A 57,671-nucleotide genomic window follows, 5' to 3' on the forward strand; every position below is an offset into this window, starting at 1 on the left:
CGCCCTGCGAGCAACAGCAGAAGGACTCCAGCGCAGGCGGTGATGATCGCGAGAGCCTGTCCGTACGCATTCGACCGTACGGACACGGTGGTTGCCTCGCCCAATTGTTGCCCGTCGAGCGTCGTCAACGCGAAGTCGACCGACAGATTGCGGGAGTCGTCGACCTGCGCGGGCACGGTGATCGTGCGGCTCCCGCGCGCGGGAAGAGCCGTTGCGCCGACGTCGGAGATCGTCATTTCCGCTGGTGCGTCGACCTTCAGTCGCACGTTGACGGGTACAGGGAGGTCGTTGCGTGCGACGAGCAGCAGCGGACTCTGCTCCGAAGCCAGTGTGTAGACGCCGCCGGGTGCGACGACCGTCACTGCTCCGAACATCCGGTCCAGCGACGTCTCGGACGCATCCATCCGGGTTCGCGACATCGCGGCTGCGTATTCGGGTTCCGTGTCGCGGCCCGCGGTCGTGAGTGCGCGCAGGAGGTCCTCACGCAGCGGTGCGGTGAACAGCCGCGGTGTCAGGGCCGACTGCGGATCCTCGACGACGGACGCACGAAGCGATTCGATGCGCGCACTCTGCGCGCGCACGCGGTCTTCGAGGTTCGTGTCGCGGTCCACCTGCGGCACCGTCCTGGTCTCGACGGGCATACCCGTCGGTGCTTCGGCGACCAGACTGGTCAGGGGTCGTGGCGTCGCGAGACCCGACCGCAGCATCGACGACACGGACGACAGAATCGTCGTCGGCTCGTCGCCGCCTGCGGTCCAGTACTGCGGCGGGGCGATCGTCACGGCCCGCGGGGAACCGTCGGGTTCTTCGAGCGCGTGATAGAACATCGCACCGACGGCATCCTGCAGTCGGGCGGCGCGAGAATCCCCGGACAGGTCGTAGCGCTGGTCCTCGGGTGTGAAATCGGGGGTCGACGGCACCTCACCGACTCCGGCGAGCGCGGTGGCCGACGCCGAGTCGAACACCGTCGTGTTCAGTGGGGCGTCGACGGTACTGCCCCCTGCGACAGCGGCGACGCCTCCCGCTGCGGCAGGCGCGATGCTGTTGTCGGCGAGCAGCGCGGTGGTCGGGCCGGTCGAACGTAGGGCCGCGGCCGCAGGCGCACCCAGCTGTCCCGACGCGCTCCACACGACATCGCGCACCGACGTCACGCCCAGGATCGAATCGACGATGTCCGACGGCGACTCGAGGGCGCTCGCCGCCAGGGTGGCGTCGCCGACGTTGCCGATCGCGTCGAGGTCGACCTGCGCGAACGGGACCGCGGTGACGCACATCGAGTCGGCGAGGGTCTGCAGGCGGGACAGCCACGCTGCGGCGGCGTCGCTGCCGGTTCCGTCGCGCGCGGGGCCGGACGGGTTCGCCGGATCGTCGACGACCAGATAGCCGCGCTGCATGTTGGCGACGGTGACGAGCAGGTCGGGGTCGATCGCCAGACACATGCTGTCGGTGAGTCGATTCTCCGGATCGAGCTGATCGGTCGTCGTGAATTCGACGGCTTGGAGCAGTTCGTCGAGACGGCCGCCCGTCGCGAGTTCGCCGGCGAGGTCGTCGTCGACGAGCCTGATCTTGTCCTCGATGGTTCCCGGGTTTCCTGCGGCCAGCCGTGGCTTGTCGGCGAGGGGCCAGAGGATCGTCGTTGCGACGGGATCCGTCGTGCTCGGCGGCAAGGGCACCGACGTCGGATCCGACGGGTCGCGCGGTACGCCGGTGACGGGCAGCAGGAACCGGGCGTCGTCGAGTCGCGCTGTTCCGCCGTACTCCGGGGTGCCGTTGACGTTGAGCAGCAGCGGGTAGACGCCGGGGCGATCGATGTTCAGCGACGGGTTCGTCGTGCTGCGCAGTGGCATCGAGACGGTGAACTGCGTGCTCGCGCCTCGCTCGAGGCTGTCGGTGACCGTCTGGAACTCGCCCGCATACGGGTATTGCTCCTGATCGCGCGACAGGGACGTGCGGAGTTCCGACGGCTGATCGACGGCGTCGGCGCCCTGCATGCGCACGCTGATGTCGTCGACGCGTCGGTCACCGGTGTTCGTGACGGTGGCACGCACGGTCACGAACGGTTCGCTGCTGGTGGTCACGGTTCCGGGTGCGACGGTGTCGATCGACAGCTCCAGGAACTGATTGCCGCGCGTCGTCTCGGGAAGGTCGCTGTCGGCGGACTGATAGGTGACCTCGGTGCTCGACGACGGGATGCTCGAATCGGACCCGTCCGGCTCCTGCGCCAGAGCCAGCGAGGGCGCCGACGCAAGGAGGACTGCGGTCAATGCAGCCGCAGTGACCCGTGGCAACCGCACTTCTCACTCCCTGCCGACGGGCGTCTCGGGATCCGGGTTGCTCATGCCCTCGATCAGTTGGCTGGCGATCGCGGCCAGTTTACGTTCGTCCGCGTACGCGAGCTTCGACGACAGTTCGCTCAGCGGAACCCACGCCACCTCGGTGACCTCGACGTCCTCGTCGGACAGCTCGCCGCCGAGAAAGCGCAGAAGGTAGTGGTGCACGGTCTTGTGGACGCGACGGCCCTCGGTGACGAACCAGTAGTCGATGCTGCCCAGCGAAGCGAGCACATCCCCGCGGATGCCGGTCTCCTCGGCGACCTCGCGCATCGCGGTCTGTTCCGCGGTCTCGCCCTGCTCGATATGGCCCTTCGGCAGCGACCACAACAACCGTCCACGACGGTCGGTGCGGCCGATGAGAGCGGCGCAACGCTGGGACGGAGGCCCGTCGAGACCGTCGACGACCAGGCCGCCTGCCGACGTCTCACGCACGGTTCTGAGTTTGGGCTTGTCGCCGTCGGCACGTGCGGGCCGCCGCCGCGGGTTGCGGCGGCTCCTGTTCGCACGTTCGCCAGCAGACACCCAATCAATACTAGAGGGAAACCACGGCTTTCCTTTGCTCCCTCTCCGTCCTGCCGCACGACCTCTCGCCTAGGCTCTATCCACGTGGCAGAACAGTCTCCGTCCCCCCGACACTCCGATGCGTCCTCGGGCGCCGGTTCGGACGCGGACCGCCGCGAGCGCCTGCTGACGTCGGCCCGCGAGACGCTGTCCGGATTGTCCGACCTCTTGACCCCTCTGGCCGCCCGGTTCGCCGCCGAGGGACATGAGCTGTACCTCGTCGGCGGGAGCGTTCGCGACGCGGTTCTGGGACGGTTGTCCGGAGACCTCGACTTCACCACGGACGCACGACCCGAGGTCGTCCAGAAGTTGCTGACCGGCTGGGCCGACAATCAGTGGGACACCGGGATCGCGTTCGGGACGATCAGTGCCGCCAAGAACGACCAGCTGATCGAGATCACGACGTTCCGCACCGATTCGTACGACCAGGTCTCGCGCAACCCGGAGGTCGAGTACGGGAAGAGCCTCGAGGAAGATCTCGTGCGACGCGACTTCACCGTCAACGCGATGGCCGTTCGGATCGGCGCCGACGGCACCCAGGAGTTCGTCGACCCCCTCGGCGGCATGGACGCGTTGCTCGAAGGACTGCTGGATACGCCGTCGTCGCCGGAGAAGTCCTTCGGTGACGACCCACTCCGCATGCTGCGTGGCGCGCGGTTCGTCTCGCAGCTCGGTTTCGCATTGATGCCTCGCGTACACGCCGCGATCACCGAGATGGCCGGCCAGATAGAACGCATCACGGCCGAGCGTGTGCAGGTGGAGCTCGACAAGCTGATCCTCGGTGAGTACCCCGTCGAGGGAATCGACGTCATGTGCGAGACCGGGCTCGCCGGCTACGTCCTGCCCGAGGTGCCCGCGATGAAGCTCGAGATCGACGAGCATCACCAGCACAAGGACGTCTACTGGCATTCGCTGACGGTACTGAAGCAGGCCATCGACCTCGAGGACGGCGACCCCGATCTCGTATTGCGTTGGGCTGCACTGCTTCACGACATCGGCAAGCCCGACACCCGACGTCACGAACCGGGCGGCGGGGTCAGCTTCCACCATCACGAGGTCGTCGGCTCCAAGATGGTCAAGAAGCGTATGCGAGCGCTCAAGTACTCGAAGAGGATGATCGACGACGTCTCGCAGCTCGTCTTCCTTCACCTGCGTTTCCACGGCTACGGCAAGGGCCAGTGGACCGATTCCGCGGTGCGGCGCTACGTCACCGACGCCGGCGATCTACTTCCCAAGTTGCACAAGCTCGTTCGCGCGGACAGCACGACGAGGAACAAGCGTCGAGCAGCGGCACTGCAGGCCACGTACGACGACCTCGAAGAGCGGATCGCGGCGATCGCCGCGCAGGAGGACCTCGCCCGCGTGCGACCGGATCTCGACGGCAACGCGATCATGGAACTGCTCGGCATCCCCGCGGGGCCCGAGGTCGGCAAGGCGTGGAAGTTCTTGAAGGATCTTCGGCTCGATCGGGGGCCGCTCCCCCGCGAGGAAGCGGAGCGAGAGTTGTTGGCGTGGTGGGAAAGCGCTTCGCGCTCGTGAGTGTCTATGTATAGCCCTCTACACATTCGCACTCACGTGCGGCGGAGCCGCATCACCACCGCCGCCAATCCCAGCAGATAGACGACACCACCGCCGAGCACGACGGCGTGTGCGGATGCCTCACCCGCGAGATCCGTCGTCGACGGGCCGACGACGAACGCGGCGACGGCGAGCGCCGCGACGAAGAAGATGTTGAAGACGGTGTCCTGCAATGCGAACACGCGCCCGCGATGGTCGTCGTCGATCTCGGTCTGCATCGACGCGTCGCCCGTGAGCTTGATGGTCTGGCCTGCGATGCCGAGCAGGAACGCGCCGATGAGCAGACTCGTCTGCGTGAGCCCGTCGATGAAGGTCACCTGTACGACGGCGGCCAGTGCGAGTGCGCCGATGATCGATCGAACGCGACCGAACTTCGGCAGCAGGAAGGGTGTCAGAACTGCCGCGATCAGCATGCCCGCAGCCGTCGCTCCGACGGCGATGCCGAAGCCGGCCAACCCGCCGGGCAGTGAGCGGGGCGTCGACTCGCGCAGGATCAACACCATGACGAGAGTGTCGACGCCGAACACGATGCGGTGGGTGCCGATGCCCATCATCGCGGCGGTGACCGTCGGCGACTTCCATACCGCGACGGCACCGGACTTCAATCCGGCTGCGATGTCCGCGAAAGCACGTGATGGTCCGTCGTCGGGAATGGTCGCAGGACCCAGCGATTGGCGTGGAAACCGCGCCGCGGCAACCGATCCGACGATCGATCCGACGGCCGACACTGCCACGGCGACGCCCGATCCGGTGTCGCCGGCGCCGATGTACCCGATGATCCCGACGGCCGCTCCTGCTCCCGCGGCTGCGAAGCCCGAACCGATGGTCGCGAGAAGCGAATTCATCGGCACGAGCCACGATGTTCGGACGACGTGCGGCAAGGACGCGGACACGCCGGCCAGAACGAATCGACTGAGGCCGACGGTCGTCAACGCGAGGAGAAGCAGCGCGGTCTCGCCGCCCCCGGTGAACAGAACCGTGGCGGTGACGGCGATGAGGACCATGCGAAGCACGTTCGCCCACAGCACTACTGCGCGCCGATCCCATCGGTCGAGCATCGCGCCTGCGAACGGCCCGATGATCGAGTACGGCACCAAAAGAACGGCGAACCCGGCGGCGATGGCCGCCGGATTCGATTCGCGTTCGGGATTGAACAGAATTGCCCCGCTGAGCGCCGCCTGGAAGAGGCCGTCGCCGAACTGTCCTGCGAAGCGGATCGCGGTGAGCTTGCCTGCACCGGGCGAATTGCGCAGTCGCGCCAGGAAGGTCTCGTCGCTCACTTACAGGACTGTAGCCCCAGTTACCTACGACGCCTGTGCCAGCTCCTTGTCCTTCCACCACGCGACGGTGGCAGCGGCACCGTCGGACAGCGGTGTCGGACGTAGCCCGAGCATCTTCTCGCTCGCCGAGCTGTCGAGCACATACGGGTGCTCGAACTGATACAACGTGTCGCCGAGCTCCTTGATCGGGCCGGACACGACGCCGAGCGACTTCATCATCCACGACGGGATGGTTCCGACTTTCGGTGTCGGAGCGTGTGCTGCACGCGCGAAGGCCTCGATCATCTGGCGCTGCGTGACGGCGGGGGCGGTCGGCGCATGCAAGAAGGTGTTCCACAGCGACGGGGTGGCCGCTGCCTCGATCATCGCGACGGCAAAGTCGGGCACGTACGTGAACGAGTGTGGCAGATCGGCGTCGGCAATCACTCGAACAGTGCTGTGCGACAGAACTTTCGGTACCACGCGATCGCCCATGTGTGCCGACAGGACGCGCGGCCCGTAGAAATCCGAGGCGGCGACGCTGACCGTCGGCGTGGCGTGCGCATCGCGGGCGGCGAGCAATTCGGTGCGGACGCCGAGCTTGCGGTGGGTGGCGACGCGCGGCGAGTCCTCACGGATCGGGCCGTCGATGTAGCCGTAGGAGTAGAGACTCTCCGGGAACACGACGACGGTTCCGGCGGCCGCGTCGAGCACGCGTCGTTCCATGGTGGGTAGCTTCGCGCGCCACACCTTGTCCTCGTACGCAACGTGAGTGCAGTGGTAGATCGCCGTCGCGTTCTCGAAATGACCACGGAGATCGTCTGTTTCGATGTCGACGCGTCGCTTCTCGATCGACGGGTGGTCGGGGCCCGAACCGGATCGCGTCAGCACTCGGACGCGGTGACCTCGCTCGGCGAGCTGTTCGGCGACGGTCCATCCGACGGGCCCTGCACCGGTGACGACGTGTAGCTGGTTCATGATCTCTCCTCGAAGTGTGAGCACTGCTCTCTGTTTGTTTTTCGAGTGTGCACCCGTCCGTCGCGGAATGCAAGAGCACTGCTCTCTCATTTCCAGGACGAACGGTATTGTCCGTACAGAATGTAGTAGGTATGCTACGAAACGTCGCGACTGCGCGATGGTGTCCACGAAGCGACGGGAGAAGCCGTGAGACCTGATAGCGACGTCGTCGTCGACGTCTCCGATCTACGAATGCGGTACGGCACCACGGACGTGCTGAAAGGAGTGTCGTTCCGAGCGCGTCGGGGCGAGGTCCTGGTCATGTTGGGCCCCAACGGGGCGGGCAAATCCACGACGCTCGAGATACTCGAGGGCTTTCGTCTCAGGTCGGCCGGACGTGTGGCCGTCCTCGGCACTGATCCCGCCGACGGCGACGAGGCCTGGCGGGCGCGCATAGGCGTCGTCCTTCAGTCGTGGCGTGACCACGGCAAGTGGCGCGTGCGCGAGTTCCTCGACTACCTCGGGTCCTTCTACGTTCCGTTCGGACCGGGGAGGCCCTGGGCAGTGGACGAGCTGCTCGAACTCGTAGGGCTGACCGAGCATGCACAGGCGAAGATTGCATCGCTGTCGGGTGGCCAACGCCGTCGGATGGATGTGGCGATCGGGATCGTCGGCAAGCCCGAACTGCTCTTTCTCGACGAGCCGACGGCAGGCTTCGATCCGGATGCGCGTCGTGAATTCCACGACCTGGTGCACAGATTGGCGGATCTGGACGGCACCACGATCCTCGTCACGACGCACGATCTGGACGAGGCCGAGAAGCTTGCCGACCGAATCGTCATCCTGGCCGGCGGTGTCATCATCGCCGACGGTTCCCCGGACGAACTGTCCCGAGGTATCCCTGCGGATTCGGAGATCCGATACACCGTCGACGGCCGACGTTCTGTCCACAGCACCACGGAGGCAGCGAAATTCGTGCACGACCTATACGTGCAGCACGGCGATCGCGTCGGCGATCTCGAGGTGCGTCGTTCGACGCTGGAGGACACGTACATGGCGCTCGTGCATCAACAGGAATCCCCCGGTAACGCAGAGACATTGGAGGTGGTGGCGAGATGAGCGCCAAAGGGACTGCTGTTCGAGCCGGATTCCGGCGCAGCGCAATCGAACTCCGTCAGATGTTCACCGACCCACAGGGACTCGCGGCTCTGTTTCTGTTCCCGGCGCTGATCATGGTGGCGCTGTTCTTCATGCGCAACGGTTCGTTCCAGGACACGGGGCTCGATCTGGCGGTACTCGCACTGCCGGGAGTGATGGGAACCATCGTCTTCTTCAACGGCATCTACATTATCGGCGAGGCGATCGTGCTCGATCGGGAGGACGGAACCCTGTTGCGCGCCAAAGCAACCCCGAACGGCACGATCGGCTACTTCATCGGTCGGATCGGAAGCAATGCGTCGGCGGTGACGGTGCAGGTCGTTGCGATCCTGGTGGCCGGCTGTATCATCGTCGGAGGTGTCGAGCTGAGTGATACCGCGTCGTGGTTCACGCTGGTCTGGGTCGTCGTGCTCGGTCTACTCGCGACGTTGCCGCTCGGGGCCGCGCTGGGTGCGATCGTCGGGACGGCACGTGGTCTGTTCTTCGTGACGATGCCGCTCATGCTGGTCGTCGCCATCTCCGGGATCTTCTACCCGATCACCGCACTTCCGGGCTGGTTGCAGGTCGTCGCGCAGATTCTTCCGTGCTACTGGCTGGGTCTCGGTCTCCGGTCCGCACTACTGCCGGACAGCACGGTCATGGTCGAGATCGACCAGTCGTGGCGACACCTCGAAACCGTCGGAGTCCTCGGTGCTTGGGCGATCGTAGGCCTGCTGGTGGCCCCGATAGTGTTGAGCCGCATGGCACGGAACGAATCCGGGAGCAAAGTGGACGAGCGGCGAGAGAAGGCACTGGCACGTGCCTACTGAAGTCATCTACAACCGCATCGCGATGTTGCGTGCCGAACGCCAGATCTCGCGACGGGATCTGGCGGAGGCACTGGGGGTTCACTACCAAACCGTCGGATATCTCGAACGCGGCGAGTACAGTCCCAGCCTCCACCTCGCGCTGCGTATTTCGGCGTACTTCGAAGTCCCGGTCGAAGTGATCTTCTCGATCGACCCCTTCGCGCGACTGGGGTCGAACGACTCGACAGCCTGAGAGCACCGCTCGCTATTGTGTGACCCATGCCGACTACCCCCCGCGAACGAGCTCGCGCGCAGACGCTTGCCGACATCACCCGAATCGGCCGTCAGCACCTGGCCGCAGACGGGGCTGCCGCGCTGTCGTTGCGCGCCGTCGCGCGAGATCTCGGGGTCGTGTCGTCGGCGGTCTATCGGTACGTCAAGAGCCGCGACGAACTGCTCACCCTTCTCGTCGTCGACGCCTACAACGAGCTCGGTGACGAGGTGGACGCTGCGGTGGATGCCGTCGACGACTCGATGGAGAAATTCCTGACGCTCGGCCGGGCTGTCCGTGCCTGGGCGAGGCGAGAACCCGCGTCGTACGCGCTGTTGTTCGGTAGCCCTGTTCCCGGCTATCACGCGCCGGCCGAGCAGACGACCGGACCGGGCATACGCGTCATCGTGAAGCTCGTGCAGGTCTTCGACCAGGCGGATCGCGACGGCCGGTTGTCGACGCCCCCGTCTCCGGTCCCGCTCGAGTCTTTGCACGACGACTTCGCGACGGTTCGTAACGAAATGGGAACGGAGATGTCCGACGCGGCCCTCGCCGGTGGCGTTCTGGTGTGGGCGTCGCTCTTCGGCGCGGTCAGCTTCGACGTGTTCGACCAGTACGGATCGGCGAATTTCGTGGATCGTGAGCTGTTGTTCGAGCATCAGCTCGCGCTGCTGGCGGGGCTTGTCGGGCTGTCCTGACGCGACGAAACTTTCCGGCATTCCTTGCGGTACATCGGGTGGTCGGCGGTGCCACAATGTCTCCATGGCTACACATGCGGAGGAACCCGAGGACCAGACGGCAGAGAACCACGCTGCGTCGGTCGACGAAACGGTGCGTCCCGGTAGCTTGCTCGTCAGTTCGATCGAGCTCGTCGAACCGACGTTCCGGCGCACCGTCGTCTACGTCATCGAACACAACGACGCGGGCAGTCTCGGCGTCGTGATCAATCGTCCGAGCGAGACGGCCGTGCACGACGTGCTCCCGCAGTGGAGCGGACTGGCGGCGCGACCGCAGGCACTCTACGTCGGCGGACCGGTGAAGCGGGATTCGGCGTTGTGTCTCGGCGTCGTGCGGACGGGCGTCGACGTCGAGGGTGTTGCCGGCCTCCGGCGGGTCGACGGCCGAGTCGTCATGGTCGATCTGGACTCCGACCCGTCGGACATAGCCCCGCTCGTCGAGGGCGTGCGCGTGTTCGCCGGCTACTCGGGGTGGACGATGGGCCAGCTCGACGGTGAACTCGCCCGCGACGACTGGATGGTGGTCTCCGCGCTGGCGTCCGACGTCATCGGCCCGCCGAAGATCGACTTGTGGGCCCACGTGTTGCGACGCCAGCCGATGCCGTTGGCGATGCTGGCGTCGCATCCGATCGACGTGGAACGAAATTAGTGCGAAGCCGCACTAATGGGCGAAATGCGCTGCGGTCGAGTGCCCTTCGCCTGCAGCCGACGCATTGAGCTGCTCGATCACCTCGTCGATCGCGATGCACAGCAACCGGCCCAGATCCGCGCTGAAGCCCTCGCGCACGACGATACGAAGCACGGCGACGTCGGTCGCGTCGTCCGGCATCGTGTAGGCGGGCACCTGCCATCCGCGGGCTCGAAGTTCGTGGGAGATGTCGAAGACGGTGTACGGGTGCTCGCCGGTGAGCGTGAACGCGATGACCGGGATGGCACTACCGTCGGTCACGACGACGAAGTCAGGATGCGCAGCCAGGTGCGCACTGATCCGAACGGCGGTGTCGCGCAACGCTTTCATGATGTCGGTGTAGCCGGGCCGGCCTAGACGGAGGAAGTTGTAGTATTGCCCGACGACCTGATTGCCCGGGCGTGAGAAGTTCAACGTGAAGGTCGGCATGTCACCACCGAGGTAGTTGACGCGGAACACGAGGTCCTCGGGCAAGTCCTCTTTCGTGCGCCAGACGGCGAAACCGATTCCGGGATAGACCAATCCGTACTTGTGCCCGCTTGCGTTGATCGACTTCACGCGCGGAAGCCGGAAGTCCCACTCGAGGTGCGGGTGGAGGAACGGGACGACGAAACCTCCGCTGGCAGCGTCGACGTGGACGGGAACGTCCGGTCCTCCGCTCGCCGCGATGGTGTCGAGGACGTCGCAGATCTCCGACACCGGTTCGAGCTCGCCGGTGAACGTGGTTCCGAGGATGGCGACGACGCCGATCGTGTTCTCGTCGACGGCTTCTCGCACCTGCTCCGGCGTGATGACGTAGCGACCGGGCTCCATCGGCAGATACTTCGGTTCGACGTCGAAGTATCGGCAGAACTTCTCCCACACGACCTGAACGTTGCTCCCCAGCACGAGGTTCGGTCTGGAGCTGTCGGAAACCCGTGCGCGCCAGCGCCACTTCAAGGCGAGACCCGCCAACATGACCGCTTCGCTCGAACCGATCGTCGACACACCCGTCGCCGACGACGGATCCTCCGGGTCGAGGCCCGGCGCATGGAACAGGTCCGCGACCATGTTGACACAGCGTTCCTCGATCGACGCCGTCGCCGGGTATTCGTCCTTGTCGATCATGTTCTTGTCGAACGTCTCGGCCATCAACATCTCGGCCTGCGGATCCATCCAGGTGGTGACGAAGGTGGCCAGATTGAGGCGGGAGGAGCCGTCGAGCATCAGTTCGTCGTGGATGAATCGGTACGCGGCGTCGGGGTCGAGTTGCTCGTCCGGAAGTCGGAGCGCGGGTACCGGATTCGTGGCGAGCCTGCCGGTGTAGGCCGCCGAGATCACGCCGTTCGGATGCTTCTTACGGGCCACGTCGTCCTCCAAGTCATAGGGGTGTGACCTGACGCTAACCCCGCGGAGCGGGCTCCGCATCACCCTCGACAGGCGAAGCGCGCGCGTAGCGCTGGGCCAGGACCGCGCACACCATGAGCTGGATCTGGTGGAACAGCAGCAGCGGCAACACGATCAGGCCGACGGGTTGGCCTGCGAACAGAACCGACGCCATCGGCAGTCCGCTGGCCAGGCTCTTCTTGGAGCCGCAGAACACCAGGACGATGCGGTCGGCGCGGGTGAATCCGAGCGCGCGGCCGATGACGGAGGTGAGTGCGAGGACGATCGCGAGAAGCACGATGCAGGTGGCGACGACTGCCACGATGCGCCACACCGAGACCGACGACCAGACGTGCTGGTTCATGCTCTCGCTGAATGCGGCATACACGACGAGAAGGATCGAACCCCGGTCGACGATCTTCGTGGGCTTGGAGTGCCGTGACAGCCAACCGGTCACGAGCGGCCGGATCAGCTGGCCGACGAGGAACGGAATCAGCAGCTGGGCGACGATGTCGAGAATCGACGACGCGTCGACGTGGGCATCGCCCGACGTGTTCATGAGCAGGATCACGAGCAGTGGTGTCACGAACACGCCGACGATGTTCGAGAACGACGCGCTGACGACGGCACCGGCGACGTTGCCTTTCGCGATGGATGTGAACGCGATCGACGACTGCACCGTCGACGGCACGAGACAGAGGAACAGGATGCCGGTGTAGAGGTCCTGCGTCAGGATGGTCGGTTCGAGAATCCGCAGCGCGAGCCCGATCAACGGAAAGATCACGTACGTCATCGCGAGTACGACCGAATGCAGCCGCCAGTGCTTGACGCCTTCCCACGCCTCCTGCGGGGACAGTCGTGCGCCGTAGATGAGGAACAGGAGGCCGATCGCGATCTTCGTCGCCCATCCGAGGACGTCTTCTGCCGTGCCGGTGGCCGGGAAGATGCTGGCGAGCCCGGCCACGGCGAAGATGCCGAGGACGAAGCCGTCGGGACGAGCCTGTCGGAGAACGTTCACTCGGCTCACGATATCCCCGACGGTCGGCGCTGACGCACGCGACCTTGTGACCGACCCCAACCGGAGATCGGCACGAAGCGTGGATGTCCCGAAAGTCGCGCAATGACTTCCGCGCGCTCGTCGTTGCGCTCTACTGTGTGGCGAGGTTCAGCGGACAGCATCGACGTTGTGCCACAGGGGGGTTGAGGTCCGGGGGGCCGTTCATGCTGCGTACTTACCTGGTTCGACCCCGAGACGTTTCACGGGATTTCTCGAGATCTCGTCGATTCGTGTCGTAATCGATGCAGCCACGGCAACTTTCGCGTGATGCCGTCAGTAGAGAGCAGACGAAGAATGTCGATCAGAAGAGTCCGAGCTGGAAACATGTCCCGAACTACCGCGTCCGTTGCCGCGCTGTCGGCCGCGATCATGTGCGCGGGTATGTCCGTCGCATCGGCGCAACCCGCCGAGGAACCGGCGCCGCCGGCGGTCGTCACCGAGGACGGGACAGAGGTAGTCCCTCCGGAGGGTAGCGAGGAGGAGCGGCCCAAGGCCGAGGAACAGGGAATCGAGCGCCCGGACATCTCCGAGGTGCCGTCCGAGGCACGATCCACCTACGATCCGGAGAGCGAAACCGTCGGCTACGGCCCGGTGCAGAAGAACTTCATCGCCGGGTTCCTCTACAACATCGTCCATCCTGACGTGGCACCGCAGGGCGCCAACGACTGGAACTGCAAGCCGACCGAGGCCCACCCGAATCCCGTTGTCCTGCTTCACGGTACGTGGGAGAACGCGTACAACAACTTCGCGCGTCTGTCGCCGGCGTTGAAGGAAGCGGGTCACTGCGTGTTCGCGTTGAACTACGGTGACACCGATTCGAGCGGACTCGGACACGTCAAGTCCATCCGTGGTACCGGCCCTGTCGCCGAGAGTGCCAAGGAAATCGCCACGTATGTCGACGCGGTCCTCGCTCGCACCGGGGCGGACAAGGTCGACATCGTCGGTCACTCGCAGGGTGGTCTGGTGACCAGGCAGTACCTTCGATTCGAAGGCGGAGCCAACCCGGCCGACCCGAGCCAGAACAAGGTCGGCACGGTCGTCAGTGTCGCCGGATCCAATCACGGAACCACTCTCGTCGGCATCGGCTCGTTGGGCCGGACGATCAACAACCTCGGACTGAACGTGCTCGGTCTCGTGGGCGCCATCGCCGGACCCGCGGCATCCGATCAGGTGATCGACTCACCGCTCGTCAAGGCACTCGACGCGGGCGGCGACACCGAACCCGGCATCGATTACACGGTCATCGGAACTCGCTTCGACGAGGTGGTGACTCCGTACAAGACGACGTTCCTCACCGCCGGTGAAGGTGCCACCGTCAACAATGTTCTGCTCCAGGACGGTTGTGGCGTCGACTTCTCGGACCACCTGTCGATCTCGGTGTCCCCGAGGGCAATCGGCATCATCAAGAACGCGCTCGATCCGGAAGGCACGCCGGCAAGTGCCATCCCGTGCGGGTGGAACGGACCTGTGACCGGCGGCTGATCGCCGGATGAAACCGAACCGCATCGCGTCGTCAGAGAAATGTCGACGCGGTGCGGTTTCCGCCGTCGTACTTGGCCTGGTACATCATCGAGTCCGCGGCGCGGGTGGCCCGGGTGACCACCGATGTTTCCCCGCCCCAGATCTCGCCGGGTCGAGCGATGATGGCAGCGCCGACGCTGACGGTGACGGGAACCTGATCGTCGCGCCGGTACAGAGCGTGGCCCACCTGACCGATGCGAGCATGAGTGGTCTCGTACGGCGCGCGGAACACGACGACGAATTCCTCCCCTCCCGTCCGCGCGACGAGGCCGTCCCGGTCGAAGAGCGCGGCCAGACGGTCCGACACCGTGACGATGACGCGGTCTCCCGTGTCGTGGCCGAAGTAGTCGTTCACCTGCTTGAAGCGGTCGATGTCGATCACGAGAACGACGAGACACTGCCCGAGTTCCTGACTGAACGAGACGAGTTCCTCGGCCGCGTCCTCGAGGCCCCGGCGGTTGAGCAGGCCGGTGAGCGGGTCGACGAGGGACCGCCGCGCGTCACGACCGATCGCGGTCCACGCGATGTGCGCGAACAACGGGATCGCGCCGTTGACGGCCAGGACGACGAGACCCGCGGCGAGGATCGTCGCAATGTCTTCTTCGACGGACAGGCACGCACGAATGGTGATGACGACGATCAAGCCCACACACCAGATCAGATGCGCGAGCAGCAACCTCGGGCTGCAGAAGTAGGTGCAGAGCGCGCCGGTGACGACGAACAGGCAGCACCCGATCAAGGCCCCGATCGGTTCGTAGAGCACCAGGACGGACGTCAACCCGAGGTCTCCGAACACGGCGAAACCGATGAAATCGCGTCGTACGGGGAGCGGACCGAAGAAGCACCGCAGCGCGACGGCGAGCTGAACGAGCAGCATGACGCCGACCCACGCCTGTGCCCAGAATCCCTGCGGCCCGCGCGAGGAGAACAACATCAGGATGGACGACGCAGCGAACAGCAGTGTCGCTGAACCGAACACGATTCGAAGTGGTCCGTGCAGTCCACGCGTCGACCGATGGGAGACGATCCATTCGTAGTCGAACGGCTGGGTGTACCACTCCGTCAGTACGGCACGAACCGAATAGGTGTTCGGCCGACGATGACTCGCGGGTCGGCTACGTGAGACAGCGTCCTGTGCCGACGGCCTGTTCTCGTTCGTGCGAGCCTCCAGTCGTCACCCAGTGGTTGAAAAAGAGCCTAAACGACAAAAACGGCGATCGGTTTGTTTTCGGCGAATCACCGGGAGGACGCGAGCGTGTTGAGTGCCCCGGCAATACGTTCTGCGTGCTTGGTGGTGATGGTCAGGCGCTGGCCGTTGGCGAACGTCACGAACACCGCGGGACCTTTCGCGGTCGCGACGGCGTAGTTGCCGCGTCCCTTGACGCGTAGGCCCCACCCTCCGAAGTCCTCGAACGGAGTGACCTCGCGGACCGACGCTCCGGTGATCTCGTCGATCGAGTAGTCGAACGCCGCCATTCCGAGGCTGCGCACGTGCAGACCCGCACGGTCGACGACGAGTTCGTAGCGCATCAGCGACACCGGGAGGATCGCCAGCGGGACGAAGATGGCCAGTGGCCACCACGACTCGACCAGCCAGCAGGTCAGGACGGCCGCGGCAGCGACGATCGCGAAGAGCACGATGGTCCCGACGCGGCCGGCACCAAGCGGCTCGACGATCGGCAGGTCCGCGTCGGCGCGTGGGAGCGACGAGGGCGGCGGCTCGGTGGCGACGACGCGATCGCGGTAGTCACGCAGCAGCGACGCACCGAGAAGGCCGACGGCGAACCCGACGGCGGTTCCGAAGGCGAGCGCCCAGCCGGGAATCTCGATCGTCGTGACGTCCGTGACGTCCAGCTGGCGCGACAGGATGGCTACCTGCAGTACGACGATCAGGCCGACGACGGTCGAGCCGATCATCAGCATGGTTCTGCGCATGATCAGAAGGGCATGCGCGAGCGACGCGATCGCGCTGCAGCCACCGCCGACGAGAATCACGATGATGGCGAGGGTGATGGAGCTGGTCGTCGGGCTGGTGAAGCCGTCGGGAGCCGTGCCGGACCAGTGCGTCGCGATCTGGTCGGGTAGGCGTGGGCGCCAGATCCGGGTGAGCACGATCCCGAACACACCTGCCGCGATCGGCAGGAAGACGCCGAAAACAACGCCTGCCGGATCGAACGTCCGTTGCTTCATCGCCGGTTCAGCTTTGCTCACTCCGCAGGCTCCGCTCCCGACATCGGATTTTGCTCACTCCGCAGGCTCCGCTCCCGGCATCAGCTCGGAGCGCACGCATCCTTGAGGCTGCAGGAGATGCAGGAGTGCCCGCATCCGCCCGTCTCCTCGACCGGCTTCGCGGCGGCGGCGCGGGCGCCGATGGAACCACCGACACCCGCGGTGACGAACGCCGCGATCAAGCAGGCCACCACCGCGACGACGGCGAACACCCCGCTCAGCATGAGGCCGGCGGCGCCGCCGATCAGCAGCAGGAGTGCCGACGCGGCCGTGGTGGGACCGGCCACCTTGTTGGCCATGGCGAACGTTTCGTCGTCACGCATCGACTCTGCGGTACGGACACCTGCCCAGCGGTTACGGGGGAGTTTGCCCGTCAGGCTCGCGGCGGCGACGGAGCCGACGACGAGAGCGAGTACGAAGAGCAGTATCGACACGACGATCACGCCGGTAAGGATACGGCCACCACGGGTCCTCATACCAGGCGGCCCGATGGACCCCACTACTCTGGTTGCGTGATTGATCCAGTGGACGCAACTCCCGAGCACCGCTACACCGCGGATGTGGCCGGGCGCATCGAGCAGCAGTGGCAGGACCTGTGGGACGAGCAGGGCACGTTCGACGCCCCGAACCCGGTCGGCCCGCTTGCCGGTGACGTGCCTCAGGACAAGCTCTTCGTTCAGGACATGTTCCCGTACCCGTCGGGCAGCGGTCTGCACGTCGGACACCCGCTCGGGTACATCGCGACGGACGTCTTCGCGCGGTTCCACCGGATGCACGGACGGAACGTTCTCCACGCTCTCGGTTACGACGCCTTCGGGTTGCCGGCCGAGCAGTACGCCGTTCAGACCGGCACGCACCCCCGCACCACCACCGAGGCGAACATCGCCAACATGCGCCGTCAGCTGCGTCGCCTCGGGCTCGGACACGACCGTCGCCGTTCGCTCGCGACGACAGACGTCGATTTCTACCACTGGACGCAGTGGATCTTCCTGCAGATCTTCAATGCGTGGTACGACGTCGACGTGAAGAAGGCGCGTCCGATCTCGGAGCTCGAGAAGGAATTCGCCGACGGCTCACGGCAGCTGGAGGACGGCCGTGACTGGTCGTCGTTGAGTGCCGGTGAGCGCGCGTCGGTGCTCGACGGGTTCCGCCTCGTTTACGAGTCCAACTCGCTCGTCAACTGGTGCCCGGGTCTGGGCACCGTGCTGGCGAACGAGGAAGTCACCGCCGACGGCCGCAGCGACCGCGGCAACTTCCCGGTGTTCCGAAAGAACCTGCGGCAGTGGATGATGCGCATCACCGCGTACTCGGACCGGCTGATCGACGACCTCGAGTACCTGGACTGGCCTGACAAGGTCAAGACCATGCAGCGCAACTGGATCGGCCGCTCCCGCGGCGCGCAGGTCTCGTTCTCGGGGATCGAGGTGTTCACGACGCGCCCCGACACCCTGTTCGGTGCCAGCTACGTCGTTCTCGCTCCCGAACACGATCTGGTCGACGGCCTGGTTGCGGCCGAGTGGCCGTCCGACGTGCCTGCCGTCTGGACCGGAGGCGCTGCCACTCCTGCGGAAGCCGTTGCGGCCTACCGCGCGTCGATCGCCGCGAAGTCGGATCTCGAGCGTCAGGAGAACAAGGAGAAGACCGGTGTGTTCACCGGCTCCTATGCCGAGAACCCGGTCAACGGAGAGCAGGTTCCGGTCTTCATCGCCGACTACGTGCTCACCGGGTACGGTACCGGCGCGATCATGGCCGTCCCGGGTCACGATCAGCGCGACTGGGAGTTTGCAACCAAGTTCGATCTGCCCATCCGTGAGGTCATCTCGGGCGGAGATGTCACCGAAGCTGCTTTCGTCGGCGACGGCGCGTTGGTCAATTCCGGTTTCCTGGACGGACTTTCGGTCGACGACGCCAAGGCTGCGGTCGTCGCGAAATTGGAGGAGGACGGCAAGGGCCGCGGCACCATCCAGTACAAGCTGCGCGACTGGCTGTTCGCGCGTCAGCGGTACTGGGGTGAGCCGTTCCCGATCGTCTACGACAAGGACGGCAACGCTCACGCACTGCCGGATTCGGTTCTGCCCGTAGAACTTCCGGAGGTCGAGGACTACGCCCCGGTCTCCTTCGATCCCGACGACGCGAGCTCCGAGCCGTCGCCGCCGCTGGCCAAGGCGTCGGACTGGGTGAACGTCGAGCTCGATCTCGGTGACGGCCTGCAGACCTACCGCCGCGACACCAACGTCATGCCGCAGTGGGCAGGCAGCTCGTGGTACCAGCTGCGCTACATCGACCCGACCAATTCCGAGACGTTCGCGGACCCGGAGAACGAGAAGTACTGGGTCGGACCGCGTCCCGAGCTGCACGGACCGAACGACCCCGGCGGTGTCGACCTGTACGTCGGCGGCGTCGAGCACGCGGTGCTGCACCTGCTGTACTCGCGTTTCTGGCACAAGGTGCTGTTCGACCTCGGACACGTCAGCTCCAGCGAGCCGTACCGCCGGTTGTACAACCAGGGCTACATCCAGGCGTACGCGTTCACCGATGCGCGCGGTGTCTACGTGCCGGCCGACGAGGTCGAGGAGCGGGACGGCGGGTTCTTCTACCAGGGAGAACCGGTCAACCGGGAGTACGGGAAGATGGGCAAGAGCCTGAAGAACTCGGTCTCTCCCGACGACATCTTCGCCGAATACGGAGCCGACACCTTGCGTGTCTACGAGATGTCGATGGGTCCGCTGGACACGTCGCGCCCGTGGGCGACGAAGGACGTCGTCGGCGCACAGCGTTTCCTGCAGCGCGTGTGGCGTCTCGTGCTCGACGAGGAGACCGGCGCTGTCCGCGTCACCGACGACAAGCCGACCGAGGACACACTGCGTGTGCTCAACCGTGTCATCGACGGTGTGGAAGCGGATTACACTGCGCTGCGCGACAATACGGCCGGTGCCAAGCTCATCGAGCTGACGAACCATCTGACGAAGGCGTACCCGGACGGCGCCCCACGCGGTGTCGTCGAGCCGCTGATCCTGATGCTCGCCCCGATGGCTCCGCACCTGTCGGAGGAGCTGTGGAAGCGTCTCGGACACGACCGTTCGCTCGCGCACGGACCCTTCCCGCGTGCCGATCAGAAGTGGCTCGTCGCCGACACCGTCGACTACCCCATCCAGGTCAACGGCAAGGTGCGTAGCCGCATCACCGTGCCCGCGGATGCCACCAACGGCGACGTCGAGAAGACCGCGCTGGCAGACGAGAAGATCGTTGCTCTGCTGGGTGGCAAGGCGCCGACCAAGGTCATCGTCATCCCGGGTCGGATGGTCAACATCGTCGTGAAATAGTGCGTTGACGCACCCGTGCGCGGAAAGTCGGCCTCCGCTGCAACTTTCCGCGCACGGGTGGCGACGCCGCACTCTCACCCTTTTCGTGTGAATGCACAGCCGAGATTCTTGGCATGCGCTTTAATTCGTTCCATGTCACAGGTCGGTAAAGCGCTCGTCCTCACGTTGATTGCCTTCGTCGTCGGAACAAGCGCTCTCGTCGCGCAGGCCGACCCGGGGCCGGGCTCGCCCATTCCGGCCGACGACCCGTTCTACAGCTGGGACTCCTCGCTCGACGTCGCGCCGGGAGCCGTCCTGCGGTCCCGGCCGATGACGTTCGCGACGCCCACGCTGACCACGCCCATCCGGGGTGAGCAGGTGCTGTATCGCACCACCGATCAGCAGGGTGACGCCGTCGTGACCGTGGCGACGGTTCTGCGACCCCTCGTTCCCGGGCCGACGAAGATCGTCTCGTACCACATGGCGTACGACGCCCTCGGTTCTCAGTGCGACCCGTCGTACACGCTCAGCGGCGGTGCGACGAGCCCGATCGCGACCGCGGAGCAAGGCGTCATCGCCGGCTATCTGGCTGCCGGATACACCGTCGTCGCACCGGATTACGAAGGCGAAGAGCTCGAATGGACCATCGGGCGTCAGTCGGGGTACGCGGCGCTGGACGGCATCCGTGCGGCTCAGTCGTTCCTGCAGGTCCCGTCGTCGACACCCGTTGCGATGATCGGCTATTCAGGCGGATCGGTGCCGACGCAGTGGGGCGCCGAGGTCGCGCCGACGTACGCGCCCGAGCTGAATCTCGTCGGAATCGCGGCGGGTGGGTTGCCCGTCGATCTGGCACACAACCTGCCGTACGTGAGCGGAAGTGCGCAGTGGGCGGGCGTCATTCCGGCGTTGATCGTGGCGTACCAGCGCGCATACGGACTCGACACCGCGTCGTTCCTGTCCGAGTACGGTGCACAGGTGATCGATCAAGTCGACCAGGAGTGCATCGCGCAGTTCGCCGACGACTACCCCACCCTGACCGACGCGAGCATGGTGCGCGCGCCGTACACCTCGCTGCTGGATGTGCCGGAAGTCGTCGAGGCCATCAACGACAACATCATGGGCACGGCAGGCACACCGAGGACCCCGATGTTCCTTGCGGTGGGTCACGCGGATCCGATCGGCGACACCATCATGATCACCGCCGATGTGCAAGCGCTCGCGCACCAGTACTGCACCGACGGCGTCGATGTTCAGTACGCGCAGTACGACGGGCTGACGCACGGAGAAGCGTTCCTGCCCTTCGAAGCTCAGGGCCTGCAGTTCCTGACCGAACGCTTCGCGGGATCGCCGACGCACAGCAACTGCGCCACCATCCCGGTCGGCAATAGTCTCGCCCCGACGCCCGTGCCGTGATGCGCCGCAGGCGCACTAGATTCCCCCGTCGACGCGCACTACCGAGCCGTTCGTAGCGGACGCTGCGGGACTGGCGAGGAACGCCACCATGTTCGCGATCTCGTCGGGCTCGATGAACCGCTGCAGCAACGACGTCGGGTTGCCGGCCATGATCGCGGCCTTCATCTCGGCGACGGGTATGGACTGTGCATCGGCGATGGCTTCCACCGTCCGTGCTACGCCGTCCGAGTACGTCGGGCCGCCGAGCACCGAATTGACCGTCACCGCAGTGCCTTTCGTGAGCTTGGCGAGGCCGTTGGCGACGGCCAGCATCGCCGACTTCGACGTGCCGTAGTGAATCATGTCCGCCGGGACGTTCACGCCCGACTCACTGCTCACGAACAGGACACGGCCCCAGCCTCGGTGGAGCATGGCGGGTAGCAGTCGGCGCGACAACCGCACCCCGCTCATGACGTTGACGTCGAAGTAGCGGCGCCAGTCGGCGTCGGAGATGGTGTCGAACGCCTTCAGCTCGAACAGGCCGACGTTGTTGACGAGGATGTCGACGTCGGCGATGGTGCTGCACAGTCGGTTCACCTGCTCGTCGTCGGAGAAGTCGGCTGCGATGCCGTCGACGGATGCACCGGGTGCGTCGCGCCGTAGGCGTTCGACGGCCGTCGCGAGTGTGTCGCGGTCGCGGCCGTTGAGGGTGACGTCGACGCCTTCTCGGGCGAGTGTTCGGGCGACCGCGTAGCCGATTCCCTGCGTCGACCCGCTGACGAACGCCGACTTGCCGGAGAGTTTCAGATCCATGCCCCGATCGTCGCGCGGTCCGATCAGCACTCGATCAGCGCACACTAGAATTCGGCCGGTGAGCGAGCTACGAATCCGCGTTCTCGGCCAGGTCGAGGCGGAGATCGACGGCGTGGCAGTGCCCCTGTCGAAACCGCGGCACCGCGAGATTCTGAGCTTGTTGGTGGTGGGGCGCGGACGCACGGTGTCGACGTCCAGCCTGGTCGACGACCTGTGGGACGACGCCCCCGCCGGCGCCGTCGGATCCGTCCGCACGTTCATCGGTGAACTCCGCAGGATCCTGGAGCCGACGCGTCCGCCGCGGGCGGCGTCGGCTGTCGTCGTGACGCGAGGATCCGGATATGCGCTCGAACAGTGCAGCGTCGACCTGTGGCGGGTGGAGGCGGGAGAAGCCGGCCTCGACGAGTGGCGCGGAACGGCTTTCGACGAATTCGCGACGCGTCCCTGGGCGGCCGGGGAGCGTGCTCGGAATGCCGAGCTTCGAGCAGGAATGACGGAGCGGCGCGCGGGCGAGCTCTTGGACGAGGGGCGTCCGGGTGCGGTGGTTCCCTTAGTCGACGCGTTCGTCGACGAGCACCCGTGGCGTGAGGAAGGATGGCGAATCCTCGCCCTGGCGTTGTATCGCGTGGGGCGACAGGCGGATGCGCTTGCGGTGCTGCGCCGTGCCCGCGTGACGTTCGCCGAGGGACTCGGTTTGGATCCGAGTGATCGTCTGGGCGACATGGAACAGCGAATCCTGAACCGCGATCCGGGACTCGACCGAAGCGGCTCCATCCTGATGCAGGTAGCCGAGCAGTCTCGGCCGAGCACACGGTCACAGCTCGAAAGTGCCTCTGCGCTCGTGCCTTTGCTTGCCCTGTCGGGATCCGTCGGTGCGGCGACCGAACAACGTCTCGCGACGATCGCCGCGGCCGAGCAGGTGGGCGACCCGGAACTGACCGCACGGGTAATCGTCGGTTACGACGTTCCCGGCAGCTGGACGCGGTCGGACGATTCGGAGTTGTCCGCCGCGATCGTCGCCGCAGCGGACCGGGCGCTCACAGGATTGCCGGCGTCGGCGTCGAAACGTGTTCGTGCGCGGTTGCTTTCGACCATCGCGATGGAATCCCGCGGGGTGGGGAGTCGGATGGCGGAGGCTGTGGAAGCGGAGGCCATTGCCCGACGGCTCGGCGACCCCGCGCTGCTGTGCCTGACGCTCGGCGCGCGCTACCTGCAGGCGTTCGAGTCGACTGGTCTGGCGCGCGACCGATGCGACATAGCCGACGAGACAGTGGAGCTCGCGGTGGAGGCGGAACTGTCGACGTTCGAGATCGCCGGTCGGCTGTACCGGATGCAGTCACTGTGCGCGCTCGACGACATCCCAGCCGCTTCGAGGGAAGCAGACCTGATCGACGGGTTGGCTCAGCGGTTCGATCGTCCCCTGGCGTCGGTGTTCATCGCGTGGTTCCGGTACACGTTCGAGGACGGACCGGATCCTGTGGAGACGGCCGAGATGCCGGGTTTCGTGACCGGGTTGCACGCACTGTCCGATCTGACAGTCGCCGTGCGGAACGGAAAGCCGCTGCCCGACGGCGATTTCGGGCCCTACGAGCCGTGGGCGCGTGGATTGTTCGAGCCGAAAGTGCTCGATTCCGTTCCCGATCCGCCGCACGACCTGATGTCGGAGGTGTGCTGGTACCTGACGGGTGTGGCGGCACTCGCTGTGGGACATAGGGATTCGATGCAGCGCGTTCACGAGGCGTTGTTGCCGGCGGCATCCGAACGAGCAGCCGGAAGTGGATGCATCGACCTCGGGCCGATCGCGCCGCTGCTGGAGCGGTTGGCTCTGTAGTCCGCGCGGCCGAAATTTACCCTCCTATTGTGCGGAATCCGGGCTCGAAACCGCACAATAGGAGGGTAAATTTCAGAAGAATCGATTGACCAACGGCCCGACGAGACCGAAGACCGAGGCGTCGGGAACCAGGTACTTGGCGACGGTTCCGCTGACGAACGCGTGCCATGCCGGTCCGCCGTCGGATTCGACGCCGGAGACGACGAAGGCCTTTCCGACGAAGACTCCCGGGAAGTGGCGGGTGGCCAACTCCTCGTTGTGGGCTGCGACGGCGAGTAGTTCCTCGGCGCGGCTGCGGTCGATGACGTCACCCATGCGCGACAGCAGGTCCGGCTGAGGGCGGTGGGCGAGCGGACGGCTGTCGACGAGGACCAGGCTGTCGACCGCCACGCCCCTGGCTTGCAGCTCGACGGCCACCGCGTGCGCGAGCAGTCCGCCGAACGACGTGCCGAGCAGATGCAGCGGGCCGTCGGTGTGGACGTCGAGGATGTGGTCGGCGTAACGGGCCGCGAGTGCAGTCAACGATGCAGGCCGCTCACCGATTGCCTGGACTCCGAAGACGGGGCGATCGTCGTCGATGTGTTCGACGAGTTCGGCGTAGCAGCTGGTCAGGCCTTCGAGCGGGTGGATGCAGAAGACGGGTGCCTGGGTTCCGGTCGCTCGGATGGGCACGATGGCCGGGGCCGCGTAGGCGGTGATGGTGTGATCGGGCAGCTCGGTGGCCGGCTTCGAGTAATCGTTGACGACGGTCATGCTGAGCCTCCGAGGGGGTGTGTGTCTTCGTTCTGCCTGACGAATATGTCGGGTGAGAGTCGCAATGTGTTACCCGGGTCTCATAACGAATCGGCACTCATGCAGAAGCCGTCGAGCGAAGAGCGGAAACCCGGCGACCCCGACACCTACCATCCACATGTGACCGAGACTGCTGCTCGACGCCGACGCATCCGGCTGGCGCTGTGCGCGGCCGTCGTATTTGCCGCGACCTCGCTGACGACCGGAACCGCCCACGCTGCGACCCCGCCCCTGAAGGTCTCGATCATCGGCGATTCGTTCAGCGCCGGTGTCGGGGCGAGCGCCGGAGCCGGGTACGCCACCGTGCTTGCAGCGCGCGGCTGTTGGGACTCGAACCTCGTCGCCGAGTCGGGCAGTGGTTATGCGGCGAGCCCGAACCCGTTCGTCAGTCTGCAACGAGTCACGAAGGCCGCGTCGACGCTGCCCGACGTCATCGTCATCCAGGGCTCCGGCAACGACCGCGGTGACGCGAGGCTGTTCGCCGCGGCCACCGGTTTGTACGCGACGTTCCGCGTCATCGCACCGCAGGCACGGATCGTCGTCGTCGCGCCGACGGGTGCTCCGAATGCCAAGCACGACAACATCGACGCGATCCGACGCACCCTCCGCGACGCGGCGCAGCTCACCGGCGTCACCTTCCTCGACCCACGGGCCGAGGGTTGGCTGAACTTCTCGACCGATTATGCGCCCGACGGCATCCACCCGAACACCCGCGGCCACGCGCGAATGGCCGAGCGGTTGTTCGACGACCTTGTTGCACTGGGCATTCCGCGCGTCGACAGCTGTTAGACGACCCAGTTCAGCAGCACGACGCACACTGCAGTCCCGGAGAGGATGCTCAGGGCGACGTTGCGTCGCCAGAGGTGCACGCCTGCGGTGACGAGAACGCCTGCGATCTGCGGAATCCCGTGATGCGAAGCGCCGACGTCGATCGACGACAGCGCGTACATGGCCAGAATCGCAACTGCGCCGAGCGGCATCCACCGTCCGATGGAGTCCAGCAGTGCCGATTCACGTAGCCGCGAGCGAACCGCGAACGGTATGGCGCGCAATGCAAATGTGATCGCAACGGCCACCCCGACCGCTCCCGCAAGATAGCCGTAATCAGGCACGAGCGCTCCTCACATGCCGAACGATCAACGTCATCGTGAACACGCACATCGACACCACCAGCATCGACCCGGGCGAGAACAGCAACCCGACTGCACCCGACAACACGGCAAGCACGAGCGTCACGCGGTTCGGGTCCGCCCGGTACGCGTCGACTACGAGGACGACGAACAGAGCTGTCAGCACGAAATCGAGGCCCTGAACGTCGCCGAGCACCGTGTGCCCGGCTAGCCCTCCGAGAAACGATCCGACCATCCACGACATGTGCAGTCCCAGCTGCGTCCAGAGGATCCGACCGCTGCGCATGTGGCTGGTGATCATCGCGAACGCCTCGTCGCACAGCGCAAAGATGCTGTACAGCTTGGCGAATCGGCCCTCGACACGATGCAGCGGGAACGACAGCCCGTAGAAGAGGTGTCGCGAATTGACGAGAAACGTCGTCACCGCAACCGCTGCCAGAGGTGCAGCCGCCGCGAGCATGCCGATGAGAACGAACTCGACCGATCCGGCGAACAGCACTCCCGAAATGATCGGCGCGATCCACCACGGAAAACCGTGCGACGTCACGACGACGCCGAAGCCGAGTCCCAATGTGAACAGCCCGAACCAGATCACGCCCGCCGAGCGGAACGCGTCGACGAACGATCCCGTGGTGGTCGGCTGCAGTTCTTCGTGCACGGTCATGACGCAAGGATAGGAAATTCGGCGCGTGATTTTATTGCCCGACCTTGCCGATACGGGGATGCACGCGCAAGATATTCCCGTGGATTCGATCGACGAACATATCTTGTTGCTCCTGCAGGAGAACGGTCGCCTGACCAACCAGGAATTGGCGGCCCGCGTCGGCCTCACCCCGGCCCCGTGCCTGCGGCGTGTCCGCAGGCTCGAGGACGACGGCATCATCACCGGGTACTCCGCGATCGTCGATCGGACCCGCCTCGGCAAGGGGTTCGAGGTCATCATTCACGCAGACCTCGTCGCGAAGAATCTGGCGACGACGCAGGCGTTCGAGGATCGGATCGCAGCGATGCCCGAGGTTGCCGAACTCCGGCGCATGTTCGGCATCCCCGACTACTTCATTCGCGTGCGCGTCGCCGATCTCGCGGCCTACGAGCAATGGTTGACGGTGCAGCTGATGGGCGACAAGGCCATCGCCCGCGTCGACTCGCGCATCACGATGAAGCTCATCAAGACCGACGCGCCTTAGACGGTGACGAGGTCCGCGGTCTTGTTCAGCTGCAGATCCCGTACCCAGACCAGCAACGCCACGACTGCGAAAGCAGCTCCCGTCACGCAGACGCCCGACCAGCCGAAGTGCGTCCAGGCGAACGTGCCTGCAGCCGATCCCGCCGACGCGCCGACGAAGTACGTCGTCATGTAGATCGAGTTGATCCGTGCCCTGGCCTCCGGCTCCAGCGCGTAGACGACGTTCTGGTTGCTGACGTGCACCCCTTGCAACGCCAGGTCGACGAGCACGAACGCCAGCACGAACACGAGCCAGTACGTGCCTCCGGCGGCGAACAGCAGCCACACCGCGACCAGCAGCACGACGCCCGAGCCGGTGGCCCATTGCACGTATCCGCGGTCGGCCAGGCGACCGGCGAGCGACGCCATCAACGCACCGGCGACGCCCGAGAGCCCGATCAGACCGATCTGGGCTGCAGAGAATCCGTACTTCGTGGTCAGCAGGAGCGTCATCGTCGCGAACACCGTACTGACCGACGCGAAAGACAGCGCTCCGAGCAGCGACCGCGTGCGCAGCCGTGGGTGACGACGCACGAGTCGGCCCATCGACGCCAGGGCGGGCAGATATGCGACGCCGGCAGTCGTGGTGTTGCGCGGCAGCACCCGCCAGAGGCCGAAGGCCGACAGCAGCATCAGTACCGCCGCCAGTCGATAGACCCCCTGCCATCCGGTAACTCCGGACAGGACGCCGGAGATGCTGCGCGCCAGGAGGATCCCCGTCAGCAGCCCACCCATGACGATACCGACGATGCGCCCCGAGTCCGACGGATGCGCCATCGAGGCCGCGAACGGAACGATGACTTGCGCTGCGACGGAGAACAATCCGGCCATCGCGGTACCGACCAACAGCCACGACAGGGCTGGAGAGAACCCGGCGATCGCCTGCCCCGTCGCGGCGAGCACCATCAGTCCGACGCTCAACGTCCGGCGATCGACCACATCACCCAACGGTACGAGAAGAAGCAGCCCGAGCGCGTAGGACACCTGTGCAACGGTCACCGACACCGCGGCAGCGGATTGCGAGACGCCGAACTGGGTGGCGATGAGATCGAGCAATGGCTGATTGAGGTAGTTGCCACCGGCACTCAGGCCGGTCGCGACGGCCATCAGGGCGACGACCGGGGTGCCGATGCCGGATTCTCTGGACGATGTGTTCACGAGTGACAGCATTCTCTGGAGAGACTGTGCTGTCCAATAGATCGATCAGCACGATCTATCTCTTCGAGAGATAGGATCGCCGGCGTGGAACTCCGTCACATCCAGTACGCCGTCGCAGTGGCCGAGGAGCAACATTTCAGTCGCGCCGCCGCCCGACTCCATGTGGCGCAGTCCGCGCTCAGCAGTCAGATCCGCGACCTCGAACGCGAGTTGGGCGTCGAACTGTTCTCTCGAACGAGCCGAAGCGTGACCGTCACCGACGCCGGTCGCGTGTTTCTGGAACGCGCCTACGGCGTTCTGGGGTCGGTGTCGCGCCTGGTCGCCGACGTCTCGCCGTCGACCACCGAGGTACGACGCCTCCGCGTCGGCATGATCGTGCCGCTGACGCGTGTCGACGTCGTGGCAGCGGTCGCGTCGCTGACGGCGTCTCACCCCAACACGGCGGTGTCGTTACTCCCCAGAGGCAGCGCGATCACGCTCGACGGGGTCTCCGACGGCTCGCTCGACGTGGGGATCGTCGGCCTCGCGCCCGGTCGCACGCACACGGGTCTGACGTCGACGGCCCTGTGGACCGAACCGTTGTCGCTGTTCGTCGCCGCCGAGCACGAATGGGCGCGGAGGCGGTCCGTCAGGCTCGTCGAGTTGGACGGCATGACGATGATCGACCGGCCGGCAGGCAGCGAGGCCCGAATACAGACCGACTACGCGTTCACACAGTCCTCGGTGCCGCGGGGCACGATCATCGAAGCCGATTCCTCGGACATCGTTGCCGGACTGACGGAATCGGGCCTCGGCGTGACCTTGCTACCGACGTCGTTGGCGTCGCTGTTCCCGAGGTTGCACAGAATCGACGTGGTCGACGCGCCCACCCGGACGGTGTCCGTCGTCACGAATCCGAGCAACACCACGTCGGTCACCGCGGCGTTCACCGACTACCTGCTTCGGCAGGCGTCCTGACTCAGCGGGTCAGCGGGAACGTACCGTCGCCGAGGTCGGGGTCCGGCAGCACCCCGTCGGGATCGACGAGGACCACATCGCGGCCGTCGAGCTTGATGCGTCGCATCCCCTCGAGGAGCATCCGCCTGCCGACGTCGGAGAAGCGATCGACGCGGGAGGCGTCGAACACCACCGTGCCGGTACCGGTGTCGTGGGACAACGCGTCGAGGATGCTCTCCGCACCGCTGAAACGCACCGCACCCTGTATCTCGACGCGCAGTTCACCCGACGTGTCGGACATGCTGCGCAGCGCCGACGATCCGTAAGGCTCGGCCGCCATGAGGTGCATGCCCATGTCGTCGGACAATCTCTCGAAGACCTTCACGCCGCGAACACTGTTGCCGTGCTTGTCCAGTCGCGGTGACATGACGCCGATGCCCACCTGACCGGGCAGTGCACCCAGAAGACCGCCTGCGACACCGCTTTTCGCAGGGATGCCGACGGTCGTCAACCAGTGGCCCGCGGCGTCGTACATGCCTGCTCCGGCCATCACCGACAGTACTTGTCGCGCAACGGCCCTGGAGACGATGCGTTCTTCGGTTCCGGGCCGCACTCCCCCGGCGGCGAGCGTCGCACCCATGACCGCGAGATCGCGCACGGTCACGTTGATCGAACACTGCGTCGTGTAGCCCTCGACCACGGCGTGGGCAGTGTCGGAGAGAATCTCGTAGTTACGCAGCATGTGCGCGATGGCGAGGTTTCGGTCTGCGGTATCCAATTCGGATCGGCAGACCGATTCGTCGACGGACAACTGCCGCCCGGCGAGCGTCGAGAAGAAACTCAGTGCGCGCGAGACACGTTCGTCGACCGAGGCACCCAGAAGGGAGTGCGTCGCGATGGCGCCTGCGTTGATCATCGGGTTCTTCGGTCGACGCGTCCCGCCTTCGAGGGACAGCTCGTTGAAGGCCTCTCCCGACGGCTCGACACCGACGATGGCGGCGACGGCGTCGAACCCGCGGTCGGTCAGTGCGGCCGCGTACGCGAACGGCTTCGAGATGGACTGGATGGAGAACTCGACCTCGTCGTCGCCCACCGAGTGCGTCCGGCCGTCGACGGTGGTGACCGCGATTCCGAAGACGTCGGGATTCGCCTGTGCCAGATCGGGAATGTAGTCGGCGACCTCCCCGTTCGTGTTGTCGGCCAGGCTGTCGAGGACTTCGCGCAGGTAATCGGGAACCGGTGATCTCACGTCGGAAATCTATCAGTGCGCCTGCGGCACCCGTGCGCGGAAAGTTGGCCCAGAGGCGAACTATGCACGCACGGGCGGCGCAGCCGCACTAGATGGACCCCATGTCAGCCGACAGCCAATGCTCGGGCTTCAGGAAGAACGCAACCTGCTCGCCGAGGGTCTTCTCGAACTCGAGATACCCGTCGACCTTCTCCGGAGCAATGTAGCGACTGGCCATCTCCCGCGACTTCTCCGGAGAGCCCGGCTCCTCTCGCAGCACGGGGCCGTCGATCGCGACGTACCGGACCGTAGGTTCGACGCGTTCCACCATGAGGCTGAACTGTCCTGCAGCCCTGATCAATTCGGCCTTCTTCGAGTACTTTCCGGTGAGCACCCACGCTTCACCGCCCGGACTGTACTGGTACCAGATCGGCACCGTCAGCGGACCTCGATCGTTGCCGGCGAACACCGACAGTGCCGCGATGTGCGGCTCGGACAGAAATTCTTCTCGTTCCGATCTCGACAGTGGCATGCAGCCACCCTAGGACGATCGCTCGAGGTCGTCGACGGGTTTCGCGTATCGAAACGCACCGTTCACCGGGCGTCCGTGAGCGTGCGGCAACGCCGCCTACCGCGGCCGGATGACGATCTCGGTCGGGTGCGCGTCGGCGGGGGTGTCGACGGCGTTCCGGATCGCCAGCGCGACGGTCTCGGGCTGCAGGAACTTCGAGCCGTCGTAGTCGTCGCCCTCGTGCGCGACGATCGCTCGCTGCATGTCCGTGTCGATGCGCCCGGGGTGTATCGACGTGACGCGAATCGACGGCTCCTCCTGTCGCAGGGCGTCGCCGAACGCGCGCAGCGCGAACTTCGACGCGGCATAGCCACCCCAGCCCGGATTGACGCGCAAGCCGGCGCCGGAGTTCACGAGGACCACGTGGCCTCCCGCGCGTCGCAACGCAGGAAGCAGCGCCTGCGTCAGTGCGACGACGGCGAGGACGTTGCTCTCGTACTGGCGACGCCACTCCTCGATCGAGGATTCGGCGATGGATCCGAGGGACGCGACGCCTGCGTTGTGTACCAGCACGTCGAGCGAGTCGATCTCGCCGGCTGCGCGGGCGACGGCGTCGTGATCGGTCAGGTCGACGGGCCACGGCGTCGCCCCGTGCAGTTCTCGCGTGATGTCGGCCAGCGACCCTTCCGTCCGTCCACCGAGGAACACACCGTGATCGGACGCGAGTTGCCTCGCCACGGCTGCGCCGAGGCCCCGACTCGCGCCCGTCACCAAAGCTGTAGGAGTCACAAACCCAAACTAGTCGAACTGCATACCCGCCTCCGCAGCCATGGCCGCGGTCGTGTTGCCGCCGTCGAGCGACTCTCTGATGATGTCGGCGTGTCCCGCGTGCTGCGCGATTTCCCGCAGAATGTGCAGCAATGTGAAACGTGCTGACTGCCAGGCACGTTCGGGCGCCCACGGTGCCGTCGGCAAAGGTACTTGGATGTCGAGATCCATATCGGCGACGGCGGCTTCCGTCGCCTCGGCGACGCGCGCGTACTCGGCGATCAACCCTTCGACGGTCTGGTCGGGGCCCATGACGTACTCGGTGCCCATGCGCGACAGGTCGAACTCGGCGTTCTCGTCCATGTCCGCGATGACCTTCATCCAACCGCGTTCGTTGCTGACGACGTGGTTCAGCAGACCGCCGAGAGTCAGTTCGCTGACCGTGGTGCGCTGCCTCGCCTGCTCGTCGGTGATGCCGCGGACGGTGTAGAGGAAGTTCTTGCGCTGGTCGGCGAACATGCGGAGGATGTCGGCCTTCTCACCGGTGAGGGTCATGTCGGGTCCTTTCGTGGCTGGTGAGAACTACTGTAGGTACGATTGCGGACAGATACGGTCCGCTTTCGATTCGGTCTCTCGAAAGGCGGAAAACGGGGACTGGTCGCACACTGGGTCTCATGGCCGACCGCGGATTCACCTCGACACAGCTGGCCGCTCGGGCCGCCTACCTTCTGCGCGGCAACGACCTCGGCACGATGACCAGCGCCGCCCCGCGGCTGTACCCCCACATGTGGAGTTGGGACGCGGCGTTCGTGTCCGTCGGACTCGCACCGCTCAGCGTCGAACGGGCCGTCGTCGAACTCGACACGCTGCTGTCCGCGCAGTGGAAGAACGGGATGATTCCGCACATCGTGTTCGCGAACGGTGTCGACGGCTACTTCCCCGGCCCGGCACGGTGGGAGACGGGACAGCTGGCCGCACATGCGCCGACAGCGCCTCAGACGTCGGGCATCACGCAGCCGCCGGTGCATGCCATCGCCGTCCAACGCATTCTCGATCATTCGCGACGCCACGGCCGGACGACTCGGGCCGTCGCCGAGGAGTTTCTCGATCGTCGCTGGGAGAACCTCGTGCGATGGCATCGCTGGCTCGCCGAGGCGCGCGACATCGAGAACAACGGGCGCATCACCCTCTACCACGGCTGGGAATCCGGCATGGACAACTCGCCGCGGTGGGATGCGTCGTACCGGAATGTCGTTGCGGGCGCGATGCCTCCGTACCAGCGCGAGGACCACGCCGTCATCACGGATCCGTCGCAGCGTCCGACCAACCACGAATACGACCGGTACATCTGGCTCGTCGAAGAAATGAAACAAGCGGGCTACGACGACGCGGCCCTGGCGGCCACGATGAGCTTCGCGGTCGAGGACGTCTTCGTCAGTGCGGTGTTCGCGATGGCGTGCGACGTGTTGGCGACGATCGGCGAGGAACATTCGAAACCGAATTCCGACGTCCGTGAACTCCGCGCTTGGTCCGAACGGTTCGGGAAAGGCGTCATCGCGACGACGGATGCTCGCTCCGGTGCAGCCCGGGACTACGACGTGCGCGCGAGCCGGTGGATCACCACCGACACCATCGCCATGTTCGCACCGCTGCTGTGCGGTGGGTTGCCGCGGGAACAGGAACGGACGCTGCTGCGGACGTTCGAAGGCACCCGCTTCTGTGGACACCCCGACCTGCGATACGCCGTTCCGCCGTCGACGTCACCGGTGTCGAGGGACTTCCGTCCACGCGAGTACTGGCGCGGGCCGGTGTGGCCCGTCATCACGTGGCTCTTCTCGTGGGCGTTCGCGCGGCGAGGGTGGGCCGAACGGTCACTGTCCTTGCGCGAGGAGGGGTTGCGTCAGGCCAGTGACGGCAGCTTCGCCGAGTACTACGAACCGTTCACCGGTGAGCCGCTCGGGAGTATGCAGCAGTCGTGGACGGCGGCGGCGGTGTTGGACTGGCTCGGCTAGCGCACGTGCGTGCGAATGTATAGCCCGCTATACATTCGCGCGCACGAGGTCTGTGACGACTCACCATTGAACCGTCGCTGCCGGCTACCTACCGTCAGCGAGTGGCCATGAAACGCAGTGTTGCGACCGTCGTTCTTGCCAGTGCGCTCGTGTGCGCGATGCCCGCAGTGGCGTCGGCGAATCCACAGGGGCCCGATGTGTCGTCGTGGCAACACATCGACGGCACCGCGATCGACTGGTTCGCAGTGCGCGAATCGGGCCACGACTTCGCGATGGTCAAGGCCACCGAGGGTCTGAACTACGTCAACCCGTACTTCGTGCAGGACTGCGTCGTCATGCGGGTCGCGGGTGTCGCTCGCGGCGCGTATCACTACGCGGACGTCCGGGAGTCACCCGAACTGCAGGCGGCGTACTACTCGACGGTCGTCCTCGGCATCAACGGACCGGGTGATCTGCCACCGGTCTTGGATCTCGAACGGTCGCACGGTCTTTCGCCGGCACAACTGATCGACTGGACACACCGCTACCTGAACGCGGTGCAGGCGCTGACCGGACGCCAGCCGATCATCTACACCTATCCGAACTTCTGGCGGACGGCGATGGCCGACACTCACGAGTTCAACCACTATCCCCTGTGGATCGCGGACTACAACGACACTCTCGGTCCGCTTCCGGGAGGGTGGACGCAGTGGATGTTCTGGCAGTTCACCGACAACGGTCGCATCCCGGGCATCGAGGCGCCGACCGACATCAACAACTACAGCGGGTCCGGCGGCGATCTTCGGCGGTTGGCGCGCTGGTAGCCCTCGTGCGTGCGAATGTATAGCGGGCTATACATTCGCACGCACGTGGGCTAGGCGCCCAATGCCCTCGCCAGCGTCGGCCACGACGCCCGCAGCGCATCCTGCCAGTACATCCACGAGTGCGTGCCCGGGAATCCGAGGTCGAAGTCGGCGGGGATGCCAAGGTCGTCGAGACGCTGCTGCAGCCGCATCGCGCAGCTGTTCGTGATGGCCTCGATCGCGCCACCGACGACGATCTGATCGGGTAGAGGAGGCGACCCCGCAGGCCGGACGACGCCCGGCACCTCGTACGGCCCCGGCAACCCGGTCGCGTTGGAGACGAACAGCTCGAGTCCGCGAAGCTTTTCGGCGTTGACGTACGGATCGTGCTCGACCCAGCGCGGGTCACCGTCGGGACCCCACATGTTGTCGGTGTCGCCGCGGCCGCGCGCTTCGACGAGCAGCCGAACGAAGTTGCGTGCCACAGGATCCGACGTCTGCGCACACCCGCTGTACGACGCCACTCCTCGATACAGGCCGGGTGCCTGAATCGCGAGATCGAGCACCGATCCGGCCGACATGGACAGTCCGCCGATTGCGTTGACGCCGTTGGCATCCAGTGCGTCGTCGAGCACGGGAGGAAGCTCCTGCGTCAGGAAGGTCTGCCATTTGTTGCGGCCGAGCACCGGGTCGTCGTGCTGCCAGTCGGTGTAGTACGACAGATAGCCGCCGACGGGAATGACCACGTTGACGTTCTTGTCCCCGAAGAACTGAGACATGTCCGTCTGCCGCAACCAGTTCGCGCCGTCCTCGCCGCCGCCTGCACCGTTGAGCATGTACAGCGTCGGCCGCGGTGCGGACGTGTCGGCGGGACGAAGCACCTGCAGCTGGATGACGCGATCCATCGACGGCGAGTAGACGAAGACGTCCCAGCGGCGATCGTCCTTCTTGTCGATACGGTCCACCGAGCTGGGCGGATCGGCGACGGCAACAGCCGTCGGCATCAGCAGAAACAGAGCCAGAACCCCGAGGACCGCGCGGCGCAACCAGATCACCGCTGACCACCTCGGGACAGCCGCCGCGCAACCACCGGGCCGTAGGTCTCGAGGGCACGCGCGGACATCATCTGCCAATGCGAGTGTGCGACGGACACATTCGTGATCTCACCGCGAACGTAGGGATGCCACGTGGCGACGCCCGCCCGATCTTCCAACCCGGCCGCGACGTAGAGGACGTCGCCGTCGTACACGCGTGGACGATGCCACACCGCCAACTCGTGGTTGTGCAGCGCTGCGGCGAGAAGCCTTTCGGCATCGGAAGTCTCGATGATTCCGGACCCGCCGAGCAATGCGGGCAGAGTGTCGAGCGCGACGACCTGATTCTCGACGCCGGGCAACGACAGTCCCACCGCGTCGAGCAGATCCGACGCCGGAATCTCGGCGTTCCAGACGTCCTCGGGTTGCACGGCGTGGCTGTCGAGCAGAGTCAGCGACGCCACGTCCTTGCCTGCGTCGCGGAGTTGCACGGCCATCTCGTGCGCGATCGTGCCGCCGAGCGACCAGCCCAGCAGGTGGTACGGCCCGTCGGGTGCGATCTTCTCGATCTCCTCGATGTAGCGGGCCGCCACACCGCCGAGTGAATCGGGTAGTTCGGCGGGACCGGGCGTCTGCAGGCCGTAGATCGGGCCGTCCGTGTACCGATCCAGTCCGGTGTAGCACCACGACAATCCGACGATCGGATGGATGCAGAACAGCGGCGCGGACGTTCCTTCCGTACGGATGGGGAACACGATGTCGTAGGACGATCCCGTCGACCCCCCCGAATCGAGCAGAGCTGCAATCGATTCGGGCGTCGGTTCGGTCAACAGCGCCTGCAGCGACAACTTTGTCCCAGTGTTCTCTCGAATGGCCGAGACGACGCGCATCGCCGTCAGCGACGTCCCGCCGAGGGCGAAGAAGTCGTCGTCGATGCCAACCTTGTTCATATCGAGTACCTCCGCGAATACACGTGTGACGATCTCTTGGGATTCTGTGGTGGGCGGTGTGTAGCTCCGCTCGACGTGATCCGGAGCGGGAAGCCGCGCCGCGTCCAACTTGCCTGTCGGTGTCCGTGGCACCGCGTCGAGAGCGACGACCGCCGACGGAATCATGTAGCCCGGCAGCATCTTTCGAAGATGGGTACGCGCGTCGTCGGGGCTGCCGAGCACGTAGGAGACGAGAATCGTCTCCCCCGACGGGCCGGGGCGGCCGATGGTGACGGCGAAATCGACGTCGGGATGCGTCGACAGCGCCGCGTCGATCTCCCCCAGTTCGATGCGGAAGCCGCGTATTTTCACCTGGGAGTCACCTCGGCCGCTGTAGCGCAGACGGCCGTCGGGGGTCCACCGCACGATGTCGCCGGTGCGATACATCCGGCCCGCCCCGAACGGGTTCGCGACGAAACGCGTCGACGTCAGACCTTCTCGCCCGTGGTAGCCGCGTGCTACCGCAGGGCCTGCGACGTACAGCTCGCCGGGGACGCCGACCGGCACCGGGTGCAAGCGCGAATCCAGTACGACCGCCTCGAAACCTGTTATGGGTGAGCCGATGTCGATCGGAACACCGACTTCGACTGCGCCGAGCGTCGAGATGTCGGTGGCCTCGGTCGGTCCGTATCCGTTGAGCATGAGCCGTCCCGGTGTCCAGCGCGCGACCAATTCGGGACTGCACGCTTCACCTCCGACGCAGACGACGCGCAGCGTCTCGAGGCCGTCCGGGTCGAGTGTCGACAGCGCGGACGGTGTCATCAGCGCATGGGTGACGCCCTCGGATCGGATCAGGTCGCCCAGTTCGTCACCACCCAGAATCTCCGGCGGAGACACGACGAGCATTGCCGACGCGGACAACGCCGACACCATCTCACCGACGGCCATGTCGAAGCTCGGGGACGCCGCGTGCAGGAACCGCGACTCGGCCGTCACGCGATGCAGATCACGCCGTGCCGCAGCGAGATTCGCCAGACCGCGATGGGGAACGACGACTCCCTTCGGCAGCCCGGTCGAGCCGGACGTGTAGATGACGTACGCGGCGGAATCGAGCCTTACGACCCCGGCGAGTTCGTCGGCGCCCAGCGGTTCGGCGGACGCTCCCTCCTGATCGGCGACGGTGCCCGCGTCATCGAGTTCGAGCCACGTGATCCCGTCGGGCAGAGACGATCTGTGTGCGGCGAGCGTGATCCCCATCGCCGCTCCGGAATCGGACACCATGTGCGCCACTCGGACTCGCGGATAGGTGGGATCGACGGGCAGATAGGCCGCTCCCGTCTTCGTCACCGCCCACACTGCCGCCACCGACTCCCACGAGCGCGGAAGACCGAGTGCGACGACGGTGTCCGGCCCGATTCCGTACCCGAGAAGCACCCGAGCCAGCCTGTTCGACGCCTCGTCCACCTCGCGGTAGGTGTGTCCGTGACCGTTCCACCGGACGGCGATGCCATTCGGGTTGGCCATGACGGCCGAGTCGATCAGCTGCGAGAGCGTCTGTGGTCGAACCGCATTCGCGCCGCGTACAGGCGTCGACGCCGCTCGCTCGGCCGCGGACAGCAACTCGATGTCTCCCACCGCCCGACTCGCATCCTGCACCGCCGCAGTCACGATCACTCGGAACATCGACGCGAACCGCCTCGCGGTGGCCGCGTCGAACAGGTCGGTGCTGTAGCGCAGCGATCCGTGGATGCCGTCGGCCACGTCGGTGAGGGTGAGTGCCAGATCGAATCGCGTGACGGATGACTCGTACGGAAACTCCGACACGGTCAGACCCGGCAACTCCAGCGTGGACGGCCGCTGCGGTTCGTACGCGAGCAACGCCTGGAACAACGGCGCGTGCGACGTCGACCTCGTGGGCGCGATCGCCTGAACGACCTGTTCGAACGGAATGTCACTGTGCGCCAACGCGTCCAGACTCGTCTCGCGTACCCGTCGCACCAAGTCCTCGAAGCTCTCGCCGGCGCGGTACTCGGTCCGGAGCACGAGCGTCCCGACGAACATGCCGACCACGTCGTCGAGTGTCCCGGCGCCGCGGCCCGACACGGTGGTACCGACGGCGATGTCCGTCGTTCCCGACAGCCGCGCAAGCAGGACCGCGTACGCGGCATTCATGACCATGAACACCGAGGCACCGCAGCGCAGTGCGAGCGATCGGACGGCCACCGCCTCGTCTCGTGAGAGGTCGAATCCGACCTCCGCACCGCGCTGCGACGCCACCGCCGGACGCGGCCTGTCGGTGGGGAGTTCGAGCAGGTCGGGCAGCCCGTCGAGCGTGCGACGCCAGTAGCCGAGCTGCTGTGACGCGACCGAGTCCGGATCGTCGGTGGATCCGAGTACCGTGCGCTGCCAGACCGCGAAATCGGCGTACTGCACGGGAAGCGGATCCCATCCGGGTGAAGTTCCCTGCAGCCGAGCCGAATACGCGGTGACGACGTCCCGAGCCAGTGGCGCCATCGACATGCCGTCGGCCGCGATGTGGTGCACGACGAGGACGAGCACATAGCGGTCGACGCCGGTCCGCAGCAGAGCGCCGCGGATCGGAACAGCGGCGGTGACGTCGAATCCGCGACCGAGAACATCGGTCACGGCGGCGAGTACGTTCTTCTCGTCCACCTCGGCGACGCGCAGATCCAGGCCGACCTCGGCCGCGTCCACGATCACCTGCTCGGGCTCGTCGGCGACCGGGTACAGCGTGCGCAGCGACTCGTGCCGCTCGAGAACGTCGTGTACGGCCAGGCGCAGCGCATCGGCGTCGAGCGCTCCGGTGAGTCGTACCGCGAACGCGATGTTGTACGCCGGGCTGTCCGGCGCAGCCTGATTGAGCAACCACATTCGAGTCTGGGCTGCCGACAACGGGATTCGGTCCGGACGATCGGCGGCGATCAACCGCGACAGCGACGACCGCTCCGCACCGTCGACCCGCGCCGCGAGCCCGGCGACGGTCGATGCTTCGAACAGAGCGCGTACCGCGAGTGCGGTCCCGGCTTCCTCGTTGATGCGGGCGATCACACGCGTCGCGACGAGTGACGTGCCGCCGAGGTCGAAGAAGTCGTCGTGGGCGCCGATGCGGTCCACCGCAAAGACCGTCCCGAACACGTCGGCGACCAGAATCTCGCTGTTCGTGCGCGGTGCGACGTAGTCGGCGCCTGCAAAGACAGGTTGCGGCAACGCCTTTCGATCGATCTTGCCCACCGCCGTCATCGGGACGCGGTCGATCGTGGTGATCGAGCGAGGAATCATGTGCGACGGCAGAGACTGTCGCGCGAAGTCCGTCAGCGCCGCGTCGTCCACGTCCCCACCGGCGGGGACGACGTAGCTGACGACGCTGTCCGCATGCACCGCCGACACCGAGTGGGCGACGCTCGGATGCCGCGCGAGTACCGCGTCGACCTCACCGAGTTCGATGCGGAAGCCGCGGACCTTCACCTGCGCGTCCGCCCGGCCCAGGTATTCGAGGCTGTCCCCGACGACGCGCACCCGATCGCCGGTGCGATACAGCCGCTCACCACCGGGCCCGGCGACGAACGACGCTGCCGTCAGTGCCGGGTTGCCGTGGTACCCGCGGGCGAGCGCGTCACCGGCCACGTACAGCTCGCCCACGACCCCGAGACCGACGGGATGCAGTCGCGCATCGAGGACGTAGGCGTCGATCCCGCGGGTCGGTCCGCCGATACGAACCGGTGTGTCGGCGTCGAGCGGGCCTTCCAGGGTGGCGACGATCGTGCACTCCGTCGGCCCGTAGGCGTTGAACAGCGAGACGCGGTCGGCCCAGGTCCGTACCAGCTCGGGACTGCACACGTCGCCGCCGACGACGAGTACTCGTAGCTCGGGGAGGGCATCCGGATCGACCGTGGCGGCGGCCGCCGGCGTCAGGAACGCATGCGTGACGCCGTGCATAGCAGCCGTGAGCTCGGCGCCACCGTAGACGTCGGGGTCGACGATCGTCATCGTGCCCCCTGCGCCGACGGTCATCAGGAGTTCCAGAATCGAGGCATCGAAGCTCGGGGACGCGAAATGGAGTGTGCGACTGCGGGGATCGAGTCCGAAGCGTTCGACGAACTCGGCCGTCAGATGTGCCAGGCCCGCGTGTGTGACGGCAACACCTTTCGGCAGGCCCGTCGAACCGGATGTGTAGATGACGTACGCGCGATGCGCGGGCCTCAGCGGCAGCAGGCGGTCTCTATCCGTTATCGGTGCCGTGGAACCGTCGGGGAGATCGCCCGGGTCGATCCAGTCGATGCCCCCGAGCCGGATCGTGTCGGAGATACCCAGCACCGCTTTGGAATCGGTGAGCATGTGTTCGATCCGGTCCGCCGGATAGCGCGGGTCGACGGGCACGAACGCGGCACCGGTCTTCGCGACGGCCCACACCATGGCGATCGACTGGACGCTCCGAGAGAGCGCGACGACGACCGACGTCTCCGGTCCTGCGCCGCGGGCGATCAGTTGTCGAGCCACGGAGTTCGAGACTGCGTCGAGTTCGATGTAGCTGCAGACTCTTTCACCGTGAAGCAGAGCTACATCTCCGGCTTTCAGCGCTCCAGCCATGATGTCCGGCAGGGTTCGTCGCGCGGCACCCGGCCGGCCGCGCAGCACCGACGGGCGGCTCGCCGGAATGTCCCCGACCACCGTCGCCGGATCTGCGAGCACCGCCGTCAGAATGCGCACGAACTGCTCGGCGAATCTTTCGACGGTACTGCGGTCGAAGAGATCGGTTGCGTACGTGAGAGTTCCGTCGTACGTAGTGGAATCGATACCGAACTGCAGATCGAACTTCGCGATCGGTGCGACGCCGGTCAACGGGGTGACGGTCAGATCCGGCAGTTCGACGGCCGGGGCTGGCTCGTCGAGCGACAGCATCACCTGGAAGAGCGGATGGTGCGCGGTGGAACGTGCGGGAGCGAGGAGTTCGACGAGGCGGTCGAACGGCACGTCGGCATGCGCGTAGGCGGTGAGGTCACGGTCCCGGACCTGCTGGAGAACATCGGTGAAGCTCGACGCCGAGTCCACGAAGGCCCGTAGTGCCAACGTGCCGACGAACATTCCGACCAGATCGTCGAGCGCCTGCTCACCGCGGCCCGCGACCGGGGTACCGATCGTGATGTCCCGCTCCCCCGACAACTGTGCGAGCAGAACCGCGAGCGCCGCGTGCAGCACCATGAACGGGGTCGTTCCGGTGCGCGCGGCGAGGTCGGCGACGGATGTGCGGACGTCGTCGGGGATTGCGAACGACACCGAGTCTCCGCGATAGGAGAAGGTCTGCGGCGCAGAACGATCCGTCGGCAGAGCAAGCCGGTGCGGAACACCGTCGAGTTCTCGCGTCCAGAAATCGATCTGACGTGACGCCACCGACTCCGGATCGTCCTCCGCGCCGAGCTTGTCCAGCATCCACAGCGCATAGTCGGCGTACTCCACGGGCAGGGCGTTCCACGACGGAGCGACACCGTGCGCGCGAGAGGTGTACGCCAGCATCACGTCTCGCGCAAGCGGCCGCATCGACCAGCCGTCGGCCGCTATGTGATGCGTGACGACGAGCAGGACATGCTCGGTCGCGGACAGACGGAACACCTTGGCGCGCAACGGCGGCCGATCCGTGACGTCGAACCCGCGGCCCGCGGCGGTCAGCAGCGCGGCGGTGAGGCGATCCGCGGTGGTGTCGACGACCGGAACATCGAGTGCGACATCGTCGAGTATCACCTGACGTGGGCCCGTCGGCGAATCCGGATAGAAGGTGCGCAGGGGATGGTGTCGCGCGACGACGTCCACGACGGCCTGGGTGAGTGCGCCGACATCAACGACGCCGTCGAGCCGGACCGCGCCTGCGATGTTGTAGGCGGGCGACGACGGATCGAACCGGTTCAGCAGCCACATGCGATGCTGGTTCGGCGCGAGCGGAATGGTCGACGGTCTCGGTCCGGCAACGAGAGTGGTTATCGCCGAACCGACCTCGACTCTGGAGGCCAGACCACGCACCGTCGGATCGTCGAACAGATCACGCACGCTCAGGGAGCCGCCGAGGTCGGAGTTGATGCGTGCGATCACCTGCGTCGCGGTCAGCGAGTTCCCCCCGAGTTCGAACCAGCTCGTCGTGGCACCGACGTCGACTGCCTCGAGCACATCGGAGAAGATATGCGCCACGGCGACTTCCACGTCACCGGCGGGTGGCTCGAAAACAACAGGTGACGCCAACGGTTCCGGTAGTGCCGAGCGGTCCAGCTTGCCGTTGCGCCCGAGGGGCATGCGGTCGACGTCGACGAACACCGTCGGCACCATGTACGCGGGCAGTTCCGACTCGACGTGCGCGCGGATCGTGTCGACGTCGGCAGTTCCACAGACGTACGCGACGAGGCGTTCCTTCGTTCCTTCGCCGTACACCGTCGCAACGGTCGACGCGACGCCGGGCGTCCTCAGGATCGATGCTTCGATCTCGCCGAGCTCGAGACGCTGCCCGCGCAGCTTCACCTGGAAGTCGTTGCGACCCAGATACTCCAGCGTCCCACTCGCCGTCCATCGCACCAGATCCCCGGTGCGGTACATGCGGCTGCCGACCGCGAACGGGTCCGCGACGAAACGATCCGACGTCAGCGCGCTGCGTGTCACGTATCCCCGAGCGAGCTGCACACCCGACAGATAGAGCTCGCCGACGGCGCCGATCGGAGCCGTGCGCAGCGCCGAATCGAGTACGCGCACGCCGGTGTTCCACACCGGCACGCCGATCGGAACGGCGCCTTCGCCGTCGGCGTCGGTGCGGTGGTAGGTGACGTCGACGGCGGCCTCGGTGGGCCCGTACAGGTTGTGCAGCTCGGTGGTGAGCGCTGCATGGGTGCGCTGGACCGTCGAGCGGGGTAGGGCTTCGCCGCTCGCGAAGATCTGCCGCAGCGAGCCGCACGCGTCGAGATCTCCGTGCGCGAGGAACAGATCGAGCATCGACGGCACGAAATGCATCGTCGTGACGGCCTGCTCGTGGATCAAGCTGGAGAGGTACTTGGGGTCGCGATGGCCACCGGGTTCGGCGATGACGGTCCGCGCCCCGATCATGTGCGGCCAGAACAGCTCCCACACGGACACGTCGAACGTCGTCGGGGTCTTGTGCAGAACGACGTCGGATGCGTCCATCGGGTAGGTGTCCTGCATCCACACCAGTCGGTTCACGATGGATCGATGCGATACCGCGACGCCTTTCGGCCCTCCGGTCGAGCCCGACGTGAAGATGACGTACGCGGTGTTGTCGGCGCGCAGCGGTGTCGGGCGCTCGCGGTCGAGAATCGGACCGGTGTCGAACGACGACAGGTCGAGCGCCCTCGGATCGATGACCGGCACGGCACTCTCGATCTGCGTCCCCAGGACGAGCGTCGGCGCCGCGGTGGCAATCATGTGCGCGAGCCGAGCCGCAGGCAGTGCCGGGTCGAGCGGGAGATAGGCGCCTCCCGCATGCACGATCGCGTGGATAGCGACGAGCTGATCGATCGATCGCGGCAGCGACACGGCGACGACGCTTTCCGGCCCGATCCCGCGTGAGATCAGGTAGCGCGCCATGCACCGCACGCGGGCGGCGAAGTTGCCGTACGTCAGCGACCGGCCGTCGGACACCACGCACGTGCTGTCCGCGTGCGTCGACGCCGGTTCGCGCAGTAGATCGAGCAGTGTCGTCGGCGCCACCTCACGCCTGGTGTCGATCCACCGACCGGTGACGGCGAGTCGTTCCTCCTCGCCGAGCACGTCGATGTCGACGACGCGCCCCTCGGGTGCGTCGATCATCGCGGCCATGACGCGCTCGAGTCGCTGCGCGATCGTCGTGACCTCACCGTGGGAGAACGCGTCGGGCGCGAACCGCAGCGTCATGGCCGGTGTCGGTTCCAGCACCGTGACGAGGGTCAGCGGGTAGTGCGTCGAGTCGGCGACGTCGATGCCGAGCACACGCATGCCGCCGATGTCGGTGGCGTTGCCGAGCGCATTGTGGTCGACGGGGTACGACTCGAACACCGTCAGCGTGTCGAACATCGCGCCCGGTCCCGCGGCTGCCTGGATCTCGGCCAGCCCGACGTGGTGGACATCGAGCAGGTCTGCCTGCTCCTGCTGGATGCGGGTCAGCAGTGCCCGCACGGTGTCCGCGACCTCGGTGCGCACCCGGACCGGCAACGTGTTGATGAACAGCCCGAGAGTGTCCGTCGCGCCGGCCAGTTCGGCGGGACGGCCGGAGACCGTCGCGCCGAAGACGACGTCGCGTCGAGAGAGCACCGCGGACAGCACGATCGACCAGGCCACCTGCACGACGGTGTTGACCGTGACGCCCAGGCTGCGTGCCAGGTCGTCGAGTGCGCGGCCGTCGAGTCGCACCGGAACGTCCTGAGGCAGAACGGTCGTGCCCGTGAACCGGTCGGCCACCAGGGTCGGCTCGGTCGAGCCCGACAGCACGTCCGTCCACCGCGTGAGCGCAGCGGCACCGTCGCGTCGCGACAGCCAGGCCAGGTAGTCGCGGTAGGACGGAGCGGGCGTCGGGATCGGACCGTCGGCCGCGTACAGCACCAGCAGGTCCCGGACGAAGATCGGCATCGACCAACCGTCGAACAGGATGTGGTGATTGGTGACGACGAGGTGCGTTCGCTCCCCGCTGCGCACGACGGCGAATCGGACGAGCGGGCCCGTGGCCAGGTCGAACGGCTGCGAACGTATCCGGGCGACGGCGTCACCGAGGTCGTCGGCTTCGATCTCGGACCACGGCACGTCGTGGTGGTGATGCACGATCTGCACGGGACGTCCGTGAGCGTCGGAGTCGAACGACACGCGCAGCGCGTCGTGACGGTCCAGCAGGCGGCCGGCAGCGCGGCGCAGCCGTGCGGTGTCGACGTCACCTCCGAGTGCGAAGACGATCTGCGCGGTGTACGGATCCACCCCGCCGCGCGTCAGATCGGCGTGGAACAGCAGTCCGCGCTGCAGCGGCGACAGTGGCCATGCATCGTCGAGCGTACCGAAACGACTCTCCCACAGCTCGATTCGCTTTTGATCGACCGAGATCAACGACATGTCCGACGGCGTGAGCCCGCCCGCGTCCGGAGCGGACGCGCGGTCGACCATCCGGGCGATCGCGCGGTGCCACAGTTCACCGAGCGCGTCGGCATCGACGAGGTCTACGGCATATCCGATGCGCGCCTGCAGAACTCCGTCGACGACGGCGAGGTCGATCTCGACGGCGAACTCCTGGGCCAGGTCGCGTCCGCTGTCGGACCCCACGGTTCTCGCGAGATCCGGAATCCAACCCTGGCCGGCCAGAGCGTCGGGAATGCGGGTGGAGATGCGTCCCAGGTAGTTGACGGAAATCTGCGGTCGCGGCAGGTCGTCGAATGCGCCGGACGCCGCGAGCACTCCGTATGCGGCGCCGCGGCTCGGTACCGAGCGAATCTGTTCCTTGATGGACTTCGCGACGACATCGACGTCGGCGTTCGGTACGTCGAGACGCACCGGATAGGTCGTGGTGAACCAGCCGACCGTCCGGGTGAGATCCGACCCCGGTATCGAGTCCTCGTCCCGTCCATGGCTTTCGAGCCGCAGAAGCAACGACGGGGACGACTGCCAGCGCGAGAGCGCCATCGCCAGCGTCGTCAGCAGCACGTCGTCGGCGCTCATCCGGTAGGTGGTGGCGACGTTGCCGAGAAGCTTCTCGGTGAGGTCGGCTTCGACGGTCAGTTCGCTGTGAGCGAGGGAAATCCGTGTGTTCACCGAGTCGAACGGACCGGACGGACCATCGAGAACGGCTCTCCACGAATCGGTTTCGGCGACGAATTCGAGATCCTGCACCGCGTGCGACCACCGTCGCATCGAGGTCTCGACGGGCGGCAGCACGATCGACCCGGGACGCTGCGACCATGCGGTCGCGAGATCGGGAACCAGGATGCGCCAGGAGACACCGTCGACGACGAAGTGGTGGGCGACGAGCACGATGCGATCCGCGTCCGTCAGGCGTACCACCTGCAGCACGACTCCGTCGCGCGGACGCAACCGCTCGCCTGCGCGTCGAACGACTGCGTCGAGGTCACCCGTATCGGTCGAAACCAGTTTCGCCGCAACGGTAGTGCCTACCGGGTCGACGACGAGTTCGTCACCGACGAGGCGAGCGCGCAGCATGTCGTGATGGTCGACGACGGCGGCGACTGTGCGCACGAGATCGTCGTCGGTCAGGTCCGGTGGCGATGTCAGCACGAGCGCCTGGAAGAAGTAGTCGATGTCGGACGGCCGCGACGTGCGCGCCAGCACGCTGCGGGCGATCGGGAGCAGCGGCATCGACCCGACGCCACCACCGGGTAGTTCGTCGAGTCGCACGCGGTCGGCCACGGACGTCGCGACGCGTGCGAGGCCGGCAACCGTGCGCTGCTCGAACACGTCGCGAGGGGTGAATGCGATTCCCGACGCCTTGGCCCGCGAAACCAGTTGGATCGCGACGATGCTGTCGCCGCCGAGGGTGAAGAACGAGTCGTCGATGCCGACGGCGTCACGCCCGAGTACCTCGGCCATCGCGTCGGCGATGATCTGTTCGGTCTCGTCGGTCGGGGCACGGTGGGGCGTGGCCTCGTCGTGGTCCCGGGGGTCGGGCAGTGCGGACCGGTCGACCTTGCCGGACGGTGTGAGAGGCACCGACGTCAACTCGACGATGTGGACCGGAACCATCTGCGACGGCAGGAAATCCGATGCGAGCGCATGCAGCGATGCGGCATCGAACTCGTGGTCCGGCTTGATCTTGACGTACGACACGAGCTGTGACCGGTCACCCCGCTCGAGAACAGCGGACACGACGAAGTCCGTGGACTGATGCCACGACAGCACGGCATCGACCTCGCCGAGTTCGATTCGGAGACCGTGCAATTGAACCTGGAAGTCACTGCGTCCGACGAACTCGAGCTCGGCGTCGGCGGGATCGTGCCCGCGCCAGCGCACGATGTCACCGGTCCGGTACAGCCGAGTGCCGCTGCCGTGCGGGTCGGCGACGAAACGGTCGGCGGTGACGCCCGCGCGATGCAGATAGCCGCGGGCGAGACCAGGCCCGCCGACGTACAGTTCGCCGGCGATGCCGAGCGGAACCGGTCGCAGCCACCGATCGAGAACGAGCGCGGATGCGCCCTGCAGCGGGGTGCCGATGGTGACGGCCCGCGGATCGGTCAGCGGCGGCGTCATCGTGATGACGATGGTCGATTCGGTGGGGCCGTAGCTGTTGTGCAGAACGGCGCGGCCGCGAAGCCGCTCCACGAGGTCGGGCGGGCAGGAATCTCCGCCCACGACAACGTGTTCCAACGATTCGACGGCACCGACGTCCACCGTCGACAACAATGCGGGGGCCGTGATGACGTGCGTGACGCGCTGCTCGTTCAGCAGGTCGGTCAGGTCTGCGCCGCCGTGGACGTCGGGCGGTGCGATGACCATCGTCGCGCCCGCACCGAACGCGGCGATCATCTCGAACAGGGACGCGTCGAAACTCGACGACGAGAACCGCAGCACACGCGCCGACGGGGTGAGTTCGAGTTCGGGCCGCTCCCGCGCCGTGAACGTCGTCAGTGCGGCGTGCGTGACCGCGACTCCCTTGGGTGTCCCCGTCGAACCGGACGTGTAGATGACGTACGCCGTGTTGTCCGGACGCAGCGGGCTGCGGCGGTCGTCGGACGTGATCGGCGCATCCGACCTGTCGGCGATCTCGGACTGGAACGACGGGTCGTCGAGGGAAAGCCAGTGCACCCGGTCCGGCAGGGTATCTGCGACGGCGAGCGTACTGAGTCCGACGAGCGCGCCCGAGTCGGTGACCATGTGTGCGATGCGTTCGGGCGGGTACGACGGGTCGACGGGCACGAACGCGGCGCCGGTCGCGGCGACGGCCCAGAACGCCGTCACCGAGTCGATGCCGCGCGGAAACGCGACGGCGACGACGGTCTCCAGTCCCGCGCCGCGGGCGATGAGAGCTCGCGCGATCGCGTTGCTGCGGCGTGCCAGCTCGCGGTACGTGACGTGCCGTTCGCCCTCGATCAGTGCCGTGCCGTCGGGGTGGGTGGTCGGACCGCAGGCGAGAATGTCCGGGAGCAGTGCAGGCGTCGCGACGCCTGGGCCGCGCGCCGGAACGAGCAGGCGGGCCTCGTCGTCGTGCAGAATCTCGAGGTCGTGCACCGCCGCGGCCGGATCCGCGTCGAGGAAACGACCCAGCATTCCCAGGAAGCGCCGGTAGAGGCCGTCGAACATGTCCTGCGTGTAGATGTTCGGGTTGGCCTCGAAGTCGATGCGCGAGCTGCCCGACGGGCCTGCCGGGTAGATGTTCACCGACAAGTCCTCGACGGGTCCGGTGGACAGAATGTTGAATTCACCGATTCGAGAGCCGAATCGGACGTCGCGGTCGTAGGCCATGATGTTGATCGCCGGGCCGAAGAAGCCGCGCTGGTCCTGCGACGAATTTCCCGCTCGCCGAATGTCTTCCGCCCGGTATCGCTGATGCCGCAGTGCTCCCGTGAGTTCGAGCTGCACGGCCGAGACGAGACCGGCAACGGTCGTCGACGCGTCGATGCGGGCCCGAATGGGCAGCACGTTCGAGACCATGCCGCCGGACCGTCGAAGAAGCGCCGTCGTCCGGCCTGCGACAGGCAGACTCAGTACGACGTCGTCCGAGGCCGTCATCCGCGACAGAAACGCGGCCACTGCGGCGACGGCGATCGGTGCGAAGGCGGAATCCAACCGGTCGATGGCACCGGCGAGGGCCTGTTCCATCGCGGCGGGCAGCGGTGCGCCGCAGATCCGCGACCGAGCGGCAGGCGGGGCAACGACACCGGTGATGCTCGGCGGCGACGGCAGGTCGTGCGTCTTGGCCTGCCAGTAGCGTGCGTCCTTGTCGAAGCGCGACGACGCCCGATACTCGTCCTCGGCTCGGTAGACGTCGCGCAGACTGCCCGCCTTCGACGGAATCGGTTCCTCGCCCGCCGAGACGGCCGAATAGATCTCGGCCGTACGGTTCATCAGCTGAACGGCCCCGTACCCGTCGAGCGCGAGGTGGTGGACGTGCGAGTACCAGAAGGTGCGGTCGGGAGCGACTCGAAGGATCGCGGCGTGAACGAGAGGCCCGCGTGTCGGATCGATCGGACGGGAGTAGGTCCGACGCATCCAATCGTGTGCGGCCCGAACTGGGTCGGACTCGCCACCGAAGTCGAGCTGCTCCGCGGCGTCGTCGGCGGCCTCGAGATATTGGTGCGGCTCACCATCGATCTCGACCAGTCGTAGTGATCCCGCACCGAGTTCACGCACGGCGCGACGTACGGCGTACCGCATCGCCTGCTCGTCGACCTCGCCGCGGATGTCGATGAAGTTCGCGATCGTGATCGGTACGTCCGGCATGAGGTGCTGGGCGAACCAGAGGCCACGTTGTGCCGCCGTGAGCGGAAAAGGCTCGGACGTTCCGTCGGCGCGACGATCGACGCTGAATTCACGCAGTTCCAGCGATTCCACAGATTCCACGAGTCGCTCTCTCGAGTTCGGGAGCCCTGCCGATGACGGAGTTCGTCGGGATGAAAGGCAGAACCGCGCTGCCCCGTAACGCCGTCTGCACTCGTGCCTGGAAAGTCCCTGGTCACCGGATTGTGTGCACACGAGGTTTACACAATCGTTACCACCGGTCAACCGCGTTACAGGGTGCGCCGAGAGCCTGAAGAGAAGTCACAGAACTGCTGTGACGATTGGAGGAGAACTAACAACGAGGAAGGCGCGCACAGCCGGAACGAACCGGCTAGTACGCGCCCTCCTCGGTCAGCGTCGTGCTGGCAGTCAGGCCTTCCAGACCGCCACCATCGCGGGGCGCGGCTGCGAGCTGCCGCCGTCGGGCCAGTGCGAGATGGGGTTGTCCGCCGACGCCTCGTCGAACTCGCCCGGGTGTTGCACCGCGACGACGACGCGCTCGTCCTGGATGATCGGGCCGCACGTCTCGGCGCCTGCGGGCACGGTCAGGAACTGGCGGGTCTCGCCGCGACGCTCACCGTCGAGCACGACGGCGAACAGGCCGTCGTTGGACTCGAGGGCGTTGCCGTCGGTGGAGATCCACAAGTTCCCCTTGCTGTCGAACGCGAGGTTGTCCGGGCAGGAGATCGGGCTGACCTGGCTCTTGTCGAAGCCGCCGAAATAGGTGTCGGCCTCGTTCGGGTCGCCGGCGACGATGAGCAGGTTCCACACGAAGGATGTGCCCGCGTGGTCGTCCTCGATCTCGAGGACCTGACCGTTCTTGTTCTTGTTGCGCGGGTTGGCCTCGTCGGCTGCTGCCTTGCCCTCGGTGCCGCGGTTGGTGTTGTTGGTCAGCGCGACGTACACCTTGCCGGTGACCGGGTTCGGCTCGAAGTCCTCGGGACGGTCCATCTTCGTCGCGCCGACCTTGTCGCCTGCCTGACGCGTGAACACGGCGACCTCTTCGGCGGACATGCCGTCGACGAGGGACTCTCCGCGTCCGTCCTCGTTCGTGCGCAGGATCGGAATCCACTCACCCTTGCCCGCGAACTTACCGGACTCGGGAAGCGTTCCGCTGCCGTCGATCCGGTCGGGAGCATCGCCGGTGAGGACGGCGACGTACAGGGTGCCCGCGTCGAGAATGCGCATGTTCTCGCGCATCGCGGCCTGTCCGTTGCCGGGCATGATCTTTCGGCTCGAGACGAACTTGTACATGTAGTCGAAGCGCTCGTCGTCACCGCTGTAGGCGACGACCGTGCCGTCGTCGGTGACGTAGATCGTCGCGGCCTCGTGCTTGAAGCGTCCGAGGGCGGTGTGCTTGATGGGCGTCGAGTTCGGATCCCACGGATCGACCTCGACGACGTAGCCGAATCGGTTGACCTCATTGGGTTCCTGCGCGATGTCGAAGCGCTTGTCGAAACGCTCCCACTTGCGGTCGCTGCCGGCTCCTTCGATGCCGTAGCGCGCAAGTCGTTCTGCCGCAGCGGAATCCGTGACCGTCTCGGCGTTGCCGAAGTACTGGTTGAAGTTCTCCTCGCCGGACAGGACCGTGCCCCACGGCGTCAGGCCGCCGGAGCAGTTGTTGAACGTGCCGAGCACGCGGGTGCCCGTCGGGTCGACCGATGTCTTCAGCAGGTCGCTGCCCGCAGCGGGGCCGGTGACGAGGAACTCGGTCGTACCGGTGATACGACGGTTGTACTGGCCGAACGCGGGAGTCAGCTTGCCCGAACCGGATTCGCCGTTGACCTGCACGACCGACAGGCCGTGAGCGGCGAGGCCGATCTCGAACTGCTCGCGGGTCGGGTTCTCCTCGTCGTATCCCTTGAACAGGAACGGCTCGGTCGTGTACTCGTGGTTGACGACCAGGAGGTACGCGTTCGGGGTGCCCTCGATCGGCAGCAGGCCCGCGAAGTCGTTGTTGAAGCCGAATTGCAGGGCCTGAGCCGCAGCGGTCTGGTTGTCGAAGTCGAACGCCGGTGCACCCTCGACGACCGGGTCACCCCAGCGAAGGAACACCTGCTGCTCGTAGCCCTCGGGTACGACGACGGCGTCCTCGGTGTTGGGCGCGACCGCGGTGAAGTCGACGCCGTCGACCTCGGGAGCGGTGGTGCTGCCCGACGCTGCGGTGGTCGTCGACGAGTCGTCGCTGCTGCACGCTGCGAGCACGCCGCCCGCACCGACTGCGACGACTGCCATCGCACCGCCGCGCAGTATGCCGCGCCTGGTCATGGCCGTCTTGACGATGTCACCGAAGTACTGCCCCTTCGAGGTGTTCGGGACCTCGTGGAAGCAGGCGTCGCCGCACTTGTACTTGCAGGTCATGTTGGAGCGTGCGGAGCTTCCGTCGTGCACCGCGAACAGGGGTAGTGGCTTCATGACTCGGCACAGTGTCAGTCAAAAGCAAAGGTAAAGGAACGTCTCGGTTACGCCGGGACCAACGGGAGGCGGCGGCCCCCATGTGCATAGAAATACATAGCCCGCTATGTATTTCTATGCACATGCGCCGAAGGCGCCTACAAGACCTGCGACAGAAACTGCTTCAAGCGATCGGTGTGCGGATCGTCGAAAAGCTGCTCGGGCGTACCGGTTTCGACGGCCATGCCGTGATCCATGAACAGCACCTTGTTCGACACGGAACGGGCGAAACCCATCTCGTGCGTGACGACGACCATCGTCATACCACCGGATGCGAGGTCGGCCATCAACGCGAGAACGCCTTTGACGAGCTCGGGGTCCAACGCCGACGTGGCCTCGTCGAAGAACATGACCTGCGGCTTCATCGCGAGGGCGCGGGCGATCGCGACGCGCTGCTGCTGACCACCGGACAGGTTGCCGGGCCGCGAATCGGCCTTGTTGCTCAGCCCGACGAGCTCGAGCTGTTCGAGCGCGGCCGCGCGAGCCTCCTCCTTGGACATCCCCTTGAGCTTGCGCAGACCGAGCGTGATGTTGTCCGCAACGGTCTTGTGCGGGAACAGGTTGAAGTGCTGGAAGACCATGCCGATGCGCTGACGTAGCTCGTCGGGATTGTCCCTGAGGACCGACTTTCCACCGAGCAGGATGTCGCCCTGATCGGGTTCGTGCAGCCGGTTCAACGCGCGCAGCAGCGTCGACTTGCCGGACCCCGACGGCCCGATGACCGTCGTCGTCCTGCCTGCGTCGACGTGTACGTTGACCCCGCGCAGCACCTTGTTGGTACCGAACGCGAGGTGAATGTCGGTGCCGGTCAACGACACTGATGTCATGTCTACCTCTCCACCACGAGCGAGACCTCGACCGGATCGAGGGTTCCCGAAGTGTCGGCCTTGCCCGAGCGCAGCCGCTTGTCGATGTAGTTGACGAGGTGCGTCAGCGGAATCGTCAGGATCAGATAGAACACGCCCGCCGCCAACAGAGGCGACAGGTTGCCGGTCTGTGCAGCGGTGTCCTGGCCCACTCGGAACAACTCGCGTTGCGACGCGAGCAGCCCGAGGAAGTAGATCAGCGAGCTGTCCTTGATCAGCGAGATGAACTGATTGACGATCGCCGGGAGGACGCGTCGGATGCCCTGCGGGACGACGACGAGTGCCATCGATCGCCGGTAGCTGAACCCGAGCGCTCGTGACGCTTCGAGCTGTCCGGAATCGACGCTCTGGATACCGGATCGGAAGATCTCACCGAAGTACGCCGCCGCCATCAGCGACAGCGCAGCGATTCCGAGCGGGAACGGACTTCGGCTGCCGGTGAACTGCGTGAGCGTCGGCCCGAAACCGAGCCCGATCAACAGAATGACGACGGCCGCCGGGAGGCCACGGAACACGTCCGTGTACACCCGCGCAGGCCATCTCAGCCAGCGGGAGCGGGAGATGCCCGCCACCGCAAGCCCGAGTCCGATCACCGTACCGATCACCCCGGAGGACGCAGCCAAGATCAGGGTGTTCGGCAATCCGACGGTGATCAGCTTGGGAACGGTCTCCCAGATGAGTTCCCAATCGAAGAACGTGTCGTACAGATTCGACAGTGTGCTCATGAAATCGGTGAATCAGTTGGCAGGAGGCGTGGAAGCCTTGCTGCCCGGCTTCCAGTCGGACGGAACCTCACGGTCCGGGTACCACTGCTTCTCCAGCGTGGCCCAGGTGCCGTCGGCGACGACCGCGTCGAGTCCGGAGTTCAGCGCGTCGATCAACGGCTGGTTGTCCTTCGCGACGGCGAATGCCGTGAAGTTCGTGGTGTTGATCGTCTTCTCGAGGATGGCGACGCCGTCCTCTGCCTTGACCTGACCCGATGCCTGCTGCGACGGGGCGACCCACGCATCGATCTGTCCGGACTTCACGTTGGCGTACGCGGTGTTGTAGTCCGGGAACCGAACCGGCTCGATGCCGAGCGTGTTGGTGACGTAGTCGTCCTGCACGGTGCCCTGCACGACGCCGATGCGCTGCTGGTCGTCGAGCTCGGCGATCTTCTTGATGGCGTAGTCGTTCTTCGCGACCAGTGCCATCTCACCGAAGTCGTACCCGTTGGTGAAGCCGACGGTCTGACGGCGAGCATCCGTCGTCGAGATGGACGAGGAGCCGGCGTCGTACACCTTGTTGTTGACGGCGGCGAGCAGCGCCGAGAACTCGGTGGCCGAGAACTCGACCGTCAGGTTCAGCTTTGCGGCGACGGCCTTCAGCAGCTCGTTGTCGAAGCCGGTGAAGTTGCCCGCCGCGTCGATGAAGATGTTCGGCGGCGCGTCGGACAGCGTTCCGACGTACAGCTTGCCCGGCTCGATCAGACCGAGGTTCGCGGTGTCGATCTGATCGAGCGGGGTGACGTCGTCCGTCGTGTATTTGTCGAGAGATGCCTGGTCGGAGCCCGCAAGCGCGTTCTCACCCGTCCCGCCGGAGCTGTTGTCGCTCGAACAGGCGACGGCCCCGAGTGTGAGTGCAAGCGTCGCAGCAATGGCTGCGATGGCACGGCCTCGTAAACGTCGACTGGTCACGGCGGAACTCCTCGATATGTGGATGAAAGACTCCTGAGGCTAGCGCGGCTGCGCTGACGTCCAGAAATCGGAGTGCGGTTGGAACCAACCAGCACCGACCGAATCGTATTCCGCCGCGATCGGTCCGTGTCTTCTAGCGGTGCGCGTCACGCCACGCGATGGCGTCCTTCACTTCGGTCAGGTCGTACTCGGGACCGCCCGTTCCGACGGTGAACAGCGTGGCACCGGCGTCGACGAAATCCTGCGCCTTGTCGGCCCCCGGCCAGGACACCGACCGAGCGATGGACGTGACGTCGCGGCCGACGGTCTGCCCGTGCCCCGCGAGGATGCCGGACTTGCGCTTCAGCTCATCCAGATCGGCGAAGCTGTGCCAGATGTTCGCGTACTCGGCGACCAGCTTCAGCGTCTTCTTCTCGCCGCCACCACCGATGAGAAGGGGGATCTGCCGCGTCGGTGCCGGGTTGCCGACCTTCAGGCGGTTCACGATGCGGGGCAGGTATTCGGCCAGGAGTTTCAGGCGCGAGCCCGGGGTGCCGAAGTCGTAGCCGAAGTTGTCGTAGTCCTTCTGATTCCATCCGGCGCCGATTCCGAGGATCAGCCGGCCGCCGCTCATGTGGTCGACGGTGCGGGCCATGTCGGCGAGCAGGTCGGGGTTGCGATAGCCACCGCCGGTGACGAGGGCGCCGATCTCGACGTTCGACGTCTGCTCGGCCCACGCACCGAGCATCGTCCAGCACTCGAAGTGGGCGCCGTCGAGGTCGCCGTACAGGGGATAGAAGTGATCCCAGTTGAACACGATGTCGACGCCCGCGTCCTCGGAGCGCAGAACCGCGTCGCGGATGAGGCCGTAGTCGGGAGCATGCTGGGGCTGAAGCTGAACACCGATCTTCACAGTCATTCCGCCATTGTGCGCCTGCACGGGCGGCGCAGCCGCCCTAACGAATTTCCACACCCGCCTCGAGCATCGTCGCCCGTAGCAGAAAGCCTGCCTCCTGCCCGATGATCTCCTCGACGAGCGTCACGAAACGCTCGACGAATTCACCTCCGTGCGAGGGCAATTCGCTGTCGGGCGGTTCGAAGTGGTGGGCCAGTTCGTGCAACACGACCAGCTCCCGAAGTGCCCACGCCTCGTTCCGGCGATGCAGGGGAACCGCGATGGTCTGCGTGTCCCGCTCGTAGTGCGACGCGCCCGCTCCCGACCGTTCTCGCACATGTACGACGCCTCCCGCATCCGGCCAGCGCTCGCGGACCCAGTTCAGCTGCAGGACCGCGTCGACGTAGGCCTGCACCGACTCGATCGACGCGAACTTCCGCTCGATCGGCAGCGTGATGGTCGACCCGTGAATCTGCACGGTGCGCAGGTTGCGCTCGTCGGCGCGGTCGAACATCAGACGCACCATGGTCTCCGCGTCGTACACCTTGGAGCGCTGCGCATCCTTCGTCTTCACCGGCGCGAGCTTAATGTCCTAGGTGTGTGCCGCGTTGTACTCCAGCGCGACGCCGACCCAGAACCGCACGCCGTCGCCCTCCAACGCGTCGGCCGAGACGACGATCCAACTGTCTCCCATGTCGCGGCCGCCCATCACGGCCCGCCTTACGCCTGGCCGTGCCGTCAGTTCGTCGTTGCAGGCAGGATCGATCTTCACGAGCATCTCGCCATCTGCATGCGCGCCGACGGCGATCTTGCCGCGGACCATGAATTCGAGGCCGCCGAACATCTTCTTCTCCACCACCGGTGGTTCCCCCGCCAGCGCGTCACGAATACGATCTGCCAACTCCGCGTCGTAAGCCATGGAAGAGAGTGTGCGCCTGTTCGCCCGTCGGCGCTGGAAACTCGTAGCGCTTCGTGTGATCGCCCGACTGCACGACGACGGCCGCGAGCGTCGGCCTACCGGCGGGCAGTATGCGCACCGTGATGGAACCCGATGTGGCGCAGCGTAAATGGTCGACGACGGCACCGCGGATCTCGTCGGCGACGTCGGGTTCGTACGGTCCGAGGCCGCCGTCGTCGAGCAGGTGAACGGTGACGCCCCGTTCCCGCGCCGCCCGTGCGGCCTGGGCTATGTCCGGCACGTCGAGTGCCTTCGCGCGGATGCTGTCTCGCAAGGTGGCTTCGACGAGCACGGCTTCTCGACGAGTTGCGTCGTCGAGAGTGCGATCGGCGATGCGGCCGAGAAGGACGAACAAGGTGGTCGAGCCGTCGGAGCTGGCGTTCAAACTACTCGCGCATCAGCGCCCGAGCTGCCTGGTCGAGTGACCGATCTCGGTCTCACCGCCGAGCCGGGCCGCCCGGCCTGCTCGGTCGCCCGCCGAACGCGCGCCGCGGGAGTAGCCGGCGCCGGCGCTCTGACGCCTCCACGTGCCCCGTGCAGTCGACGTCGACGAGTAGTAGTCCTGTAGTTCGACTTCCTTGTTGCGCAGCGCGAGCGCGGTACCTGCGTCGGCCCTTTCCTCCGCGATGGCCGTGGCCTCGGCCTCCTTCTTCACCGCCTCCAAGCGCTTCCCGATGCGTTCGGCGAACGCCGTCTGGAAGTTGAGACGGGCCGTCACCGCGGCGACCGGCACTGTTTCCCGACGCTTGTATCGTCGTCGCCCGACCGTCTCGACGACCGTCCGCACCGCGGTCTCGCTGCGATAGGCACCCGATTTGATGTAGGCGTCCGACGCGCGAACCATCTGGATCAGCAGGCTCGAGTAGAGGGCCTCGCAGGTATCGATGTCGGAGTCGTAGCCATAGGCGAACACCTGCGTCGACGTCCTGGCCACGTCGCACTTGACGTCGTTGGCGAACGCGATGGACACGAAGAGATGCACGAACGTCTTCAGGCCGCGTTTGCCGGGCTCACCGATGGTGATG

At 66.0% G+C, this 57,671-nt stretch carries 42 protein-coding genes and 1 pseudogene (2 of these 43 only partly in view); 15 read left to right on the forward strand and 28 right to left on the reverse strand.

From position 1 onward, the window contains the following. Both HQ354_RS11200 and HQ354_RS11205 read right to left on the reverse strand, forming a co-directional pair. Window positions 1-2,294, reverse strand: partial view of a DUF6049 family protein gene (locus tag HQ354_RS11200; protein WP_167678055.1) — the 5' portion only. Its footprint begins 64 nt before the window's first position; 2,294 of the gene's 2,358 nt are visible here — the first part of the coding sequence; its start codon is at window positions 2,292-2,294; its stop codon lies beyond the left edge, outside the window. Window positions 2,295-2,297: 3 nt separating this feature from the next. Then, window positions 2,298-2,864: an NUDIX hydrolase gene (locus tag HQ354_RS11205; RefSeq protein ID WP_371828818.1), complete on the reverse strand. Its 567-nt coding sequence runs from the start codon at window positions 2,862-2,864 to the stop codon at window positions 2,298-2,300. A gap of 75 nt (window positions 2,865-2,939) precedes the next feature. Between HQ354_RS11205 and HQ354_RS11210 the strand changes: the two genes are divergently transcribed. Then, entirely contained in the window at window positions 2,940-4,433 is a 1,494-nt protein-coding gene (locus HQ354_RS11210) for a CCA tRNA nucleotidyltransferase (protein ID WP_222634483.1), read from the forward strand. Window positions 4,434-4,465: 32 nt separating this feature from the next. Here HQ354_RS11210 and HQ354_RS11215 read toward each other — a convergent pair whose 3' ends face one another. After that, window positions 4,466-5,752, reverse strand: coding sequence for an MFS transporter (locus tag HQ354_RS11215; protein WP_167678051.1), 1,287 nt, complete (start codon window positions 5,750-5,752; stop codon window positions 4,466-4,468). Between the two features lie 24 nt (window positions 5,753-5,776). After that, on the reverse strand, window positions 5,777-6,709 hold the full coding sequence (locus HQ354_RS11220; RefSeq protein ID WP_068430044.1) for an NAD-dependent epimerase/dehydratase family protein: 933 nt from the start codon (window positions 6,707-6,709) through the stop codon (window positions 5,777-5,779). Window positions 6,710-6,940: 231 nt separating this feature from the next. On the opposite strand from HQ354_RS11220, the gene HQ354_RS11225 reads away from it, so the two are divergent. The 5 genes from HQ354_RS11225 to HQ354_RS11245 all read left to right on the forward strand — a co-directional run bounded on the left by HQ354_RS11225 (window position 6,941) and on the right by HQ354_RS11245 (window position 10,291). Then, the gene (locus HQ354_RS11225; RefSeq protein ID WP_222634535.1) at window positions 6,941-7,807 is read left to right on the forward strand and encodes an ABC transporter ATP-binding protein; all 867 of its coding nucleotides are present in this window, start codon (window positions 6,941-6,943) and stop codon (window positions 7,805-7,807) included. Next, on the forward strand, window positions 7,804-8,655 hold the full coding sequence (locus HQ354_RS11230) for an ABC transporter permease (RefSeq protein ID WP_222634484.1): 852 nt from the start codon (window positions 7,804-7,806) through the stop codon (window positions 8,653-8,655). Before HQ354_RS11225 ends, HQ354_RS11230 begins: the two co-directional genes overlap by 4 nt. Next, window positions 8,645-8,887: a helix-turn-helix transcriptional regulator gene (locus tag HQ354_RS11235; protein ID WP_308115168.1), complete on the forward strand. Its 243-nt coding sequence runs from the start codon at window positions 8,645-8,647 to the stop codon at window positions 8,885-8,887. The genes HQ354_RS11230 and HQ354_RS11235 overlap by 11 nt, the downstream gene beginning before the upstream one ends. Window positions 8,888-8,913: 26 nt before the next feature. Then, entirely contained in the window at window positions 8,914-9,603 is a 690-nt protein-coding gene (locus HQ354_RS11240; RefSeq protein WP_114330055.1) for a TetR/AcrR family transcriptional regulator, read from the forward strand. 64 nt (window positions 9,604-9,667) lie between these two features. Next, window positions 9,668-10,291, forward strand: a complete 624-nt coding sequence (locus HQ354_RS11245) for a YqgE/AlgH family protein (RefSeq protein ID WP_222634485.1) — start codon at window positions 9,668-9,670, stop codon at window positions 10,289-10,291. A gap of 12 nt (window positions 10,292-10,303) precedes the next feature. On the opposite strand, the gene HQ354_RS11250 is transcribed toward HQ354_RS11245, so the two are convergent. After that, a complete protein-coding gene (locus HQ354_RS11250) occupies window positions 10,304-11,677 on the reverse strand; it encodes a glutamate decarboxylase (protein ID WP_308115169.1) in 1,374 nt (457 codons plus the stop codon). Window positions 11,678-11,711: 34 nt separating this feature from the next. Beyond that, on the reverse strand, window positions 11,712-12,713 hold the full coding sequence (locus tag HQ354_RS11255; RefSeq protein ID WP_068429599.1) for a bile acid:sodium symporter family protein: 1,002 nt from the start codon (window positions 12,711-12,713) through the stop codon (window positions 11,712-11,714). 363 nt (window positions 12,714-13,076) lie between these two features. Here HQ354_RS11255 and HQ354_RS11260 point away from each other — a divergent pair, with 363 nt between their 5' ends. Beyond that, window positions 13,077-14,234, forward strand: a complete 1,158-nt coding sequence (locus tag HQ354_RS11260; protein WP_261768667.1) for a triacylglycerol lipase — start codon at window positions 13,077-13,079, stop codon at window positions 14,232-14,234. 31 nt (window positions 14,235-14,265) lie between these two features. On the opposite strand, the gene HQ354_RS11265 is transcribed toward HQ354_RS11260, so the two are convergent. From HQ354_RS11265 to HQ354_RS11275, 3 genes are all read right to left on the reverse strand, one after another. Then, window positions 14,266-15,252: a GGDEF domain-containing protein gene (locus tag HQ354_RS11265; protein ID WP_308115170.1), complete on the reverse strand. Its 987-nt coding sequence runs from the start codon at window positions 15,250-15,252 to the stop codon at window positions 14,266-14,268. Between the two features lie 257 nt (window positions 15,253-15,509). Further along, window positions 15,510-16,463: a DUF1648 domain-containing protein gene (locus tag HQ354_RS11270; RefSeq protein WP_167678065.1), complete on the reverse strand. Its 954-nt coding sequence runs from the start codon at window positions 16,461-16,463 to the stop codon at window positions 15,510-15,512. Between the two features lie 80 nt (window positions 16,464-16,543). Continuing rightward, entirely contained in the window at window positions 16,544-16,945 is a 402-nt protein-coding gene (locus HQ354_RS11275; RefSeq protein ID WP_068429594.1) for an SdpI family protein, read from the reverse strand. A gap of 69 nt (window positions 16,946-17,014) precedes the next feature. On the opposite strand from HQ354_RS11275, the gene leuS reads away from it, so the two are divergent. Together leuS and HQ354_RS11285 are read left to right on the forward strand one after the other, a co-directional pair. After that, window positions 17,015-19,825: a leucine--tRNA ligase gene (gene leuS / locus HQ354_RS11280; RefSeq protein ID WP_222634487.1), complete on the forward strand. Its 2,811-nt coding sequence runs from the start codon at window positions 17,015-17,017 to the stop codon at window positions 19,823-19,825. 132 nt (window positions 19,826-19,957) lie between these two features. Then, the gene (locus tag HQ354_RS11285; RefSeq protein WP_157105388.1) at window positions 19,958-21,217 is read left to right on the forward strand and encodes a lipase family protein; all 1,260 of its coding nucleotides are present in this window, start codon (window positions 19,958-19,960) and stop codon (window positions 21,215-21,217) included. Between the two features lie 15 nt (window positions 21,218-21,232). Here the strand turns inward: HQ354_RS11285 and HQ354_RS11290 are convergent, their stop codons facing one another. Then, complete coding sequence (locus HQ354_RS11290; RefSeq protein ID WP_068430040.1) at window positions 21,233-22,009, reverse strand: SDR family NAD(P)-dependent oxidoreductase; 777 nt, start codon at window positions 22,007-22,009, stop codon at window positions 21,233-21,235. A gap of 58 nt (window positions 22,010-22,067) precedes the next feature. On the opposite strand from HQ354_RS11290, the gene HQ354_RS11295 reads away from it, so the two are divergent. Beyond that, window positions 22,068-23,840 carry a BTAD domain-containing putative transcriptional regulator gene (locus HQ354_RS11295; RefSeq protein ID WP_167678041.1) on the forward strand — a complete coding sequence of 591 codons (1,773 nt, stop codon included), beginning with the start codon at window positions 22,068-22,070 and terminating at the stop codon, window positions 23,838-23,840. Between the two features lie 72 nt (window positions 23,841-23,912). Here HQ354_RS11295 and HQ354_RS11300 read toward each other — a convergent pair whose 3' ends face one another. Then, window positions 23,913-24,593 carry a thioesterase domain-containing protein gene (locus tag HQ354_RS11300; RefSeq protein WP_222634488.1) on the reverse strand — a complete coding sequence of 227 codons (681 nt, stop codon included), beginning with the start codon at window positions 24,591-24,593 and terminating at the stop codon, window positions 23,913-23,915. 159 nt (window positions 24,594-24,752) lie between these two features. On the opposite strand from HQ354_RS11300, the gene HQ354_RS11305 reads away from it, so the two are divergent. After that, complete coding sequence (locus tag HQ354_RS11305) at window positions 24,753-25,421, forward strand: SGNH/GDSL hydrolase family protein (RefSeq protein WP_308115171.1); 669 nt, start codon at window positions 24,753-24,755, stop codon at window positions 25,419-25,421. Here the strand turns inward: HQ354_RS11305 and HQ354_RS11310 are convergent. Both HQ354_RS11310 and HQ354_RS11315 read right to left on the reverse strand, forming a co-directional pair. Next, on the reverse strand, window positions 25,418-25,744 hold the full coding sequence (locus tag HQ354_RS11310) for a branched-chain amino acid transporter permease (protein ID WP_222634490.1): 327 nt from the start codon (window positions 25,742-25,744) through the stop codon (window positions 25,418-25,420). The two genes, HQ354_RS11305 and HQ354_RS11310, sit on opposite strands and share 4 nt — an antisense overlap. Continuing rightward, the gene (locus HQ354_RS11315) at window positions 25,737-26,426 is read right to left on the reverse strand and encodes an AzlC family ABC transporter permease (protein ID WP_222634491.1); all 690 of its coding nucleotides are present in this window, start codon (window positions 26,424-26,426) and stop codon (window positions 25,737-25,739) included. The genes HQ354_RS11310 and HQ354_RS11315 overlap by 8 nt, the downstream gene beginning before the upstream one ends. 58 nt (window positions 26,427-26,484) lie before the next feature. Between HQ354_RS11315 and HQ354_RS11320 the strand changes: the two genes are divergently transcribed. Next, window positions 26,485-26,949 (forward strand): Lrp/AsnC family transcriptional regulator, encoded by a 465-nt coding sequence (locus HQ354_RS11320; protein ID WP_261769122.1) that lies wholly within the window; start codon window positions 26,485-26,487, stop codon window positions 26,947-26,949. On the opposite strand, the gene HQ354_RS11325 is transcribed toward HQ354_RS11320, so the two are convergent. After that, complete coding sequence (locus HQ354_RS11325) at window positions 26,946-28,157, reverse strand: MFS transporter (RefSeq protein ID WP_222634493.1); 1,212 nt, start codon at window positions 28,155-28,157, stop codon at window positions 26,946-26,948. The two genes, HQ354_RS11320 and HQ354_RS11325, sit on opposite strands and share 4 nt — an antisense overlap. A gap of 72 nt (window positions 28,158-28,229) precedes the next feature. On the opposite strand from HQ354_RS11325, the gene HQ354_RS11330 reads away from it, so the two are divergent. Then, window positions 28,230-29,102: a LysR family transcriptional regulator gene (locus tag HQ354_RS11330; RefSeq protein WP_222634494.1), complete on the forward strand. Its 873-nt coding sequence runs from the start codon at window positions 28,230-28,232 to the stop codon at window positions 29,100-29,102. Window position 29,103: 1 nt separating this feature from the next. Here HQ354_RS11330 and HQ354_RS11335 read toward each other — a convergent pair whose 3' ends face one another. The 4 genes from HQ354_RS11335 to HQ354_RS11350 form a co-directional block, all read right to left on the reverse strand. Further along, window positions 29,104-30,330, reverse strand: coding sequence for a glutaminase (locus tag HQ354_RS11335; RefSeq protein WP_222634495.1), 1,227 nt, complete (start codon window positions 30,328-30,330; stop codon window positions 29,104-29,106). Window positions 30,331-30,418: 88 nt separating this feature from the next. Continuing rightward, window positions 30,419-30,841 carry a pyridoxamine 5'-phosphate oxidase family protein gene (locus tag HQ354_RS11340; protein WP_222634496.1) on the reverse strand — a complete coding sequence of 141 codons (423 nt, stop codon included), beginning with the start codon at window positions 30,839-30,841 and terminating at the stop codon, window positions 30,419-30,421. 96 nt (window positions 30,842-30,937) lie between these two features. Next, the gene (locus HQ354_RS11345) at window positions 30,938-31,609 is read right to left on the reverse strand and encodes an SDR family oxidoreductase (protein WP_222634497.1); all 672 of its coding nucleotides are present in this window, start codon (window positions 31,607-31,609) and stop codon (window positions 30,938-30,940) included. 9 nt (window positions 31,610-31,618) lie between these two features. Next, entirely contained in the window at window positions 31,619-32,143 is a 525-nt protein-coding gene (locus tag HQ354_RS11350) for a DinB family protein (protein WP_167678031.1), read from the reverse strand. Between the two features lie 119 nt (window positions 32,144-32,262). On the opposite strand from HQ354_RS11350, the gene HQ354_RS11355 reads away from it, so the two are divergent. Together HQ354_RS11355 and HQ354_RS11360 are read left to right on the forward strand one after the other, a co-directional pair. Further along, complete coding sequence (locus HQ354_RS11355; protein ID WP_222634498.1) at window positions 32,263-33,600, forward strand: amylo-alpha-1,6-glucosidase; 1,338 nt, start codon at window positions 32,263-32,265, stop codon at window positions 33,598-33,600. 107 nt (window positions 33,601-33,707) lie between these two features. Then, window positions 33,708-34,403 (forward strand): glycoside hydrolase family 25 protein, encoded by a 696-nt coding sequence (locus HQ354_RS11360; RefSeq protein WP_068430982.1) that lies wholly within the window; start codon window positions 33,708-33,710, stop codon window positions 34,401-34,403. Window positions 34,404-34,453: 50 nt separating this feature from the next. On the opposite strand, the gene HQ354_RS11365 is transcribed toward HQ354_RS11360, so the two are convergent. From HQ354_RS11365 to HQ354_RS11410, 10 genes and pseudogenes are all read right to left on the reverse strand, one after another. Next, on the reverse strand, window positions 34,454-35,386 hold the full coding sequence (locus HQ354_RS11365) for an alpha/beta hydrolase family protein (protein ID WP_222634538.1): 933 nt from the start codon (window positions 35,384-35,386) through the stop codon (window positions 34,454-34,456). Between the two features lie 47 nt (window positions 35,387-35,433). Then, a complete protein-coding gene (locus HQ354_RS11370) occupies window positions 35,434-49,881 on the reverse strand; it encodes a non-ribosomal peptide synthetase (protein WP_308115172.1) in 14,448 nt (4,815 codons plus the stop codon). Window positions 49,882-50,187: 306 nt separating this feature from the next. Continuing rightward, window positions 50,188-52,233, reverse strand: a complete 2,046-nt coding sequence (locus tag HQ354_RS11375; protein ID WP_222634499.1) for a PhoX family phosphatase — start codon at window positions 52,231-52,233, stop codon at window positions 50,188-50,190. 137 nt (window positions 52,234-52,370) lie between these two features. Then, entirely contained in the window at window positions 52,371-53,099 is a 729-nt protein-coding gene (locus tag HQ354_RS11380; RefSeq protein WP_068430635.1) for an amino acid ABC transporter ATP-binding protein, read from the reverse strand. Window positions 53,100-53,101: 2 nt separating this feature from the next. Further along, window positions 53,102-54,832: pseudogene (locus HQ354_RS11385) on the reverse strand (ABC transporter substrate-binding protein/permease). A 115-nt stretch (window positions 54,833-54,947) separates the two neighbouring features. Continuing rightward, entirely contained in the window at window positions 54,948-55,712 is a 765-nt protein-coding gene (locus HQ354_RS11390; RefSeq protein WP_167678025.1) for an LLM class F420-dependent oxidoreductase, read from the reverse strand. A gap of 37 nt (window positions 55,713-55,749) precedes the next feature. Continuing rightward, on the reverse strand, window positions 55,750-56,262 hold the full coding sequence (locus HQ354_RS11395; protein ID WP_308115173.1) for a TIGR04338 family metallohydrolase: 513 nt from the start codon (window positions 56,260-56,262) through the stop codon (window positions 55,750-55,752). Window positions 56,263-56,280: 18 nt separating this feature from the next. Further along, window positions 56,281-56,607 (reverse strand): TfoX/Sxy family protein, encoded by a 327-nt coding sequence (locus HQ354_RS11400; protein WP_167678023.1) that lies wholly within the window; start codon window positions 56,605-56,607, stop codon window positions 56,281-56,283. After that, window positions 56,570-57,031, reverse strand: coding sequence for a hypothetical protein (locus HQ354_RS11405; protein WP_167678021.1), 462 nt, complete (start codon window positions 57,029-57,031; stop codon window positions 56,570-56,572). The genes HQ354_RS11400 and HQ354_RS11405 overlap by 38 nt, the downstream gene beginning before the upstream one ends. A gap of 12 nt (window positions 57,032-57,043) precedes the next feature. Continuing rightward, a protein-coding gene (locus tag HQ354_RS11410; RefSeq protein WP_068430991.1) for a DUF2786 domain-containing protein crosses the window boundary here: on the reverse strand, window positions 57,044-57,671 show its 3' portion. 191 nt of this gene lie beyond the right edge of the window; 628 of the gene's 819 nt are visible here — the last part of the coding sequence; the start codon falls outside the window, past its right edge — the gene reads right to left on this strand; the stop codon is at window positions 57,044-57,046.

The organism is Rhodococcus sp. BP-261, from assembly GCF_019835205.1.
Lineage (GTDB): Bacteria > Actinomycetota > Actinomycetes > Mycobacteriales > Mycobacteriaceae > Rhodococcoides > Rhodococcoides kyotonensis_B.

Coding starts and splice junctions, on each gene's coding strand:
- HQ354_RS11220 (WP_068430044.1), bottom strand. CDS start 6,709: ATGAACCAGCTACACGTCGTCACCGGTGCAGGGCCCGTCGGATGGACC.
- HQ354_RS11225 (WP_222634535.1), top strand. CDS start 6,941: ATGCGGTACGGCACCACGGACGTGCTGAAAGGAGTGTCGTTCCGAGCG.
- HQ354_RS11230 (WP_222634484.1), top strand. CDS start 7,804: ATGAGCGCCAAAGGGACTGCTGTTCGAGCCGGATTCCGGCGCAGCGCA.
- HQ354_RS11240 (WP_114330055.1), top strand. CDS start 8,914: ATGCCGACTACCCCCCGCGAACGAGCTCGCGCGCAGACGCTTGCCGAC.
- HQ354_RS11245 (WP_222634485.1), top strand. CDS start 9,668: ATGGCTACACATGCGGAGGAACCCGAGGACCAGACGGCAGAGAACCAC.
- HQ354_RS11260 (WP_261768667.1), top strand. CDS start 13,077: ATGTCCCGAACTACCGCGTCCGTTGCCGCGCTGTCGGCCGCGATCATG.
- HQ354_RS11270 (WP_167678065.1), bottom strand. CDS start 16,463: ATGAAGCAACGGACGTTCGATCCGGCAGGCGTTGTTTTCGGCGTCTTC.
- HQ354_RS11285 (WP_157105388.1), top strand. CDS start 19,958: ATGTCACAGGTCGGTAAAGCGCTCGTCCTCACGTTGATTGCCTTCGTC.
- HQ354_RS11290 (WP_068430040.1), bottom strand. CDS start 22,009: ATGGATCTGAAACTCTCCGGCAAGTCGGCGTTCGTCAGCGGGTCGACG.
- HQ354_RS11300 (WP_222634488.1), bottom strand. CDS start 24,593: ATGACCGTCGTCAACGATTACTCGAAGCCGGCCACCGAGCTGCCCGAT.
- HQ354_RS11315 (WP_222634491.1), bottom strand. CDS start 26,426: ATGACCGTGCACGAAGAACTGCAGCCGACCACCACGGGATCGTTCGTC.
- HQ354_RS11320 (WP_261769122.1), top strand. CDS start 26,485: ATGCACGCGCAAGATATTCCCGTGGATTCGATCGACGAACATATCTTG.
- HQ354_RS11325 (WP_222634493.1), bottom strand. CDS start 28,157: ATGCTGTCACTCGTGAACACATCGTCCAGAGAATCCGGCATCGGCACC.
- HQ354_RS11340 (WP_222634496.1), bottom strand. CDS start 30,841: ATGCCACTGTCGAGATCGGAACGAGAAGAATTTCTGTCCGAGCCGCAC.
- HQ354_RS11350 (WP_167678031.1), bottom strand. CDS start 32,143: ATGACCCTCACCGGTGAGAAGGCCGACATCCTCCGCATGTTCGCCGAC.
- HQ354_RS11355 (WP_222634498.1), top strand. CDS start 32,263: ATGGCCGACCGCGGATTCACCTCGACACAGCTGGCCGCTCGGGCCGCC.
- HQ354_RS11360 (WP_068430982.1), top strand. CDS start 33,708: ATGAAACGCAGTGTTGCGACCGTCGTTCTTGCCAGTGCGCTCGTGTGC.
- HQ354_RS11365 (WP_222634538.1), bottom strand. CDS start 35,386: ATGCCGACGGCTGTTGCCGTCGCCGATCCGCCCAGCTCGGTGGACCGT.
- HQ354_RS11375 (WP_222634499.1), bottom strand. CDS start 52,233: ATGAAGCCACTACCCCTGTTCGCGGTGCACGACGGAAGCTCCGCACGC.
- HQ354_RS11380 (WP_068430635.1), bottom strand. CDS start 53,099: ATGACATCAGTGTCGTTGACCGGCACCGACATTCACCTCGCGTTCGGT.
- HQ354_RS11390 (WP_167678025.1), bottom strand. CDS start 55,712: ATGACTGTGAAGATCGGTGTTCAGCTTCAGCCCCAGCATGCTCCCGAC.
- HQ354_RS11400 (WP_167678023.1), bottom strand. CDS start 56,607: ATGGCTTACGACGCGGAGTTGGCAGATCGTATTCGTGACGCGCTGGCG.